Annotated in this window: 45 protein-coding genes and 2 pseudogenes (1 of these 47 only partly in view); 20 read left to right on the top strand and 27 right to left on the bottom strand. The window is 70.4% G+C overall.

All coding sequences use genetic code 11. The annotated features are described in order from the left end of the window. The first annotated feature begins 258 nt into the window (after positions 1-258). Together ACH4U7_RS48350 and ACH4U7_RS48345 are read left to right on the top strand one after the other, a co-directional pair. Positions 259-1,419 carry an acetyl-CoA carboxylase biotin carboxylase subunit family protein gene (locus ACH4U7_RS48350; protein WP_398534119.1) on the top strand — a complete coding sequence of 387 codons (1,161 nt, stop codon included), beginning with the start codon at positions 259-261 and terminating at the stop codon, positions 1,417-1,419. Positions 1,420-1,566: 147 nt separating this feature from the next. Further along, entirely contained in the window at positions 1,567-3,093 is a 1,527-nt protein-coding gene (locus ACH4U7_RS48345; RefSeq protein WP_398534118.1) for a rhodanese-like domain-containing protein, read from the top strand. Between the two features lie 57 nt (positions 3,094-3,150). Here the strand turns inward: ACH4U7_RS48345 and ACH4U7_RS48340 are convergent, their stop codons facing one another. The 3 genes from ACH4U7_RS48340 to ACH4U7_RS48330 form a co-directional block, all read right to left on the bottom strand. Continuing rightward, positions 3,151-3,816: a class I SAM-dependent methyltransferase gene (locus ACH4U7_RS48340; RefSeq protein WP_398534117.1), complete on the bottom strand. Its 666-nt coding sequence runs from the start codon at positions 3,814-3,816 to the stop codon at positions 3,151-3,153. A gap of 118 nt (positions 3,817-3,934) precedes the next feature. Further along, positions 3,935-5,431, bottom strand: coding sequence for a sodium:solute symporter (locus ACH4U7_RS48335; protein WP_398534116.1), 1,497 nt, complete (start codon positions 5,429-5,431; stop codon positions 3,935-3,937). Beyond that, a complete protein-coding gene (locus ACH4U7_RS48330) occupies positions 5,428-5,694 on the bottom strand; it encodes a DUF3311 domain-containing protein (protein ID WP_398534115.1) in 267 nt (88 codons plus the stop codon). Before ACH4U7_RS48330 ends, ACH4U7_RS48335 begins: the two co-directional genes overlap by 4 nt. Positions 5,695-5,920: 226 nt before the next feature. On the opposite strand from ACH4U7_RS48330, the gene ACH4U7_RS48325 reads away from it, so the two are divergent. The 4 genes and pseudogenes from ACH4U7_RS48325 to gcl all read left to right on the top strand — a co-directional run bounded on the left by ACH4U7_RS48325 (position 5,921) and on the right by gcl (position 10,001). Further along, entirely contained in the window at positions 5,921-6,310 is a 390-nt protein-coding gene (locus tag ACH4U7_RS48325) for a gamma-glutamylcyclotransferase (RefSeq protein ID WP_398534114.1), read from the top strand. Beyond that, the gene (locus ACH4U7_RS48320; RefSeq protein ID WP_398534113.1) at positions 6,310-7,140 is read left to right on the top strand and encodes a hydroxypyruvate isomerase family protein; all 831 of its coding nucleotides are present in this window, start codon (positions 6,310-6,312) and stop codon (positions 7,138-7,140) included. Before ACH4U7_RS48325 ends, ACH4U7_RS48320 begins: the two co-directional genes overlap by 1 nt. Positions 7,141-7,224: 84 nt before the next feature. Further along, a pseudogene (locus tag ACH4U7_RS48315) lies at positions 7,225-8,124 on the top strand (2-hydroxy-3-oxopropionate reductase); the annotation flags it as partial. A 98-nt stretch (positions 8,125-8,222) separates the two neighbouring features. After that, positions 8,223-10,001: a glyoxylate carboligase gene (gene gcl, locus ACH4U7_RS48310; RefSeq protein ID WP_398534112.1), complete on the top strand. Its 1,779-nt coding sequence runs from the start codon at positions 8,223-8,225 to the stop codon at positions 9,999-10,001. 30 nt (positions 10,002-10,031) lie between these two features. Here the strand turns inward: gcl and ACH4U7_RS48305 are convergent, their stop codons facing one another. The 3 genes from ACH4U7_RS48305 to ACH4U7_RS48295 form a co-directional block, all read right to left on the bottom strand. Continuing rightward, positions 10,032-11,222: a mandelate racemase/muconate lactonizing enzyme family protein gene (locus ACH4U7_RS48305; RefSeq protein WP_398534111.1), complete on the bottom strand. Its 1,191-nt coding sequence runs from the start codon at positions 11,220-11,222 to the stop codon at positions 10,032-10,034. A gap of 116 nt (positions 11,223-11,338) precedes the next feature. Continuing rightward, positions 11,339-12,163 carry a fumarylacetoacetate hydrolase family protein gene (locus tag ACH4U7_RS48300; RefSeq protein WP_398534110.1) on the bottom strand — a complete coding sequence of 275 codons (825 nt, stop codon included), beginning with the start codon at positions 12,161-12,163 and terminating at the stop codon, positions 11,339-11,341. A gap of 17 nt (positions 12,164-12,180) precedes the next feature. Next, positions 12,181-13,590, bottom strand: coding sequence for an MFS transporter (locus ACH4U7_RS48295; protein WP_398534109.1), 1,410 nt, complete (start codon positions 13,588-13,590; stop codon positions 12,181-12,183). Between the two features lie 277 nt (positions 13,591-13,867). On the opposite strand from ACH4U7_RS48295, the gene ACH4U7_RS48290 reads away from it, so the two are divergent. Genes ACH4U7_RS48290 through ACH4U7_RS48280 form a run of 3 tightly spaced genes read left to right on the top strand, consistent with a single transcriptional unit; the run spans position 13,868 to position 16,708 of the window. After that, positions 13,868-14,662: a ribonuclease activity regulator RraA gene (locus tag ACH4U7_RS48290; RefSeq protein WP_398534108.1), complete on the top strand. Its 795-nt coding sequence runs from the start codon at positions 13,868-13,870 to the stop codon at positions 14,660-14,662. Further along, on the top strand, positions 14,659-15,168 hold the full coding sequence (locus tag ACH4U7_RS48285) for a nuclear transport factor 2 family protein (RefSeq protein WP_398534107.1): 510 nt from the start codon (positions 14,659-14,661) through the stop codon (positions 15,166-15,168). The genes ACH4U7_RS48290 and ACH4U7_RS48285 overlap by 4 nt, the downstream gene beginning before the upstream one ends. A gap of 28 nt (positions 15,169-15,196) precedes the next feature. Next, positions 15,197-16,708 carry an aldehyde dehydrogenase (NADP(+)) gene (locus ACH4U7_RS48280; protein ID WP_398534106.1) on the top strand — a complete coding sequence of 504 codons (1,512 nt, stop codon included), beginning with the start codon at positions 15,197-15,199 and terminating at the stop codon, positions 16,706-16,708. On the opposite strand, the gene ACH4U7_RS48275 is transcribed toward ACH4U7_RS48280, so the two are convergent. Then, complete coding sequence (locus ACH4U7_RS48275) at positions 16,692-17,579, bottom strand: aldose 1-epimerase family protein (protein WP_398534105.1); 888 nt, start codon at positions 17,577-17,579, stop codon at positions 16,692-16,694. The two genes, ACH4U7_RS48280 and ACH4U7_RS48275, sit on opposite strands and share 17 nt — an antisense overlap. A gap of 135 nt (positions 17,580-17,714) precedes the next feature. Between ACH4U7_RS48275 and ACH4U7_RS48270 the strand changes: the two genes are divergently transcribed. The 3 genes from ACH4U7_RS48270 to ACH4U7_RS48260 are packed head-to-tail and all read left to right on the top strand — an operon-like array spanning position 17,715 to position 21,222. Then, positions 17,715-19,163: a sugar porter family MFS transporter gene (locus ACH4U7_RS48270; protein ID WP_398534104.1), complete on the top strand. Its 1,449-nt coding sequence runs from the start codon at positions 17,715-17,717 to the stop codon at positions 19,161-19,163. Beyond that, positions 19,160-20,056, top strand: a complete 897-nt coding sequence (locus ACH4U7_RS48265; protein ID WP_398534103.1) for an SDR family NAD(P)-dependent oxidoreductase — start codon at positions 19,160-19,162, stop codon at positions 20,054-20,056. Before ACH4U7_RS48270 ends, ACH4U7_RS48265 begins: the two co-directional genes overlap by 4 nt. Further along, complete coding sequence (locus tag ACH4U7_RS48260; RefSeq protein WP_398534102.1) at positions 20,053-21,222, top strand: mandelate racemase/muconate lactonizing enzyme family protein; 1,170 nt, start codon at positions 20,053-20,055, stop codon at positions 21,220-21,222. Before ACH4U7_RS48265 ends, ACH4U7_RS48260 begins: the two co-directional genes overlap by 4 nt. Positions 21,223-21,253: 31 nt before the next feature. Here the strand turns inward: ACH4U7_RS48260 and ACH4U7_RS48255 are convergent, their stop codons facing one another. The 7 genes and pseudogenes from ACH4U7_RS48255 to ACH4U7_RS48225 all read right to left on the bottom strand — a co-directional run. Beyond that, a complete protein-coding gene (locus ACH4U7_RS48255) occupies positions 21,254-22,042 on the bottom strand; it encodes an IclR family transcriptional regulator (protein ID WP_398534101.1) in 789 nt (262 codons plus the stop codon). Positions 22,043-22,230: 188 nt separating this feature from the next. Further along, positions 22,231-22,386, bottom strand: coding sequence for a hypothetical protein (locus ACH4U7_RS48250; RefSeq protein ID WP_179285522.1), 156 nt, complete (start codon positions 22,384-22,386; stop codon positions 22,231-22,233). 101 nt (positions 22,387-22,487) lie between these two features. Continuing rightward, positions 22,488-23,228 carry a polysaccharide deacetylase family protein gene (locus ACH4U7_RS48245; RefSeq protein ID WP_398534100.1) on the bottom strand — a complete coding sequence of 247 codons (741 nt, stop codon included), beginning with the start codon at positions 23,226-23,228 and terminating at the stop codon, positions 22,488-22,490. A 269-nt stretch (positions 23,229-23,497) separates the two neighbouring features. After that, positions 23,498-24,370 carry a hypothetical protein gene (locus ACH4U7_RS48240; protein ID WP_398534099.1) on the bottom strand — a complete coding sequence of 291 codons (873 nt, stop codon included), beginning with the start codon at positions 24,368-24,370 and terminating at the stop codon, positions 23,498-23,500. Positions 24,371-24,488: 118 nt separating this feature from the next. Continuing rightward, positions 24,489-25,313: an alpha/beta fold hydrolase gene (locus ACH4U7_RS48235; protein WP_398534124.1), complete on the bottom strand. Its 825-nt coding sequence runs from the start codon at positions 25,311-25,313 to the stop codon at positions 24,489-24,491. A 77-nt stretch (positions 25,314-25,390) separates the two neighbouring features. Then, positions 25,391-26,182, bottom strand: coding sequence for a LysR substrate-binding domain-containing protein (locus ACH4U7_RS48230; RefSeq protein WP_398534098.1), 792 nt, complete (start codon positions 26,180-26,182; stop codon positions 25,391-25,393). 85 nt (positions 26,183-26,267) lie between these two features. Beyond that, positions 26,268-26,345, bottom strand: a pseudogene (locus ACH4U7_RS48225) (hypothetical protein); the annotation flags it as partial. A 120-nt stretch (positions 26,346-26,465) separates the two neighbouring features. Here ACH4U7_RS48225 and ACH4U7_RS48220 point away from each other — a divergent pair. Then, a complete protein-coding gene (locus ACH4U7_RS48220; protein WP_398534097.1) occupies positions 26,466-27,650 on the top strand; it encodes a CaiB/BaiF CoA transferase family protein in 1,185 nt (394 codons plus the stop codon). Positions 27,651-27,693: 43 nt separating this feature from the next. Next, positions 27,694-28,857, top strand: coding sequence for an acyl-CoA dehydrogenase family protein (locus tag ACH4U7_RS48215; RefSeq protein ID WP_398534096.1), 1,164 nt, complete (start codon positions 27,694-27,696; stop codon positions 28,855-28,857). 69 nt (positions 28,858-28,926) lie between these two features. Here the strand turns inward: ACH4U7_RS48215 and ACH4U7_RS48210 are convergent, their stop codons facing one another. Together ACH4U7_RS48210 and ACH4U7_RS48205 are read right to left on the bottom strand one after the other, a co-directional pair. After that, complete coding sequence (locus tag ACH4U7_RS48210; RefSeq protein WP_398534095.1) at positions 28,927-32,142, bottom strand: alpha-L-rhamnosidase; 3,216 nt, start codon at positions 32,140-32,142, stop codon at positions 28,927-28,929. Between the two features lie 240 nt (positions 32,143-32,382). Next, a complete protein-coding gene (locus ACH4U7_RS48205) occupies positions 32,383-32,733 on the bottom strand; it encodes an ArsR/SmtB family transcription factor (RefSeq protein ID WP_398534094.1) in 351 nt (116 codons plus the stop codon). Positions 32,734-32,912: 179 nt separating this feature from the next. On the opposite strand from ACH4U7_RS48205, the gene ACH4U7_RS48200 reads away from it, so the two are divergent. Next, positions 32,913-33,635 (top strand): SDR family oxidoreductase, encoded by a 723-nt coding sequence (locus ACH4U7_RS48200; protein WP_398534093.1) that lies wholly within the window; start codon positions 32,913-32,915, stop codon positions 33,633-33,635. On the opposite strand, the gene ACH4U7_RS48195 is transcribed toward ACH4U7_RS48200, so the two are convergent. From ACH4U7_RS48195 to ACH4U7_RS48185, 3 genes are read right to left on the bottom strand one after another with little or no spacing between them, the layout of a single operon-like run. After that, positions 33,522-34,514 carry an aldo/keto reductase gene (locus ACH4U7_RS48195; RefSeq protein ID WP_398534092.1) on the bottom strand — a complete coding sequence of 331 codons (993 nt, stop codon included), beginning with the start codon at positions 34,512-34,514 and terminating at the stop codon, positions 33,522-33,524. The genes ACH4U7_RS48200 and ACH4U7_RS48195 overlap by 114 nt on opposite strands. Further along, positions 34,511-36,061 carry an alpha-L-fucosidase gene (locus tag ACH4U7_RS48190; RefSeq protein ID WP_398534091.1) on the bottom strand — a complete coding sequence of 517 codons (1,551 nt, stop codon included), beginning with the start codon at positions 36,059-36,061 and terminating at the stop codon, positions 34,511-34,513. Before ACH4U7_RS48190 ends, ACH4U7_RS48195 begins: the two co-directional genes overlap by 4 nt. Then, positions 36,058-38,973, bottom strand: a complete 2,916-nt coding sequence (locus tag ACH4U7_RS48185; RefSeq protein ID WP_398534090.1) for a glycoside hydrolase family 2 TIM barrel-domain containing protein — start codon at positions 38,971-38,973, stop codon at positions 36,058-36,060. Before ACH4U7_RS48185 ends, ACH4U7_RS48190 begins: the two co-directional genes overlap by 4 nt. Positions 38,974-39,200: 227 nt before the next feature. Between ACH4U7_RS48185 and ACH4U7_RS48180 the strand changes: the two genes are divergently transcribed. The 4 genes from ACH4U7_RS48180 to ACH4U7_RS48165 all read left to right on the top strand — a co-directional run bounded on the left by ACH4U7_RS48180 (position 39,201) and on the right by ACH4U7_RS48165 (position 45,468). After that, entirely contained in the window at positions 39,201-40,922 is a 1,722-nt protein-coding gene (locus ACH4U7_RS48180) for a hypothetical protein (RefSeq protein WP_398534089.1), read from the top strand. Between the two features lie 176 nt (positions 40,923-41,098). Then, positions 41,099-42,514, top strand: coding sequence for a glycoside hydrolase family 28 protein (locus tag ACH4U7_RS48175; RefSeq protein ID WP_398534088.1), 1,416 nt, complete (start codon positions 41,099-41,101; stop codon positions 42,512-42,514). Further along, complete coding sequence (locus ACH4U7_RS48170; protein WP_398534087.1) at positions 42,507-43,814, top strand: glycoside hydrolase family 28 protein; 1,308 nt, start codon at positions 42,507-42,509, stop codon at positions 43,812-43,814. Before ACH4U7_RS48175 ends, ACH4U7_RS48170 begins: the two co-directional genes overlap by 8 nt. Beyond that, positions 43,798-45,468: an acyltransferase gene (locus tag ACH4U7_RS48165; protein ID WP_398534086.1), complete on the top strand. Its 1,671-nt coding sequence runs from the start codon at positions 43,798-43,800 to the stop codon at positions 45,466-45,468. Before ACH4U7_RS48170 ends, ACH4U7_RS48165 begins: the two co-directional genes overlap by 17 nt. A gap of 85 nt (positions 45,469-45,553) precedes the next feature. Here ACH4U7_RS48165 and ACH4U7_RS48160 read toward each other — a convergent pair whose 3' ends face one another. Next, on the bottom strand, positions 45,554-47,644 hold the full coding sequence (locus ACH4U7_RS48160; protein WP_398534085.1) for a hypothetical protein: 2,091 nt from the start codon (positions 47,642-47,644) through the stop codon (positions 45,554-45,556). 98 nt (positions 47,645-47,742) lie between these two features. Between ACH4U7_RS48160 and ACH4U7_RS48155 the strand changes: the two genes are divergently transcribed. Beyond that, complete coding sequence (locus tag ACH4U7_RS48155) at positions 47,743-49,227, top strand: ABC transporter substrate-binding protein (RefSeq protein ID WP_398534084.1); 1,485 nt, start codon at positions 47,743-47,745, stop codon at positions 49,225-49,227. Positions 49,228-49,237: 10 nt separating this feature from the next. On the opposite strand, the gene ACH4U7_RS48150 is transcribed toward ACH4U7_RS48155, so the two are convergent. The 7 genes in view from ACH4U7_RS48150 to ACH4U7_RS48120 are tightly spaced (at most 8 nt apart) and all read right to left on the bottom strand, a layout consistent with a single transcriptional unit that may run on beyond the window. Continuing rightward, a complete protein-coding gene (locus ACH4U7_RS48150; RefSeq protein WP_398534083.1) occupies positions 49,238-50,194 on the bottom strand; it encodes a DUF5605 domain-containing protein in 957 nt (318 codons plus the stop codon). Continuing rightward, a complete protein-coding gene (locus ACH4U7_RS48145) occupies positions 50,191-51,591 on the bottom strand; it encodes a DUF5060 domain-containing protein (protein WP_398534082.1) in 1,401 nt (466 codons plus the stop codon). The genes ACH4U7_RS48150 and ACH4U7_RS48145 overlap by 4 nt, the downstream gene beginning before the upstream one ends. Next, entirely contained in the window at positions 51,588-52,664 is a 1,077-nt protein-coding gene (locus ACH4U7_RS48140; protein WP_398534081.1) for an exo-alpha-sialidase, read from the bottom strand. Before ACH4U7_RS48140 ends, ACH4U7_RS48145 begins: the two co-directional genes overlap by 4 nt. Further along, the gene (locus ACH4U7_RS48135) at positions 52,661-53,692 is read right to left on the bottom strand and encodes an ABC transporter ATP-binding protein (RefSeq protein ID WP_398534080.1); all 1,032 of its coding nucleotides are present in this window, start codon (positions 53,690-53,692) and stop codon (positions 52,661-52,663) included. Before ACH4U7_RS48135 ends, ACH4U7_RS48140 begins: the two co-directional genes overlap by 4 nt. Further along, complete coding sequence (locus ACH4U7_RS48130; RefSeq protein ID WP_398534079.1) at positions 53,689-54,696, bottom strand: ABC transporter ATP-binding protein; 1,008 nt, start codon at positions 54,694-54,696, stop codon at positions 53,689-53,691. The genes ACH4U7_RS48135 and ACH4U7_RS48130 overlap by 4 nt, the downstream gene beginning before the upstream one ends. An 8-nt stretch (positions 54,697-54,704) precedes the next feature. Then, entirely contained in the window at positions 54,705-55,838 is a 1,134-nt protein-coding gene (locus ACH4U7_RS48125) for an ABC transporter permease (protein ID WP_398534078.1), read from the bottom strand. Positions 55,839-55,844: 6 nt separating this feature from the next. Further along, positions 55,845-56,645 carry the 3' portion of an ABC transporter permease gene (locus ACH4U7_RS48120; RefSeq protein ID WP_398534077.1) on the bottom strand. It continues 201 nt past the right edge of the window, so only the last 801 of its 1,002 coding nucleotides appear in the window; its start codon lies off the right edge, out of view; the stop codon is at positions 55,845-55,847.

Here is a 56,645-nt window from a genome sequence, read left to right as displayed (position 1 = left end):
GTTCCGGACCGCAGTGTGTGCGGGTTCGCTCGAGTCCCGGCGGAGTCACCCTCGTACGTCGGCGGAGCGCCATCCGCCGCCCCCGCCGGGCCGGGCGAATACGCCCAGGTATGCAGCAATGGAATAAGCGGCCCTATGCCACTTATTACCGAGATCAACTTGTGGCTTACATCACAGGCCACATTTCCGCATCGCCATGGAATGATGCCACGGTGTTCGCCTCAAGGTTTTGGCCAGCCGCAACGGGGGGAGACAAGAATGCCGAAGATGATTGTCATCGGACATAGGGACGGTCTCGACCAGGCGCTGCAGCGCCGAGGCTTGGATCCTTTCTATATCGTGCAGGCGCCGGTGAACACGCCGGCGGGTCGACGGTTCAAGCGTGTCACCGACATGGAGAACGCCCAGGAAATATTGCGGGCAGTGCTCTCCGCTCGCCTTGACGATGTGGCAGGGGTGCTGACCGTCCATGAGATGGGCGTATTCGGGGCAGCCTATGTGCGGCAACAGATGAGTCTCCCCGGGAATACGGACTCAGCGGCGACTCTCTACTTCCGGGACAAGTATCTACAAAAGAGCAAGTTGCCGCCTCAGATCAGGCGAGCGCGCTGCCGATACGCGTCCGGGGATACTTCGTTCACGGATCTCGCCGACGATCTCGGGGATACGTTTGTGATCAAGCCGGCGACCGGTGCCGGCGCCCTCCGTACGAACATCATCCGCTCGCCGGAGGAGTATGCGCGGGCCCTGAAGCTGTTCTCAGGCCAGTCAGATGTCGAGATCGTCGCCGAGTCCTTCATCGACGCCTCGGAAGTCTATATTGACGGCATCTGGAAGAACGGCGACCTACGGTGGTCATCCATCAGCCGTAACCACATTTCACCGCTCAGCGCCGTACAGGGCGGCGTCCTGGCCGCGCACGTACTGGACAGAAGGCGGCATTCAGCACTCTTCCAGCAAGCAGAGACCCTTGCCAGGCAGGCGCTCGCCGGTCTGAACCCGCCCGATTGCGTCTTCCATCTGGAAGCATTCACGGAAGAATCAGGACTGACTTTCGGCGAGTGCGCCATCCGCCTCCCAGGAGCACTGTCCCCCCAGGTCAACAAATTGACATTCGGTGTCGATCTCTTTGATATCGAGATCAGCCTGGCACTTGGGGAGGAAGTGGCCGAAACGCTGGACAGCGGTGCACCGGACCGCTTCTACGGGTACCTACTTCTACGTCGCTCCAAAGGTGGAAACCTGACCCAGGAGGACTTCGAGCGCAACTTCCTCTTCGACGAGATCCAATATTCGCCCGACGCACCGGCCGGACCGTATGGCCGCGTGGGGCAGGCCATCGTCTCCGACCCGGACGAGCTGAAACTGCACCAAACGATGGATGACATCGTCCGATTCAACGAGGCCGGCGGCGTGTAGAAGGCTTACGCCTGGCTGACGGCCGACGATGATCCGCACCGCAGGCCGTCCGGCTCGACGCGTGAGCGGCCCCGCGCGGAGTTGACTGCCGAGTCGTCGAGAGTTGTCCTGGAATCACCTATTGTCGAACGTCAATAGGGAGCGGAAGTGTCCGGGAGCCCAGCGGCTGAGGCGGGCGGTCGACGCCACGGGGCCGCCGTGCCGGAGCGCGACACCTCGGTGCGGGCCGAGGCGGCCGGCCGGGCCGAGGTGGCCGGTCGGGGCGTGGCGGGCGGTCGGGGCGTGGCGGGCGAGCCGCGGCTGTCGGCGACGCTGCCCGAAGATCTGAAAGTCGTCCAGCTGGCCACGCTCAGCCTGGGGAATCGCAGCTACTTGATCTCGGATGGCACGGTCGCGGTCGCGGTGGACCCTCAGCGTGACATCGAGCGGATCACCGCCGTGCTCGACTCGCGGGCGTGGCGGCTCGGCGCGGTGGTGGAGACTCATGTGCACAACGACTACGTCACGGGCGGTCTGGAACTGGCCCGCCACTTGGACGCGGTCTACGTGGTGCCGACCGGTCCCGAGCTGGGCTTCGACGCCGTACGGACGGGCGACGGGGACGAGATCCCGGCCGGGGACTTGAGCATCCAGGTGATCGCCACGCCTGGGCACACCGACCATCACCTGGCGTACGCGTTCGCGCTCCGCGGTGGCGTGCCGCGGCTCGTATGCACCGGGGGGTCGGTGCTGTACGGGACGACCGGGCGCACCGATCTGATGGGGGCGGGGATGGCCGAGCCGCTGGCCCGTCGGCAGTACCGGTCGGCCCGCCATCTGGCCGAGGTGCTGCCCGATGACACCGTGGTCCTGCCGACCCATGGCTTCGGGAGCTTCTGTGCGGCGGCGACGGCCGGAGCGGTCGAGCGTTCGACGATCGGCGACGAACGTGCCACCAATCCCGTCTTCACGCTGGACGAGGACGCCTTCGTCTCCAGTGCCCTGTCCGGCCTCGAGCCCTACCCCGCGTACTACCGCCGGATGGCCACGATCAATGCCACCGGGCCGACACCCCTGGCCGACCTCGGCACACCCCGCTCCGCCGACCTGGCCGAGCTGGCCGACCGTGTCGCGGCCGGGGAGTGGGTGGTGGATGTACGGCCGCGAGCGGAATTCGCGCACACCCATCTGCGGGGCACCGTGAACATCGACGCGTGCGGGGCCCTCGCCACCTATCTGGGCTGGCTGGTGCCCTTCGACGCCCCGCTCACCTTGCTGGCGACCGACGACGAACAGCTGGAGGCCGTCAGGACGGAGCTCCTGCGGATCGGCTTCGACCATCCCGCGGCCGTCGCCACCGGAAACCCGCTGGAATGGGCGGGCCCTCGTTGGCTGACCTCCTACCCGCGCGCGGACTTCACCACCCTGACCGCCGCCCTGGCCGGGCGGCCGATGGAAATCCTGGACGTCAGAAACGGCGGCGAGTGGCGGCGCGGACATCTGCCCGGCGCCCGGCACATACCGCTGCCCGAACTGCCCCACACCCTTCCCGCCCTGCCGGACACCGAGATCTGGGTGCACTGTCACAGCGGCTTCCGGGCCGCGATCGCGGCCTCCCTGCTGGCCGCCGCGGGCCGTCAGGTCGTACTCGTCGACGACGCATTCGAACACGCCGGGTCCATCACGGGCCCATGACGGGCCCGTGACACGAGGGCAGTAGGTCCCCCCGCCGCAGGCCGGCACCGGGCCTGGTCAGCGTGGCAGGGCCTGGGTGATCCGCCACAGGCGTCGTGGGAGTTCGCCTTCCTCGAAGGGGTGGACCTCGACGAGGTTCCAGCCGTCCGCGAGGTCGTCGACCAAGCGGCGGGAGAAGAAGTGCACCGCGAAGCCGCCGTGCTCGAAGGTGTCGTCCCCATGAACGACACCGGCGCCGTAATGGGCGTCGCCGGTGTGCCGCACGGTGTACACGAACACCCCGCCGGCGCGGAGGACGCGGCGGACCTCGCCCACCAGCGCGTGAATCTCCTCGGTCGACAGGGCCATGCACAGCAGCATGTGCGCGAACACCGCGTCCACCGAGGCATCCGGCAGCGGAAGTGACGCCCGGACATCGAGTACGGAGGTGGTGACCCGCTCGGCGACACCTTGGGCTCGTGCCGCCGCGCTCAGCTGCTCCAGGCCGGTGGCCGAGAAGTCGGTCGCCCGGACGGCGAAGCCTTCGCGCGCGAAATACAGCGCGTCACGGCCGTGCCCGGCGCCGAGCTCCAGCACGTCGCCCGCTCCGGCCGCATGGAAGACGGTGGCCGCGTGAACGGCCGGGGCCGAGGGCTCCTGGCCGTACATGCCGGGGTGGGCGGCGTAGGTGTGTTCCCAGTGCGCCCGCTGCACATTCGGCAGGTCCCGGCCGTTGTCCGTCACATCTTTCTCCCGATCATGGCTGTGCGCCCAGCGTACGTCCGTACGTCCGGTGCGCGGGCCGACGGGCCGCCGGGCCGGGACCGCCCGCACGCGGTCCCGGCCCGAGGGGCGGGTCGGGTCAGCCGGTGCCGGCCGTGGCTTCGGATTCGGGCCGGAGGCGGACGGCGGTGGCCGGGCTCGCGGTGCGGGTGACGGCGGAGACGGCGGCCATCGTCACGATGTTGAGGACGAGGGCGATGACACCTACGTTGAGGTCCTTCACCGCCTGGGGCAGCCCCGGCAGCAGGCTGCCCACCGTGACACCGGAGAGGGTGACGACGGCGACCGTGGTGACGCCGACGACGATGCCCGCGGCCGCTCCCTGCTTGGTGACGATCTGCCGTGCCGCGAGGCTCGCCAGCAGGGCGGGGAAGAGCTGGGTGACCAGTGCGTAGCCCATGAGCAGCAGCGAGACGATCGAGCTGCCCCCGTTGAAGGTGAAGTAGAGGGCGATCAGGGCGAGGGCGGGCACGAGCAGTTGGGCGAGACGGCCGATGTGCTTATCGCTGGTGTGGGGCCGAGCGAGGCGGTAGACGTTCTTCGCCAGGCAGGTCGCGGAGGTCATGAGCAGCAGGGACCCGGGGACCAGCGCGGTGAGCAGTCCGGCGCCACCGACGATGCCGACGAACCACGAGGGGAAGGTGGCGGTGGTGATGCGCAGCAGCGACAGGTCCGCGTCGGCACCCTTGAGGCCGGGCACGACCAGGATGGCGGTGAAACCGACGAAGAAGACGAAGAGCAGGATGAGTTGGTAGAGCGGCATGAAGATGGCGTTGCGGCGGAAGACTCGTTCGTTCTGGGCGCTGTATGAGGCGCTGAAGGTGTGCGGCCACATATAGAAGCCGACCGCCGACAGCAGCACGGTGGATGCGAACCACGATGTGCTCATGCCGCTCGAGGGCAGGGTGAGGGTGTTGGGGTGGGCCTGGTCCACTGCCCGGAACATCTCGCCGACGCCGCCGTAGTAGTGCATCGGCAGGTAGATGCCCAGAATCAGCACGACCGCGAGGATCGCGACGTCCTTGAGCACTGAGGTCCAGGCCGAGCCGTGGATGCCGGAGATGGTCACGTACAGGGTCAGCGCCACCGTGCCGATCACAATGGCCCAGTGGGAGGAGATACGGCCGTCGGAGGAGACGGACACGATGATCCCCAGCCCCTTCAGCTGCAGCACGAGGTAGGGCACCATCGCGACGACTCCGACGAGGGCCACCAGCGCGCCGAGCAGCGGGCTGTTGTATTTGGCGACGAAGAAGTCGGACTGCGAGATCAGCCGGTGCTGCTTGGCGTAGCGCCACACGGCCGGCAGCAGCCAGTACGACAGGACGTAGGCCAGTGAGGCGTAACAGAGGATGTAGTAGGCGGGTGCGCCCTTGCCGTAGGCCCATCCCGAGGCGCCCAGGAAGGTGAAGGTCGTGTAGATCTCGCCGGCCAGCAGCAGGAAGACGAAGACCGTCCCGAAGCCGCGGCCGCCCACCGACCACTGTTCGAGATCCATGTCCCTGCCGCGGCGGGCGCGCAGGCCCAGGCCCAGGGCCGCGAGGAGGAAGACGAAGATGACGGCAAGGGCGATCATGAGCTCTGCTCCTCCCGGTTCGCCGGGTCCAGACGGTAGATGACAGCCATGGTTGCCGAGATCAGCACGACCCACATGACCAGCCAGAAGAGGATGAACGGCATACCGAGGACGTAGGGCGTCACCCGGTTCGCGAAGAAGATCCCGCCGAGGATCCCGATGAACGGGATCACGCCGAGCAGATGGATGGGTTTCACGTCGAGAACCTCCTGGGCCGGGCCGTACACCGCTGATGGGGCGAGGCCGTCTGGGGTGGGTGGCACGTCTCGCGCGGTGCCGCCGGGACGCCACGCATGGCCATGCCTTGCCAACAGAGGAGACGAGGCAGGCTTTTCATCATGCGGAAACAATTTTTCAGTTGGCAGATGTATAGGTCCGCCTCAAGGGCCTGTCAAGGGTTTTCACCGCCACCGAGGGGGGTTGTTATTCCGCGATGCAGAAAATAATATCCGCATCGCAGAAGCCACCTGTCTCCCGAAGGAGATCCCCATGGCACGCATGTTCCTCAGTGGTCAGGCGATGGAGGGCGGCCCCTTCCATCACCACCTGCGCGGAGCCCCGCTCGTCGCTCGGACCCGTACCGCTTCCGGCTACCGCTTCTTCTCGATCCGGGACACCTGCCCCGGGCTGCTGCCCGACCCCGGCGTCGACACCGCGATGGACGGCGAGGTCTACGACGTCCCCGATGAGGTGCTGCGCGACCATCTGCTGCCCTCCGAACCGCCTGAGCTGGAGTTCGGCATCATCCGGCTCCAGGACGGTTCGTCGTCCTTCTCGATGGTTCTTCGCCGTGGCGAGCTGGAGAAGGGCATCCACAAGGAGATCACCGCCTTCGGCGGCTGGCGCCCGTACCTCAAGACCCTCGGCCGGGAGAACTGATGAAGCACCGACTTCCCTACACCGTCAATGCGTCGATCCTCTTCACCGAACTGCCGCTGCTGGAGCGTCCGGCCGCCGCGAAGGCCGCCGGGTTCGACGCGATCGAGTTCTGGTGGCCCTACGCGACGGCGGTGCCGACGGATGCGGAGGTCGACGCCTTCGTCCGGGCGGTGCGTGATGCGGGTGTCCGGCTGACCGGGCTGAACTTCTTCGCCGGGGACATGCCCGGGGGCGACCGTGGACTGGTGTCCTGGCCGGCCCGGGTGGCGGAGTTCCGCGACAACATCGACGTCACCGTGGCGATCGGTGAGCAACTGGGCTGCCGGTCGTTCAACGCCCTGTACGGAAACCGGCTCGACGGCGTCGCGCCGGCGGAGCAGGACGACCTCGCGGTGGAGAATCTGGCGCTGGCTGCCAAGGCCGTCGAGCGCATCGGCGGCACGGTCCTGGTGGAGCCGGTCAGTGGCGCCCCCGCGTATCCGCTGCGCACCGCCACGGACGCGCTCGCCGTCATCGACCGGGTGGCGGCCGAGTCCGGCAGCCGCAACCTCTGCCTCCTGGCCGACCTCTACCACCTCGCCGTCAACGGAGACGACGTGGCCGGTGTCATCGCCGCCCACGCCGACCGCATCGGACACGTACAGATCGCGGACGCGCCGGGGCGGGGAGCGCCCGGTACGGGAGAGCTGGATCTCGACGGGCTGCTGGCCGACCTCCAGACCGTGGGCTACACCGGCTGGGCGGGCCTGGAGTACAAGTCCGAGGGCCCGAGCGCGGACAGCTTCGACTGGCTCCCGCGCGAACGGCGCGGCAGCGACCGCCACGCCTGACCGGGATCGGGACACCCGCGATCACACAGACAACGCCGACCACCCGGACAACCCCGACCGCACACCCATGACACGAAGGAACCTACGATGAGTGCCACTTCCCGGAAGATCGCCTTCATCGGCCTGGGCATCATGGGCGGCCCGATGGCCGCCAACCTGGTGCGGGCCGGACACACCGTCACCGGATACAACCGCAGCCGCGAGGCCATCGACACCCTGGTCGCGGCCGGTGGCCAGGGCGCCTACAGCATCGCCGAGGCGGTGTCCGACGCCGAGGTCGTGATCACCATGGTCCCGGCCGATCAGCAGGTGAAGGAGGTCGTCCTCGGCGAGGGCGGCGTCCTGGAACACGCCGCGCCCGGCACCCTGCTGATCGACATGAGCAGCATCACCCCACAGACCTCGCTGGAGGTGGCGGCCGCCGCGCGGGACAAGGGCCTGCGTACGCTCGACGCCCCGGTGTCCGGCGGCGAGGCGGGCGCCATCGAGGGCGTGCTGTCCATCATGGTCGGCGGCGATCCGGACGACTTCGCCGACGCCGGGCCGGTGTTCGAAGCGCTGGGCACCACCATCGTGCATGTGGGTCCGCACGGGGCCGGACAGACGGTCAAGGCCGCCAACCAGCTGATGGTCGCCATCCACCTCCAGGCCCTGGCCGAGGCCGTGGTGTTCCTGGAGAACGCCGGAGTCGACCTGGAGGCGGCGCTGGAAGTCCTCGGCGGCGGCCTCGCCGGCTCCACCGTCCTGGCCCGCAAGCGGGACGCGGTGCTGGGCCGTGATTTCAAGCCCGGCTTCCGGATCGATCTGCACCACAAGGACATGGGCATCGTCACCGACGCCGCGCGCGCGGTGGGTGCGCCGCTGCCCGTGGGCGCCGTGGTCGCCCAGCTGGTCGCCTCGGCCCGTGCCTGCGGCGACGGCGGCCTTGACCACTCCGCGCTGCTGCGCGGGGTCGAGCGGCTGGCCGGCCGCGGCCCGCGCTGAACCCGCGCCGGCACAACCCACGCCTCTTCGACGTACCGACCTCGATGTACCGACTTCGATGTACCGACTTCGATGTACCGACCGACAGGAGCATCCTCATGGCCCGTATGACCGCGGCCCAGGCGGCGGTGGAGATCCTCAAGCGTGAGGGCACCACCCATGTCTTCGGCCTGCCCGGTGCGGCGATCAATCCGTTCTACTCCGCGATGCGTATGAACGGTGGCCTGACCCATGTCCTCGCCCGGCATGTGGAGGGCGCCTCGCACATGGCCGAGGGCTACACCCGCGCCAGGGCCGGGAACATCGGGGTCTGCGTGGGCACCAGCGGCCCCGCGGGCACCGACATGATCACCGGGCTGTACTCGGCGAGCGCCGATTCGATCCCGATCCTGTGCATCACCGGCCAGGCGCCGGTGGCCAAGCTGCACAAGGAGGACTTCCAGGCCGTCGACATCGCCTCGATCGCGGCGCCGCTGACCAAGATGGCGATGACCGTTCTCGAACCCGCCCAGGTGCCCGGCGCGTTCCAGCAGGCCTTCCACCTCATGCGCTCGGGTCGGCCCGGGCCGGTACTGATCGATCTGCCCATCGACGTCCAGATGGCCGAGATCGAGTTCGACCCGGAGACATACGAGCCGCTGCCGGTGTACAAGCCGTCGGCCACCCGAGCACAGATCGACAAGGCCATCGCACTGCTCCAGGCCGCCGAGCGGCCGCTGATCGTCGCCGGGGGCGGGGTCATCAACGCCGACGCGAGCGAGCTGCTGGTGGAGTTCGCCCAGCTGACCGGGGTGCCGGTGGTGCCCACGCTGATGGGCTGGGGCAGCATCCCCGACGACCACCCCCTCATGGCGGGCATGGTCGGTCTGCAGACCTCGCACCGCTACGGCAACGCCACCCTTCTGGAGTCCGACTTCGTCCTCGGCATCGGCAACCGCTGGGCCAACCGCCACACCGGCGGCCTCGACACGTACACCCAGGGCCGCACCTTCGTCCACGTCGACATCGAACCCACCCAGATCGGCCGGGTCTTCGCCCCGCACCTGGGCATCGTCTCGGACGCCAAGCCCGCGCTGGAACTGTTCGTCCAGGCGGCGAGGGAGCTGAGGGCCGCCGGAGCCCTCAGGGACCGCGGCGACTGGGCCGACAGCTGCCGGCAGCGCAAGGGCACCCTGCTCCGCAGGACCCACTTCGACCAGGTGCCGGTCAAGCCGCAGCGGGTCTACGAGGAGATGAACAGGGCCTTCGGGCCCGATACTCGCTACGTCTCCACGATCGGGCTCTCCCAGATCCAGGCCGCGCAACTGCTCCATGTCTACCGTCCCCGGCACTGGATCAACGCCGGCCAGGCCGGGCCGCTGGGCTGGACCGTGCCGGCTGCCCTGGGGGTCGCGACAGCCGAGCCGGACGCCACCGTCGTCGCCCTCTCCGGCGACTACGACTTCCAGTTCATGATCGAGGAGCTGGCCGTCGGTGCCCAGTTCCGCATTCCCTACCTCCATGTGGTGGTCAACAACGCCTACCTCGGCCTGATCCGGCAGGCTCAGCGCGGCTTCGACATGGACTACTGCGTCCAGCTGTCCTTCGACAACATCAACGCTCCCGAGGTGGGCGGCTACGGCGTCGACCACGTCAAAGTCGCCGAAGGGCTGGGGTGCAAGGCCATCCGCGTCTTCGAGCCCGACCGCATCGCGCCCGCTCTGGAGGAGGCCAAGAAGCTGATGGCCGAGCACCGGGTGCCGGTGGTCGTCGAGGTCATCCTCGAACGCGTCACCAACGTCTCGATGGGCACCGAACTGGACAACATCACCGAGTTCGAGGAGCTGGCCACCAGCCCCGGCCACGCCCCGACGGCGCTCCGCACGGCCCTGGGGTGACCCTCGGGCGGCCCTGCGTCCGCGCGCTCCTCAGGCGCCGCTGCCGAACACCGCCGACTCCGCGGTCCATGCGGCGGCCTGCTCGCTGAGGGAGAGGCCGAGTCCGGCGCGGTTCGGGATGATCATGCGGCCGTCCTTGAGTTCAAGGCGCTCGTTGAACATCGGCTCGAGCCATTCGAAGTGCTCAACCCACGCCGTACGCGGATAGGCCGCGGACAGATGGACGTGGATCTCCATCACGAAGTGCGGTGCGAGAGCCCGGCCCTTGTGGTCGGCGAGCGCCGCGATCTGCAGGAAGGGCGTGATGCCGCCCACCCGGGGCGCGTCGGGCTGGACGAAGTCGGACGATCCCGCCTCGATGAGCGCCGCGTGTTCGCCCACGCTGGTCAGCATCTCGCCGGTGGCGATGGGGGTGTCGAGCGTGGCCGCGAGGGCGGCGTGCCCCTCGGCGTCGTATGCGTCGAGCGGTTCCTCGATCCAGGTGAGGTTGAAGTTCTCCAGAACACGGCCGACCCGGGTCGCCGTGATCCGGTCCCACTGCTGGTTGGCGTCGACCATCAGCGGGACGCCGTCGCCGAGGTGTTCCCGCACCGCCTCGACGCGCTTGAGGTCGACCGACGGGTCCGGGGAGCCGACCTTGAGCTTGATGCCGCCTACGCCACGGGCCCGGGCCAGGTCGATGTTCTCCAGCACCTCCTTGATCGGCATCGACAGATAGCCGCCGCTCGTGTTGTAGATGTCCACCGAGTCACGGTGTGCGCCCAGCAGTTTGGCGAGCGGCAGACCCGCCCGTCGCGCCTTGAGGTCCCACAGAGCGATGTCGAGGGCCGCGATGCCCTGGACGGCCACACCGCTGCGTCCCATGGACGCGCCGGTCCACACCAGCTTGCTCCACAGCCTGCCGGTGTCGCTCGGGTCCTCGCCGATCAGCTCGGGGGCGATCTCCTTGGCGTGGGCGTAGATGGCGGGTCCGCCGGCACGCTTGGAGTAGCTGAAGCCCAGACCCTCATGGCCGCCTTCGGTCCTGATCTCGGCGAAGAGGAAGGCGATTTCGGTGAGCGGCTTCTGGCGGCCGGTCAATACCTTGGCGTCGCTGATGGGCGCGTGGAGGGGCAGATTGACGAGGGAGAGGCGGACCGACTGGATACGGTCGGTGGTCGCCACGCCCGGGGCGGACGCCCAGGGCGTGAAGACGACCGACTCGCTGGGGGCGATGCTCATGGGGTGCTCCTTGTTGCCTCGATTGATGCCTGGATTGATGCCTGCGCTGATGCCTGCCGCATTGATGCTCGATACGCGAGTGAGGGTGGATCGGCGGTGGGCCGGTCCGGTGCGCCCTACTCCCCCGCCGCCCGCACCGGGTTGACGAGGCGGCCGATGCCCTCCACCTCCGACATCACCGTGTCCCCGGGGCTCAGGGCGCGCGGCGGGTCCATGAAGTCGCCGCATCCCGAGGGGGTGCCGGTGAGGATCACATCGCCGGGCCGGAGCGTGAAGAAGCGGCTGAGGTAGGCGATGAGCGAGCGGACCGAGAAGAGCATGTCGGCGGTGGTGCCGTCCTGCACCTTCGCTCCGTTGACCCACGTCCGTACGGCGAGCGCCTGCGGATCCTTGATCTCGTCGGCCGTGACGACGACGGGGCCGAGCGGGCAGAAGGTGTCGAGTCCCTTGCCGCGCACCCACTGGCCGTCGTCGGCTTGGAGGTCACGGGCCGATACGTCGTTGGCGACGGTGTAGCCGAAGACGACGTCGAGCGCCTTGTCCTCGGGGATGTCGCGGGCCTCGGCGCCGATGACGACCGCGAGTTCGGTCTCCCAGTCGACGCGCCGGGTGACCGCGGCGTCGACGACGATGGCCTCGCCGGTGCCGATGGCACTGGAGGAGAGTTTGGTGAAGAGATACGGCGCCTTGGGGCGCGGCCAGCCCATCTCGGTGATGGTGTCGAGGTAGTTGAGGCCGATACCGAAGATCGTGCCGGGCCGGTGGGGCAGTACGGGCACGATCTCGTCGGCGGTCGGCGATGCGCCGCCGGCCGGGACGGGGGCGCCGGCGATGATGTCTTCCAAGCGGAGGTGGCCGGGGGCGCGGCGCCATGTGTCGCCGGGCCCTTCGGCGATGGCGAGCGTTCGACGGCCGTCGTGGACGATGGTACTCAGACGCATGGGTGGACCCTCCCGGATCAATTTTTCAGCTGGGGTGCGGGGACTTGCTGTGCGGCCTTTGCGGATTCCTTTTTCCGGGAGAGGCCAGGGTTCTCGTCCTCCTTTTCACGGATGAGAAAGGAGGCGAATGCGGCGAGGAGGGAGAATACGGCGAGGCCGATCAGGCCCCACTGCGTGCTCCCCGTCTGCTGTTTGACGACCCCGAATCCGTAGGGCGCGACAAACCCGCCGAGATTCGCTGTCGAGTTGATGACGGCGATGGCGACGCCGATCACCATCGGGTGGACGGTGCGCTGGACGATGGGCCAGAAGATCGGGCTGATGCTCTTGAAGCCCATGGCGGCGATGGTGAGCATCGCCAGGGCGAGCCAGGGTGAGGCGACGGCGGCGAGGTAGGAGCCGACGGCCGCGGCGACGAGGGCTCCGATGAGCAGCGGCTTGCGCCGGTCGGTGCGGTCTCCGATCCGGGCGAGCAGGAACATGGCGACCATGGCGAAGACCCACGGCACGGAGGAGAGCAGGCCCACGGTGACGTCGTTGGTGCCCTTGATGTTCCGGACGATCGACGGCAGCCAGAAGGTGTTGGCGTAGATCGACATCTGGACCGAGAAGTAGACGAAGACGAACAGCAGGATCTTCGGGTCACGCAGCACGGACCAGAAGGTCGGGCGGTCATCGCCGTGCCGGTTCATATACTCCGCGTCCTCCGCGTCGATGGCGGCGGTGAGTTCGCGCTTCTCGTCGGTGGTGAGCCAGCGCGCGTCCTCGATCCGGGAGTCGAGACGGAAGAAGGCGAAGACGCCGATGGCGACCGACATGGCCCCTTCGACCAGGAACATCCACTGCCAGCCCCGGAGTCCGAGGGTGCCGTCCATCCCCAGCAGCGGACCCGACAGGGGACCTGAGAGGGAGAACGCCACGAGCGCGCCGACGGCGTACCGGGCGTTGGCCCGGCCCCGGTAGGCGTTGGGCAGCCATGTCGCCAGGTAGTACAGAACGGCGGGTACGAAACCGGCTTCCGCCATTCCGAGAAGGAACCGCAGAACGTAGAAGCTGGTGGGCCCTTGTACGAAGAGCATGCACGCCGAGACGATGCCCCAGCTGACGCAGATTCTGGACAGCCATATTTTGGGGCCGAATCGCTTCATCAGCAGATTGCTCGGCACTTCGAAGATGAAGTAGGCGATGAAGAAGAGTCCCGCTCCGAGTCCGTAGGCGGTAGCGCCTATGTCGAGATCGACTTCGAGATGGCTTTCCGCGTAGCCGATATTGGAGCGGTTGAGCTGATTGCACATCATCATGATGGCGAACAGCGGAATGACTCTGCGCATGATCTTGGCGACGGCACTGGAGAGGGGCGTCGCTTTCGGGGTCTGCGACGGGGACGTGGGGCTGTGGGAATCGGTGCTGCCGGTCAGGGATGTCATGGTGCAGCCGTCTCCTCCGTCGTCATTGACAGGAGCCAGCCGAACACCCCCATCAAGTCTCAGCGAGTGGGATGACATGTCGACTGGCGGGACACACCGTAGATTCGCCCCAGGGTGACGTCAAGAATGACATCAGATTCCCACTGAGTGGGAACTAGTTTCTTCTACTGGGAATCTCGGGTGTTGTGGTGTTAGCGTTCCGACACACCAGTCGCGATCGCGTGGCCGCTCCCATCCGACGGACGTACGCGCCACAGCGGTCAGAAAGGACGATCAGGTGTCCCCAGACGCATCGGCGCCCTTGGACGGCGCCGTCTTCGACCAACTCGGCCAGGTGAGCACCGCGACCCTCGCCACCCAGCTGTACAAGCGCGGGATACGGCAGCCGTTCCTTGTGGGCCTGTCCCCCGTCGGCGGGGGTTTCGACGGCTTCGTGGGCGAGGCGTTCACCATGCGCTTCATCCCGTCCCGCGAGGACACCGATCCGGTGGGTGACCCCTACCGGACCGGAAACGTCCTTCAGTGGGAGGCGGTGGAGAGCCTGGGCCCTCGCCAGGTGATGGTCGTCGACAGCCGGAACGACACATCGGCGGCGTCGGCCGGCGACATGCTCGTGACGCGGGCCATGAAGCGCGGCGCCGCCGGCTTCGTCACCGACGGCGCCTTCCGTGACGGCGCCGCGATCGCCGAACTCGGCTTCCCAGCCTATGCGCGTGCCACCACAGCCACCACCCGGCCCGCGGCGTTCCACGTCGCCGACCTCAACGTGCCCATCGCCTGCGCGGGGGTCGCGGTCTACCCGGGAGACGTCCTCGTGGGCGACCGCGACGGGGTCATCGTCGTGCCACGGTCCCTCGCCGCGGAGATCGCCGAGCCCTCCGTCGAGCAGGAGCGGCTGGAGGGGTGGCTCCAGCAGCGGGTGCGGGACGGGCAACCGCTGTGGGGCACCTACCCGCCCAGCCCCGAGACCTTGAAGGAATACGAGGAGTGGAAGTCCGCCCACCAAGAACACCAAGAGCACCAAGAGCACCCGGAACGCCCGGAACACCAGACCCAGGAGGCCCGCGCATGAGCCGGTTCGCCGATCTTCCCCCAGCCGCGCAACGCGCCCGGATGGAGTCCACGATCCGTACGTACTTCGACGGCTGCAACGAGGCCGATGTGGCCAAGATGGCCGCCCAGTTCACCCCCGACGCGGTCCACTACTTCCCGCCCGGCCTGGAAGGGCCGTGGGTCGGCAGTACGACGATCGCCGAGAACTGGCGCCGGCTCGTCCTCACCATCGGCTCCGCCTGGTCCATCGAACGCCTCGTCATCGAGCCGGAGACCTTCCAGGCCGTCATCGAGTGGACGCACTGGAAGACCAGGCCCGGCGGTTACCTCCGGGGCGACGAGTGGTACCGCTTCGACCCCGACACGGGCTTGATCACCGAGATCCGCGCCTTCTACGCCTCGGCGTCCGACGGGCGTTCCGAGGTGACGCTGCAGGGCTACGACTACGCCGCGGGCGGCCATCAGATGGAGCCGCCCGTGAAGCGCCCCCATCCCGATGCCGAATACGCCGCCACCGAACACTGACCGCACCACACCTGGCCAGGGACATCCTGTGAACGTCATACAGAGCATCGACCCGAGCACCGGCCGCGCCGTCGACGACGTCGCGACCGCGACCACCCCCAAGGAGCTCGACGCCGTCGTCGAACGTGCCACCGCCGCATCCGTTCCGTACGAGGCCGGTGGCCGTCCGCTGCGCGCCGCGGTCCTGCGGGCCGTCGCCGACGGGCTGGAGGCCCGGCGGCCGGAGATCGTCGCCCTCGGGATGCGGGAGACCGCGCTGCCCGAGGCGCGTCTTGGCGGCGAGCTGACCCGCACCGTCTACCAGGCCCGTCTGTTCGCCGAGGTCGTCGAGGACGGCGGCTTCCTGGAGGCGACGATCGACCACGCGGACGAGACACCGATGGGCGCCGGGCCCGATCTACGCCGCATGCTGGTCCCGCTCGGGCCGGTCGCGGTCTTCGGGGCGAGCAACTTCCCCCTGGCGTTCTCCGTACCGGGCGGGGACACGGTGTCGGCACTGGCCGCCGGGTGTCCCGTCGTGGTCAAGGCCCACGACTCCCACCCGGCCCTGTCGCGGCTGGTCTTCGAGACGATGGTCTCGGCCGTCGCGGCGGCCGGCGGTCCGGACGGGCTGCTGGGGCTGGTGTTCGGCCGGGAGGCGGGCACCGCCCTGGTCGCCCATCCGGACATCAAGGCCGTGGGGTTCACCGGCTCCCTCACGGGCGGCCGGGCGCTGCTCGACATCGCGGGCGCGCGTCCGGATCCGATCCCGTTCTACGGTGAGCTGGCCGGTCTGAACCCGGTGGTCGTCACCGAGGGCGCGGCGCGGGCCCGGCCGGCCGAGATCGCGGCGGGACTCGTCGCCTCGGTGACGGGCTCGGCCGGGCAACTGTGCACCAAGCCCGGCCTTGTCCTCGTCCCCGCCGGGGAAGCGGGCAACGCGTTGGTCGCCGAGGCCGCCCGGCTCATCGACCAGGCGTCGGCCGCCACGTTGCTCAACTCCCGTATCGCCGCCGCGTACGAGGCCGGCACCGAGGAGCTGCGCCACCGTGCCGGCGGGATGGCGGCCGCCGAGGGCGGGGCCCCGTCCGGGTCCGGGTTCTCGGTGACGCCGCGGCTGTTCGAGATCGACTCCGAAACGCTCGGGGACGAGCCCGTCGGAGAGTGCTTCGGCCCGGCCGCCGTCGTGGTCCGCTACGCGCCCGGCCGCGCGGAGGCCGTTCTGCGGGCGCTGCCCGCATCGCTGACGGGGACCATCCACGCCGAGGCCGATGAGACGGAGACGGTGCGCCGTCTCACCGACGTGCTGCGGCCCCTGGCCGGTCGCCTGCTCTACAACGGCTTCCCCACCGGCGTCCTGGTCTCCTGGGCGCAGCACCACGGTGGCCCCTGGCCGTCGACGAACAGCCTGCACACCTCGGTGGGTCCGTACGCGGTGCGGCGCTTTCTGCGCCCTGTCACCTGGCAGAACGCGCCGCAGGAGGTGCTTCCCGAAGAGCTGCGGGACGGCTACGCCGGGATTCCCCGGCGCGTCGACGGGCGGCTCACCGTGCCGGACTGATCTCGACGCCGAAGCCGAACGTCCGTGACCGGCCCGCGGCGAGGTGGAACTGGCCGGGACTTGCCGCGTACTCGCCGTCGGATCCGATCGGGGAGGGCAGGCCGTACCACGGCTCGATGCACAGCAGATCGGCCTCGGGCGGCGACCACAGGGCCAGCTGCCGGAATCCGTGCCAGCTCAGGGTCACCCTGGGCGAGCCGGGGGCGCTGTAGGCGAGGCTCGAGCTGTTGAGCGCTTCGAGGATCACGGCGCCATCGGTGAACAGGGCCCCGTCCAGGCGGAGTGTCCGATCGCGCACCGGTGTGGGGTGCCGCTCGGGGAGCAGCAGCACGTCCTCGACCCGTCGCACGGGCGCGGGTTCCGGCCGTTCGAAGAGCACCGTATGGCCACGCTTGTCGGCAGCGCCGGGCAGTGGCCAGCGGAAGCCCGGATGGACGCCCAGTGACGCCGACAGCGTCCCTGGGCCCGGGTTGTGCACGGCGTACGACACCGTGAGACGGCTGCCCTCGACCGCGTAGCCGACCGTGAGCCGGAAGGGGAACGGGAAGAGCCGGCGAGATGCCGCGTCGTCCCTCAGCGTGAGCACGGCGGTGGTGGCGTCGTGGCGCTCGACCGTGAACCGCCGGTCGCGGGCGAATCCGTGCTTGGGCATGGCGTAGTACGTGCCGTCGTGCCGCAGCCGGTCGCCGTTCATCCGGCCGATGACGGGGAAGAGCAGCGGCGCGTGCCAGGGCCAGGCCCGTTCCGCCTGCCAGAGCAGTTCCGTTGCCCCCGGCTGCCCCTCCGTGCGGTATCGCAGCGAACACAACTCGGCACCCTGCTCGTCGATCTCGGCTGCCGCCCGACCGGCGCCGATGCGAATCCGTGACATCTGTAGCTCCCTACGACATGAACCGGCCATTGCGGCCGGGGGCGTCCTGCCCTACCTTCAACACACTACTTCCCACTGAATGACGCCCATTCCCAATTGCTGGGACGATAGGGTGGGCGTCGCAAGGAGGCGACCATGACGAACTCAGTCAGCGCCGCTGCCAGAGCCGCAGACCAGCCGACGAACGAAGCGAGAACACCGCACCCGCGGTCCCCGCGCCCGGCGGTGATCTACTTCTTCGGCGCCCTCGGCGGCATTCTGTTCGGCTACGAAACAGGCGTCATCGCGGGCGCCCTGACCTTCATCCAGAAGACACCGGGCTTCCCCGCCAGTGCGGTCACCACGGGGCTGATCGTCGGTGGCATCGCGGGCGGCGCCGTGTTCGGCGCCCTTGTCGCCGGGCGGCTCGCCGACCGCTTCGGCCGCCGACCCGTGATCTTCGTGATCGGCCTGATCTACATCGTCGGCTCCCTCACCTGCGCGGTGGCCCAGAACAACACCTGGCTCATCGCCGCCCGGATCTTCCTGGGGCTCGCGGTGGGCGGCTCTTCCTCCCTGGTGCCGGTCTATCTGTCGGAGATGGCGCCGGCCCGCACCCGGGGCCGGCTCGCCGGACTGAACCAGTTGATGATCGTGACCGGGCTGCTGCTCGGCTATCTCACCAACCTCGCCCTGTCCGGCAGCGGTGACTGGCGGACGATGCTGGCCACGGGAGCCGCCCCGGCCGTCGTCCTGATCGCGGGGCTGAAGCTGCTGCCGGAGAGCCCCCGCTGGCTGATCCTCCACGGCCGCGAAGAAGAAGCCCGGGCGCTGCTCGCCGGCACCCGCTCGGCCGAGGAGGCGGACCGCGATATCGCGGCCATCCGCGAGGTGACCACGCACACCCCGCACCGCCGCGAGCTGCTGGCCGGCTGGATCCGGCCGGCGATGATCATCGGCATCGGCATTCCGATCCTGACCCAGTACACCGGGCTCAACATCGTCACCTACTACGCTCCCACGATCTTCGAGAGCCTTGGGCTGCCGCATGAGAACGCCCTCTACTTCACGATCATCCTGGGCACCGTGAAGGTCCTCTCCGTCATGGTCGGCCTTCAGCTGATCGACCGGCTCGGCCGCCGGTTCCTGTTCCTCGCCGGAAGCGCGGCGATGGCTGTGAGCATGAGCTGGATGGCGTACGAGGCCTCGCGCGGCGACGCCATGAGTCCGGGCGCCATGCTCACCGCGATGAGCATCATGTTCGTCAGCTACTCCCTGACGTGGGGGCCGGTGAACTGGGTGGTCCTCGGCGAGATCTTCCCGCTGCGGGTCCGGGGCGCGGCGATGGGTGTCGCCGGCATGGTCACCTGGCTGGCCACCCTCGGCATCACCTTCGGCTTCCCCGTCATGCGTGACGCCTGGGGCCTGACCAACACCATGATCTTCTTCGTCGGCGGCAACGTCCTCGGCCTCCTCTTCTGCAAGTTCTTCGTGCATGAGACCCGGGGCCGCACCCTGGAGGAGATCGAGGAAGACTTGCGCGAGCGGTACGACCGCAAGCAGCAGGACAAGAGCGCTCAGAGCGAGAACGGAAGCACCTCATGAACCACCCCCTCGATCCCGAGGCCGAGCACAGAGGTGGCCCGCCCCGCGGATACGGCCTGCTGCGCGGGCGGACGGCGCTGGTCACCGGGGGCGCCCGCAACATCGGTCGGGGTATCGCCCTGCGCTTCGCCGCCGAAGGCGCACGGGTCGTGGTCGCGGACACCGCGGCCGACGCGGCGGACGCCACGGTGGAACACATCCGCGCGAACGGCGGAAACGCCCTCGCCGTCGTCAACGACCTGTGCACGGCAGCCGGCGCCGAAGAGGCGTTCACCGCCGCCGAGAGCCACTTCGGCCTCGTCGACACCCTCGTGAACAACGCCTACGCACGCGTGGACACGCGCGCCTTCGGCCCCTTCCTGCGGCTCACCGGGGAGGTGTGGGACGAGTTCCACCGGGTCAATCTGGGGCTGCTGTTCCACCCCACCCACCGCATGGCCAGGGCGCTCGCCGACGCGGAAAAGCCCGGCACCGTGGTCAACATCAGCTCCCACGCCGCCGCCCGCGCCCACCGCAACCACATCCCCTACGACACGGTCAAGGGCGGTGTGGACTCCTTCACCCGGGCCGTCGCCGTCGACCTCGCCCCCTGGAACATCCGCGTCAACGCGCTGCGCCCCGGCTCCGTTGAGGTCGACACCAGCGACCCCGACCCGCAGGCCCGCCACTTCCGGGCCGCGCAGATCCCCCTGAACCGCGAGGGAACCCCCGACGACATCGCCACCAGCGCGGTCTATCTCGCCTCCGACCTGTCGCAGTGGGTCACCGGGCAGGTCTTCAACGTCGACGGCGGCATGGCGGCCCAGGCCCGTCCGCCGCAGACCGAGAACGGCCCGGTGTGGACACCTCGGAACATCGACGACTACGACGCCACCCTGGAAAGGCGGGCATGAGCACACGAACCGTCGTCACCGAAGTCGAGACCTTTCCCCTCGAGGCGCATTTGCCGGACGGCGGCTACGGCGCCTCCAAGGTCCGGCTGCCGGTACGCGTCGCCACCCTGGTGAAGGTCACCACCTCGGACGGCTCCGTCGGCTGGGGCGAGTCCTTCGGCCCGCCGCGGCTGATCGCCCCGTTCCTCGCCGACCAGGCCCAGGCACTGGTGGGGCAGCCCTCCGACATCCGGGAGGACCGCATCCTGGACCGGCTCTCCCTCGGCTACCACCTCACCGCCGGTGGCCCTCATGTGGCGGCCGCCAGCGGCATCGACATCGCGCTCTGGGACGCGCAGGCCCGCGCGTTCGGCGTCCCGGTGGCCCACCTTCTGGGCGGCCGGCTCCACGAACGGGTCGACGCGTACGCCTCCTCCGGCTATGTCACGGCCACCCGCGACCCCGGCGAATTCCGGGACACGATGGCCGCCCACGCCGCCGAGGGCTTCACCGCCGTCAAGATCAAGATCGGGCTGACGCCGGATGAGGACCGGCAGCGTACGGCCGCCGCCCGCGCGGCCATGGGCGACGACGGCCTGGTGATCGTCGACTACAACGCCAACTGCACCGTCGCGACCGTCCGCCGCTCCCTGGCCCGGATACGGGACCTCGACCCGTACTGGGTGGAGGAGCCGCTGCCGCCCGAAGACAGCGTCGGCTGGCGCGAGTTGCGCGATGCACATCTGCCGCTCTCCGGGGGCGAAGCCCTCTACACCCGCTACGGCTTCCGGGACCCCATCGCCGAGCACCGCTTCGACATCGTCCAGCCCGACCTGGCCAAATGCGGCGGCTTCACCGAGGCCCAGGCCATCCGCCAACTCGCCGCGGCCTTCAACCTGCGGCTGTCGCCGCACTGCTGGGGCACCGGAGTCGCGCAAGCCGCGACGCTCCAGTTGCTGTCGGCGACACCCCGGGCGCCCTTCGGCATGGCCGGCGGAGAGCCGCTGATCTTCGAATTCGACCGGGGCGAGAACCAGCTGCGTGAGGGCGTCCTCGCAACGCCTCTCACACCGGAGAACGGCACCGTGGCCATCCCCGACGGCCCCGGTATCGGGGTCACCATCCACGAGGAATGGGTACGCGCCCACCGGCTGGAGGACCACAGCGTCCTGGTCCGGGCGCACTGACCCTCATGGCCCCGTGCCGCGGGGCCGACGCTCAGCGCCGTACGTGGCCGAGGCCCGCTGAGATCTCGGCGGCCGCCTCGGCCACCAGCGGACCGACTTCACTCAGGATCCGCTCCATGCGCTCCGCCACTCCGGCGACGCTGATCGCCGCGACGGGCATACCGGTGTGGTCGTAAACAGCGGCCCCACAGCAGCAACTGGACTCGTCGAACTCCCGCCGGTCCTCCGACCAGCCGCGGTCCCGCGTCTCCTGGAGGATCTTCCGCAGATCGCCGACCGAGTCCTCATCCACCGGGGATTCGCTCGACGCCACGAGCTCCGCCAGCTTCTCTTCCAGCGCCTGCTCCGGAAGAGCCGCCAGGTAGGCCCGCCCCAGCGAGGTGCAGTGCAGTGGCCGCCCCGCCCCCAGTTCGCTCGTCACCGCCACCGGGCGCGGACCGCGCTCGCGATGGACGAACACCATGTTCACACCGTTCGGCACCCCGAGGCTGGCCGTCTCCCGGGTCTCCCGCATCAGCCGGGAGATGATCGGCATCGCCGTGGCGGTCAGATCCGTCGAGCTCACCGCGGCGGAGGCCAGTCGCGTGGCCGAGGGCCCGAGCCGCAACAGCCCGCTCCCCTGCTCCACGGCGAGCCAGCCGCCCTCGACAAGGCGGTCGACCAGCCGGTAGGCGGTGCTGCGGCTGAGCCCCAGCGTCGCGGCGAGGTCCTGGGTGGAGCATGTGCGGGCCACAGCCATGTGGTCGAGGATGGCCAGACCGCGGTCCAGAGCGCCGGAGCCCGGCCCGAGAACAGAGGAGGTGGTGGCGGGCGAGGTCATACAGCCTCCGTGAGTGAAACGCAGTATCAATCAATGAGACTACATCGCGGAGCGCTGCCGTTCGACCATCCGCCGTTCGACCCCTCCGGTGCAGACCCCCGCCCGGGCGCCGCCGTCGCCCGGAGCCCCTGGCCGCGAGGGGTACGAGGTCGCCCTCGCCCCCCGCGACCAGAGCCGTCTCGACACGCCTATTTGGTGAAGAATCCTATGTAGGACGAGACGAGGGCGGAAACCAGCCAGTACAGCCCGTAGGCGATCCCGATGATGATCAGCACCGCCAGGGCGCTGTCTATCTTGCCCACCAGTGTGGACGGAGTTCGGGGCTCCAGATCATGTGAGCTCATCTGTGAAACATACGACAAGAACGCGGCACGTGTGGCCGCTTGTTAAGGTTTCCGCGGCCACCGGTTCATCTGACCCGGTGTCGGCTCGGCCGACGACGGGCTCAGGGAGCGGTGACGACCGCGCCACCGCCGGCTCCGGCGGTGATCCGGCCGGGGCACAGCCCCCGCGCGGCGAGCCCGCTGAGGATCTGCGGCACGGCGCTGACGGTGGCCTGATAGCCACCGTCGTGCATGAGGATGATGCTGCCCGCCCGCATGGTGGCGGCGGCCTGGACGATCTGCTGGGTGCTGGCGCCGTTCCAGTCCTGGGAATCCACGCTCCACAGGACCTCGGTCAGCCCGAGACGGGCCGCATCCGCCTTGACCTGCGCATTGGTCTCCCCGTAAGGCGGCCGGAAGAGGGTGGGGGACTGTCCGGTGATGCGCTTGATGGTGTTCTGGGCGGTGGCGATCTCGTTGTACGCGGCCGGTTCGCCGATCTGGGTGAGGTGGGCGTGGGTGGCGGTGTGGTTGGCGATCCACATGCCCGCCGCCTGCTCGGCCTTGAGCAGGTCCGGGTACTGCTCGGCGTGCTGCCCCCAGATGAAGAAGGTGGCCTTGGCCCCGCCCGCCCGCAGAGCGTTGAGCAGCGCCTGCGTCGATGCGGGGTTCGGTCCGTCGTCGTACGTCAGACCCACGTACCCGTTGGGGCAGTTGGCCCAGGCCGCGTCGGTGCGTGCCTCCCCGGGCGTGGCCGCCAGGGAGGCCGCCGCCGGGGAGACCGCCACCGAGAACGCCGCCACGGCGGCGGTGGCCGCGGCGCTGAGCGCGATCCGTAAGCGGTTGCGCGCGTTTCCGAGCATTCTTCCTCCTTGAGCGCGGGTTCGGGTGAGGGGCGGTGTTACGCGGTCGGAGTATGCTGCGAGACCGATGCGACGTCAACGCTTGATTCCGGAATTATTCCGGAAGGAACTCCCCGCCTCGCTTTCGCCGATGACCTTCTGAACTGTGTCTTCTCAGCATGGGTCGGAAGCACCCGGCAGCGATGACGACGTTGGGGTGGTCGGGTCCGAAAAGTTTCCGGTAATCCGCTGCGCCAGTATGCACCGCGCCCGGCCGCCGTGCGGAGCGCTCATGCGAATGTCACCTCGGCGGTGGCGTGGCGTGCCTCCCGGTGGGTGGCGATGCGGAGCCCGGCCTGCCCGTCGGCGGCCGTGCCGTCGGCCAGGATGCGCTCGCCGGCGAAGACCGGTCGCCACAGCCGGTAGGACAGGGCGCGTACACGCCGCTCGGGGGCGTTGCGGCGGACCAGTTCGAGCATGAGCAGGGCCAGCAGGGGGCCGTGGACGACGAGGCCCGGATAGCCCTCCGTGTCACGGCAGTACGGGGCGTCGTAGTGGATGCGGTGCGCGTTGGCGGTCAGGGCGCTGAACCGGAACAGCAGCGTGGGGTCCGGTTGCAGGCTCAGCCGCCACGGGCCCTCGGCCGTGGCGGTGGCCTGGTCGTCGAGTGCGGTCGGATGCTGTCCGCCGGGGCCGCGGCCCGAGCGGTAGACGATGTCCTGTTCCTCGACCACGCACAGGCGGCCGGACTGCCGGAACTCCTGGCGCTCGGTGATGAACAGCAGCTCGCCGGTGCGGCCCTGTTTGGGTGTCACCGCGCGCAGCCTGCTGACGCGTTCGGTGGGCTCACCGAGGCGCAGCGGTTCGCTGATCTCGCAGCGTCCCCCGGCGAACATGCGCTGCCGGTCGGGGATGGGCGGCAGAAAGCGGGCGTCGCGCAGATGGCCGTCGGCGCCCAGTTCGTGCTGGGCGGGCCAGTGCAGGAAGTAGAACCACTGCCACAGGGGTGGCAGCGGATCTCCGGTTCCGGCGACCGTGTCGGACAGATCGAGGAGTGCGGACACGGCGCCGGCGGGACCCGGGTTCAGGGAGTCCTCGTCGGTGGCCGGGGCGGGGCGCCACGATGTGACGTAGGAGCCGATCGGGGGCGGGGTGGCTGGCATGGTCTGTCCTTGCGTGCGGCTCGGCGGCACTCAGGTCGCCTGTTCCCATCATGTGCGCTGATGGCTGGAATTGGACAATGGAAAACAGTGATGGCCACATGCCGTGGTGGCATGAGACTCACACGTCGTCCGCGGTTTCCGGCTCCGCCAGGAACGACGCCACGATCGCCCCGGCCGCCGGGCGGCACTCTTCGAAATATCCATGCCGGGCGCCCTCGAATATGTGGGTACGCGCCCGGGGAATGCGCGCGGCGAGCAGCGGTGCGTTCGCGGCGGGGGTGAGCCGGTCCTCCGCTCCGTGCAGGATCAGCGTGGGCGCGCTGATCAGCGGGAGTGCGTCCCAGGCGTCGTGTTCATTGCTGGCCACCAGGTGGCGCCGCCGGGCGTGCGGCGGCATGGCGGGGTCGCCGAGGGTCGTATAGGGCCCGGGGTGTCCGGACCGCCAGGCCGGGGTGTACATGAGGTCGGTCAGCGCTTCCCTCGCCGCCCGCGCATCGGCCTGCGCCAGGGAGCGCCGCACCGCCATATCGCGCTCCCTCGCCTGGGGCCCGCCGGGTGAGGTGCAGCCGAGGACGAGCCGCCGGATCCGGTCCGGATGGCGGGCGGCGGCCCATTGGGCGACCCGCCCGCCCATGGAGGTCCCGTACAGGTCGGCGCGCTCGATGCCCAGGTGGTCGAGGACGGCGATCACATCGTCGGCGAAGCCCCGCGTCGAGTAGGGCTCATCGGGTTTGCCGCTCTCCCCCGTGCCGCGCCAGTCCATGGTGAGGGTGGTGTGCGTGGCGTGGAAGTCCTCGCGTATGCCGTCCCACCAGTGGTGGTTGTTCGCCTGGCCCGCCAGGAGCACCAGCGGCCGTCCGGTGCCCTGGCGCTGATAGGCGAGGAGGGTGCCGTCCAGTGCGCGTGCGTGGCCGTTCGGCTGGTGGCCGTCGGTGGGTGTCATGCGGGTTTCTTGCCTTTCCTCGTTGGGCTGTCTGGTTCTCACCGGGGTGTCCGGCGAGCTGTTCCCCGGCCCGCGCGTCATATGTCGTCGGTGCGGGCGATCTGCGCGTGCAGTTGGGCGGAGGGCCATCGCGCCTGCTGCACGGCCGAGACGATATAGCGGACCAGCTCCCGGGCGACGACCTCGGCCGCGGGTGGTGTCCGCCCGTTGCGTGGCGTGGCCAGGACGATCGAGCGCCATACGTCCTGGTCGCGCAGCGGGGCCGCGCTGAGCGTGCCATCGGCCACGTCCTCGGCGATGCCCACCCCCGGCAGGATGGTCCAGCCGTGGCCGGCCCGGACGAGCTGTTTCTGCAGCCGCATGGAGTTGGTCTGCACGACGATGTCCGTCTCGACCGCGGCCCGGCCGGCGGCCCCGTCGATCAGGCTGCGCAGGGCGTGTCCGGCCGCGGGCATGACCAGCGGACGCTCGGCGACCCGCGCGAGGGGGACGGGGCGCTCGCCGCGCAGCCCCTCGGACGGGGGCGCGACCACCCACAGATGCTCGCGCACCAGGGGGCGGACGTTCAACGACGGGGTGCCGGCCAGGTTGTAGAGCAGCGTCACGTCCAGGTCTCCGTCGTCCAGCCATTGCTGCGGGTGTCCGGAGTACGCCGTCAGCAGGCGCAGCTCGATCCCGGGATGGTCGCGGGCGAGCGCGGACACCAGTGGCTCCGCCAGCAGCTCGGTGGTGCTCTCCAGCAGGCCCACGGTGACGATGCCGGTCACCACGCCCGGGGTCGGCTGGACCTCGACACGGGCGCGCTCCAGTTTCTTCAGGGCCCGGCGGGCACGGTCGACCATGATGGCGCCGGACTCGGTCTGCCGCATGCCCTGCCGGGTCCGCTCGAAGAGCGGCGACGCCCAGCTCCTGCTCCAGGGCGCGGATCTGCCGGGTGACCGCGGGCTGCACCAGATGCAGCAGCTCCGCGGCCCGGGTGACGCTGCCGACCTCGGCGACCGTGACGAGTTCCTTGAGTTGTCTGACGTCCACCGCCCACGCTCCCTGCCATCCTCACCCGGCATGACTGCATCACGGATTGCTATTTCACGAACAACATCATGAGTGTCCATGATGACAAGTCCTGGTCAGTCAGTTGTCTGGAGGTCGCCCATGACCGAGCCGCCGCTCTCCGGCATCACCGTCGTCAGCGTCGAGCAGGCGGTGGCGGCCCCGTTCGCCACCCGCCAGCTGGCCGACCTCGGCGCCCGGGTCATCAAGGTGGAGCGCCCGGGCGGGGGCGACTTCGCCCGCCGGTACGACACCACGGTGCACGGCGAGTCCAGCTACTTCGTATGGCTCAACCGGTCGAAGGAATCCCTGACCCTGGACCTGAAGTCGGCGCGCGGCCGGGACATCCTGGAGCGGCTGCTGGGTGAGGCCGATGTGTTCGTGCAGAACCTCGCGCCGGGCGCGGCCACCCGGCTGGGCCTGGGCGCGGACGCCCTCACCGAGCGCCACCCCGCCCTCATCCCGTGCACCATCTCCGGCTACGGCACCAGCGGGCCATGGGCCGACCGGAAGGCGTACGACCTGCTGGTGCAGTGCCAGACCGGTCTGGTCTCGCTCACCGGCAACGAAAGGGGCTCGGCCCGGGTGGGGGTGTCGATCGCAGACATCGCGGCCGGGATGTACGCGTACTCGGGGATCCTCACCGCGCTCTTCACCCGCGCGACCAGCGGTGTCGCCCGTCCCGTGGAGGTGTCCCTGTTCGAGGCGCTGGCCGAGTGGCTGAGCCAGCCCGCGTACTACACCCGCCACGGCGGCACCCAGCCGCCACGGCTCGGCACCCGGCACGCCACCATCGCCCCGTACGGCGCCTATCCGGCCGCCGACGGCAGGGAAGTCCTCTTCTCCGTCCAGAACGAGCGGGAGTGGACCGCGCTGTGCGAGCGGTTCCTGGACCGCCCGGAGCTGGTGGACGACCCTCGGTTCGCCACCGGACCGGCCCGGGTGGCCCATCGCCAGGAGCTCGACGCGATCGTGGCCGAGCGGTTCCGCGCCCTGGCGAGCGGGGAGGCGATGGAACTGCTGGACGCGGCGGGCATCGCCAACGCGGGGGTGAACAGCGTCGAGCAGTTCCTCGACCATCCCGTACTGGACGCCCGGGGCCGCTGGCGCGACGTACGCATCCCGGGTGCCGTGGTGCCCGCGCTGCTGCCACCCGTGGACCTCGCCGGGGTCACCCCTCGTATGGACGCGGTCCCGGCCGTCGGCGAGCACACCGACGCCATCCTCGCCGGACTGGGACACTGCGCCGCCGATATCGACACCCTCCGGGCCGAGGGCGTCATCTGAACCGCCCGCCCGCACACACCCCGTCTTCCAGGAGCCTCACAGCATGAGCACCCTCGATATCCTGTCCGAGGACGAGCAGTTCATCGTCAGTACGGTGCGCGACTTCGTCGACAGGGACGTCAAACCGGTCGTCCAGGTCCTCGAACACGCCAACACCTACCCCGAGGCGCTGATCGAGCGGATGAAACGGCTCGGCATCTTCGGGCTCGCCGTCCCCGAGGAGTACGGCGGCACCCCCGTCTCCACCCCCTGCTACGTCCTGATCACCGAAGAACTCGCCCGCGGCTGGATGAGCCTGGCGGGCGCGATGGGCGGCCACACCGTCGTCGCCAGGCTGCTGCTGCACTTCGGCACCGAGGAGCAGAAGCACCACTATCTGCCGAAGATGGCCACCGGCGAGATCCGCGCCACCATGGCGCTCACCGAGCCGGGCGGCGGCTCCGATCTGCAGGCCATGCGCACCGTCGCCCGCAGGGAGGCGGATGGCTATGTGGTCAGCGGTTCGAAGACCTGGATCACCAACTCCCGCCGCTCCCGGCTCATCGCCCTGCTGTGCAAAACCGACCCCGATGCCCCCCCCGCGCACCAGGGCATCTCCATCCTGCTGGCCGAGCACGGGCCCGGTCTGACGGTCTCCCGCGATCTGCCCAAGCTCGGCTACAAGGGCGTGGAGAGCTGTGAGCTGTCCTTCGACGGCTACCGGGCACCGGCCGACGCCGTGCTGGGCGGTGTCGAGGGCAAGGGGTTCGCCCAGATGATGAAGGGGCTGGAGACCGGCAGGCTCCAGGTCGCCGCCCGTGCGCTCGGGGTCGGCCGGGCGGCGTTCGAGGACGCGCTGGCCTACGCGCAGGAGCGCGAGTCGTTCGGCACACCGATCTGGAAACACCAGTCGATCGGCAACTACCTCGCCGACATGGCCACCTCGCTGGCCGCGGCGCGCCAGCTCACCCTGTACGCGGCGCGCGAGGCCGATGCGGGCCGGCGCGTGGACATGGAGGCGGGCATGGCGAAGCTGTTCGCCTCCGAGACCGCCATGCAGATCGCGCTCAACGCCGTCCGTATCCACGGTGGTTACGGCTACTCCACCGAGTTCGACGTGGAGCGTTACTTCCGCGACGCACCCCTGATGATCGTCGGTGAGGGCACCAACGAGATCCAGCGCAATGTGATCGCGGCTCAGCTCGTCAAACGAGGAGGACTGGAATGAGGATCGTCGGCCTGCTCTCGGAGGTGGCGCTCGCCCGGGCCGCCGTCCTCGGCCCGGGCGAGCGCCATCTCAGGGGGCGGTGAAGCGATACGAGCCGGAGCCCACGCCGTAGACGGCGCAGCCATCGTCGAGGCGCAGGAAGGTCGCCCCGGCGTGGCTGATCCGGGACGCGGCGCGGGAGGTGGCGGCGGGCAGCCATACCTCGGCGGTCGTATTGACCGGCACGGACACGTCCAGGGTGAACGCGCCGTCATTCGCCCGTGTCCACCGTGTGGTGATCGGGCCGTAGAGAGAGTCGTAGCGCCCGTTCGCCTCGTGTACGTCACCGCCTGGGCGGGGCCGGATGACGATGCCGCGGAAGCCGGGCTCGCCGATGCCGATGCCGGTGATGTTCTGGTACATCCACTCGCCGACCGAGCCGTAGGCGTAGTGGTTGAACGAGTTCATACCCGGATCCTGGAAGCTCCCGTCGGGTCTGAGGGAGTCCCAGCGTTCCCACATCGTCGTCGAGCCCCGGTCGATCTGGTATCCCCAGGAGGGGAACGTCCGCTGTTCCAGCAGTTGGTAGGCGACGTCGGTGTGGCCGGTGGCGGTGAGCGTGGGCAGCAGGCGCGGGGTGCCGAGGAAGCCGGTGGACAGATGCCGGTCCTTGCTTCGGATCAGCTCGACGAGCCGGTCGGCGGCGGGTGTTCGCGCGCCGTCCGGCAGCAGGTCCATGGACAGCGCCAGGACGTAGGCCGTCTGGGTGTTGCCCTTGATGGTGCCGTCGGCGGACACATACGCCCGGTTGAACGCCTCGCGGATCTTCGCGGCCAGCGTGTCGTACGGCGCGGGGTCGTGACCCAGCACCCGGGCGGCCTTGGCGACCAGCTGGGTGCTGTGCGCGAAGTAGGCGGTGGCGATGACGTCCTTGGGGGTCTCGTCGTCCACGTTGAGCCAGTCGCCGTATCCTTCAGCGGGCCGCAGATACCCGCTGCTGTGCTGCTCCAGATAGGTGATCCAGGCGCGCATCGCGGGGAAGTTGTCCGCCAGTACCTGCCGGTCCCCGTATGCCTGGTAGAGGTTCCATGGCACGGTGACGCCGGCGTCGCCCCAGCCGGCCGTGCCCTCGCCGAGGTTGCCGATGCGGGGCGCGACATCGGGGAACGCGCCGGCGTCGGACTGCCCGTCGCGCATGTCTCGGAGCCACTTGGCGAGGAAGCGCGCGGATTCCATGGTGTAGGCGGCGGTGGCGGAGAAGACGTTGATGTCCCCCGTCCACCCGAGCCGTTCGTCGCGGGCCGGAGTGTCGGTGGGGATGGACAGGAAGTTGCCCCGCTGACCCCAGGTGATGTTGCGGTGCAGCTGGTTGAGCATCGGCACATCGGTCGTGAACGACATGGTGAAGGGGGCTCCGGTGTGCATGACGCGTCCGGTGACGGCCTTTGCGTCCGGAGTACCGGGGTAGCCGGTGACCTCGACATAGCGGAAACCGTGGAAGGTGAAGCGCGGTTCGAACGTCTCCGTCCCCGAGCCCTTCAGGGTGTACGAGTCGGTCGCCTGGGCGGTGCGCAGATTGGCGGTGTAGAGCATGCCGTCCTTGTCCAGGACCTCGGCGTGGCGCAGCCGCACGGTCCGCCCGGCCTCGCCACGGACCCGCAGCCGCACCGAGCCCACCATGTTCTGGCCCAGGTCGAAGACGTACACACCGGGCTTGGGCTCGGTGACGCGGACGGCGGCCAGCTCCCTCGCCACCCGGATCGGGGCATCCGCCTGGGCCACCACGGAAACGGCGGATGTGGTGTCGGCCGGCACGACGTCGACGGATTTCCAGACGGCGTCGTCGAACGCGGCAGAGGACCAGCCGGCCACTTCCAGCCGGGCGTCGTACTCCTCTCCGGCCATCAGGTCGGCCGCCAGGATCGGGCCCGTGGCGCAGCGCCAGTCCGCGTCGGTGGTGATGCGGTCGGTGCTGCCGTCGGCGTACGTGACCTCGAGCTCCGCCCGCAGGGCGGGCCGCTCGCCGTACTGCTCCTGCCCGAGCCAGGCGACGCTGCCGGAGTACCAGCCGGACGCGAGGATCACGCCGATGGCGTTGGCACCGCGCCGGAGCAGATCGGTGACGTCGTACGTCTGGTACTGGACGCGCTTGCGGTAGTCGGTCCAGCCGGGGGCGAGCTGGTCCCGGCCGACGCGGTGGCCGTTGATCTCGGCCTCGTACAACCCGAGCGCCGTCGAGTACAGCCGCGCCCGCGCGACGGGCTTCGCGGCGAGCCGGAAGTCGCGGCGCACCAGGGCGGGCCGCTGCGCCGCCCGCACCCTGCCCCACGGCCCGCCGCCCCACGGGGCGAGCACCTTGGCGGCAGGCCAGCCGCCGTCGTCGTATCCGGGCAGGTGCCAGTCACCGGACGGCTCCGCGTCGGTGGCCTTCCAGGCGGCGGAGGTGGTGAGGGAACGGACACCGTCCGCATCGGTCAGCTCCAGGACGCCCAGCAGTCCGGCGGGGCTCGACGAGGCGTTGACCGCGGCGACGGCGATGGCGTTGGCCCCTTCGCGGAGCAGATCGGTGACATCGACGACCACCGGATGGCGCCAGTTCTCCTGGACGGGAGCGCGCCCCCCGATCGCGGTGCCGTTGACCCACGCGGTGAAGCCGTCGTCGGCGACCAGCGCCAGACGGGAGAGCCGCACACTTCCGGACACATCGAGGGAGCCCCGGAAGTACCGGGTCCCGGCGGGCGCGCTGGAGGCCGGGTCGCCCTCGGGGTACCAGACCCAGTCGGCCTTGGCCAGGTCGGGACCGCGGGTCACCGTGTCCGGCGCGGCGACCCACTTCGCCGCCCCCTGGTCCTCGGTGCCCAGCCCGGTCTCCCACCACGTGGGCTCGCTCCAGGGCGAGGGCTTGCCCTGGCCGTCCCAGACCCGGACGGCCCAGTGGTAACGGGTCCGGGCGCGCAGCTTCGGGCCGTCGTACGGGACCAGAACGGACTGACGGGAGCTCACCTTGCCGCTGTCCCAGACGTCCGGGGCGCCGATCCGGCTTGGGGAGGTCGCGACGCGCACCTGGTACGCGCTCTGCGCTTGGTTGCGCCGGTCCGAGCCGAGCTGCCAACTGAGGCGAGGATGCGGGGTGTCCAGACCGAGCGGACGGTCGGCGTACTCCACGGTGGTCTTCTCGACCCGGAGCCCACCGTATCCGGGCTCGGCTGCCTCGGCTTTCCCGGTGGTTGCCGCGAGGGCGGTCAGGCCGGTGAGGGCGGGGCCCGCAGCGGTGGCGGTGCCGAGGAGGTTCCTTCTGCTGATCACATGCGTCTCCCGGGTGAGGAGGGCTTGGCAAGAGCAGGGCAGGGGCTGCACATATCCGAGACATGAAACGATTCAACTACTGGGCACACTGCGGCTCACGCTCGCACACCCATGTGAGTGCTACACGACAACGGTGGACACTTGTGACGCCCGGAGGCAGCGACGTTCACTGTCGCGTCAGAGTTGAATCGTGTCAATGCTTTGCACAGCGACTGGCCGGAAGCGACTGCGACCGGATGCCTAGCGGGCGGAGACGCCCGCCTCCGGAGCGGATGCGGCCACCAGCGCCGACAGCAGGCCCGGGAATCGCTCTTCCATGTCGTCCGTGCGGAGCGTGTTCATCTTCGTCGTCCCGACGTAGTACTGCCGGATCACTCCCGCCTCCCGCAACACATTGAAGTGGTGCGTCAGCGTGGACCGGGACACCGACACATCGAAGGTGCCGCAGCTGATGCCCTCGTCGGCGCGGGCCAGTTGGGACACCACGGCGCGCCGCACCGGATCCACCAGGGCGTCCAGCACCTGCTGCAGCGAGACCTCCGCCATGGCAGGGTGCTCCACCGTCCGTGAAGAGGTGCGGGGGCGGGCCATGGCGACTCCTTGGGGCGACTTCCGCGTGTTCAGGTCATAGTACGACGTGCGTCGAATGCCGATGAGCGTCAAATTTGGCGCGTCCCCCTCCCTGAGAGGCGGCGTGCCGGCCGCGTGGCGGTCGTCACCGGCGCCTCCAGCGGCATCGGCGAGGCGTCTCCCTGGCCCTGACGGTCGACGTGACCGACACCACGGCGGTGCAGACGGCAGCCGAGCGGTGGCTGCCGAGCTGGGCGGTGCCGACCTGCTGTTCAACAATCATGCTCCCCGCGCCGATCGAGGAACTGGCCACCGACCAGTGGCAGCGCCAGATCGGCCTCAACATCACCGGCCTGATGAACACCATCGGCGCCTTCACCCCCCAGCTCGTCAAAGCCACAGGGGAGCGCGGAGTGGCCGACCTGATCAACACCTCGTCGATCGCGGCCCAGGGCGTCTTTCCGAACTTCGCCGTCTACTCCGCCACCAAGGCCTACATCACCCACGGACCGAAGAACGTACGCGTCTCAGCCATCGAGCCAGGCATCGTCGGCACGGAACTGCAGAACCACGTCACCGACGACGGAGCCCTCGCATGGCTGGAGAGCTCCAAAGAGACGGCGGAATGGCTCACCCCTCAGGACATCGCGCAGACCATCGGCTTCATCGCGAGCCTCCCGCCACGCGCCAACCTCCAGCAGGTCACCATCATGCCCACCGCCCAGCCCAGCCGACCGCCACCGGTCGCGGGAGGAGACCCGGGTCAGCTCTCCCGGATCTGGTCCGCCACCATGACGACAATGGGTCGGTCAGGGGGTGAGTACGTCCTGGGGCAGCAGCCCCTCCGCGCGCAGATCCCGCCAGAAGTCCGCGGGCACGGGAGCCCTGAACTGCGCCGCCGCGTCGGCGACTTCCCCCGCTGAGCGCGCGCCGACGAGAACGCTCGCGACCGGGTCCGGCGCCGCCGAGAAGGCGAGGGCCGCGGCGCGCAGCGTGGTGCCGTACTGCTCGGCCACGGAGCGCATACGGCGGGCGCGGTCCAGCAGGTCCGGGGGGACGGCCCCATAGTCGTACATCGCCCCCGGGCGGGGGTCGGCCAGTACCCCGGAGTTGTAGACGCCGCCGATGACCACGGATGTGCCGCGTTCCCGCGCCGCGGGCAGCAGGGCGGCGCCGGCGCGCTGGTCGAGGAGGGTGTAGCGGCCCGCGCACAGCACGGCGTCGACGTCGGTGTCCCGGACGAAGCGGGTGAGCATTCCGGCCTGGTTCATCCCGGCGCCGATCGCGCCGATCACACCCTCCCCGCGCAGCCGCTCCAGCTCCGGATAGCCCTCGCGGAAGGCCTGCTCGGCATGGTCGTCGGGGTCGTGGAGGTAGACGATGTCGACCCGGTCGAGACCGAGGCGGTTCAGGCTGTCCTCGATCGAGCGGCGGACACCGGCCGCGCTGAAGTCCCAGACGCGCCGGTGGGCGGGGAGGCCGTCCCGGCCCGGCTCCGCGGGCTCCAGCAGGCGGCCGACCTTGGTGGAGATCACATAGCCGTCGCGAGCACGGGTGCGCAGGGCCCGGCCGAGGCGGCGCTCGGCCAGGCCGGCGCCGTAGTGGGGCGCGGTGTCGAAGTAGCGGATGCCCGCGTCCCACGCGGCGTTCACGGCGGCGTACGCCTGCTCGTCGCCGACCGGGGTGAACAGGTGGCCGATGGCCGCGGACCCGAAGGACAGCGCGGTGACCGGTACGCCGCTGCGGCCGAGTACGCGGATGGGCGGGGCGGCCGCCTCACCGCCGGGCGCGCGGCGGGTCATGCCGCCGCCCGCCCGGCCTCGTCGGCGTCCGGCGGGCCGGTGTCGATCCGCAGGACCTGGACGTACGGCGTCGGGGGCCGGGCCGGGAGGGTCACCTCCAGGGCGTCATCACGCACGGTCCACCGCGGGGGCTCGGAGGCCGCCCCGAGCAGAGTGACCCGCCGGGGCGGGGCGGGCAGCAGCCCCGCGGTCCGGCCCAGACTGCGGATGCGCACGGTCCGGTCGTCCGGCCACGCCATGAGGAAGGCGTAGAGCACGTCCCGCGCCCGGGTGAAGCGGATGTCGCGCGCGGTGTAGGCGAGGGCCGACTCCCTCGCGCGCTCACCGGTGACGCGGGTCGGCCCCTCGCCGTATCTCGCCCAGGGGCGGGTGCCGAAGACGGCTTCGCCGCAGCGCTCGACCCACGCGCCGAGGGAGTCCAGGACGGTCGCGGTGGCGTCGTCCAGGGTGCCGTCGGGCAGCTGGGGCACGTTCAGCAGGAGGCAGCCGTTCTTGCTGACCGTGTCGACGAGCAGATGGACGATCTCGTCCGCCGTCTTGTAGCGGTAGCCGTCGCAGTAGAACCAGTCGCCGATGCTGGTGTCGTACTGCCAGGGCTCGGGGTCGGTGTCGCCGAGCTGCTGGCGTTCGACGTCCAGGAGCACGGCCCCGCGGTCGCGTCCTGGCACCGTCTTGATGCTCACCACGCCCTCGGGCACCCGGTTGTAGTAGTCGGCGAGGAATTCCAGGCCACGTTCGCTGGGCGGGGCGGCGGGGCAGACGCTGCCGCTGTCGAAGGGCAGCCGTGAGTCGTCGAGGTAGACCAGTTCGGGCCGGTGGCGGGTGGTGACATCGCGCAGCCGGGCGTAGAAGTCGTCGATGAAGTCCGGGTCCGGCGGCTCGCCGGGGCGGCGCGGCCGGCCGTAGAGGGCCCGCGGGTCGAGCCCTTCCCACCACAGGCCCCGGCCGTCCTCGGCGGTGAGATGCCCGTCGTACGGAACACCGGCCGCCGGCCCCTCGGCGTCCGCGGCGAAGGCGGCGTCCAGCCAGCGCCACGTCCAGGAGCCGGCGTGCATGCTGACCCCGAAGCGCAGGCCCGCGCCGCGTGCCGCGGCGGCCCAGCGGGCGACGATATCGCTGCGCGGCCCGACGTTGACGGCGTTCCAGGGCTGGTGGGCGGAGTCCCACAGGTCGAAGTTGTCGCAGTGCGCCGCCATGGAGACGAAGTAGCGCGCGCCGGTGCGCCGGAAGCGGTCCATGAGCTCTTCGGGGTCGAACTTCTCGGCGCGCCACAGCCCGCACAGGTCCTTGTGGCCGAACCGTGAGGGGTGCCCGTACCGCTTCCGGTGCGCGGCGGTCTGCCGGCTCGTTCGTTCCCGCTCGAACTCCTCGGTGCCGTCGTAGGGGCCGTACAGGTGGCGGGCGTACCAGTCGCCGGACCGGGCGACGGACTGCGGGCCCCAGTGCGACCAGATGCCGAGCTTGGCGTCCCGGAACCAGTCCGGGACGCGGTGGCCGCGCAGCGATCCCCAGTCGGGGCGGTAGGCGGGGGTTTCCTCCGTGCTCATGAGTCTCCCTTTCCGCTGGGTGCTGCTCGGAACACGAAGGCGAAGGTGCACTCGGCAGGGGACAGCCGGTGCTCCGGGAGGGGGCCCGGTCCGCAGGAGGCGCTGCCCAGCCCGTACTGGGCGTGGTCGAGGTGCAGGTGCGTACGGCCGTCCGGGGCGAGGTCGGTGGGGTGGTCGGCCGCTTCCAGGGCCTCGGTGCTCCAAGGCCGGACCGTGAGCCCGAAGTGCGGCGTGTCCCCCGCGCCTTCGACGCGCAGTCCGGCACCGGATGCGGGATCCGTGATCTCGGCCCAGCGGACGGCGGCGCGGCGGCCGTTCTCCTGCGGGACGACGTACGGGGTCTGGAGTTCGGCGACCGTCGCCGTGAACAGGCCGACGCGCACCGCGTCCGCGCTGTCCGGGTACGCCTCGCCCGGCCCCTTGCCGTACCACCGCACCCGGTCGAGCCCGGCGGGCAGCGCGAGGCGCACGCCCAGACGCGGCAGCGTCAGCCCGTCCCAGGGGCCTTCGGGGGTGAGGCGGACGGTGAGCCGCAGCCCGGGGCCGTCCGCCGTCGCCGTCCAGACGTAACGGACACGCAGGGCGTGCGGGAGCCCGGCCGGGGCGAGGCGGGTCTCCACCAGCAGCCGCTCGGGCCGCTCCTCGACCAGTACGGTGCGCGCCACCATGCGGTCGAGGCCCGCGGCCCGCCAGGTGCGCACGACGGAGTTGTCCCCCATGCCGCGGTCGTTGTCGGTGGGCGCACGCCAGATGTCGAGCCACGGCCCGTCCAGGCGGAGCGCGCCGATGGCCCGGAGCGTCCCGGTACGCCGGTCGAGGTTCAGGTCCGTGAGGGTGAGTCCGCCGGGACCGGAGGGCGCCGGCTGCGGGGCACGGTGCGGGATCGGGGCCTGGGTCCAGGCGACTTCGTGGCCGGGCGGCGCCCATGGCTCGCCCGCCGCGAGCAGGGCGCGTACGGTCAGCCACAGTTCACCGCGCGGCGTCTCGGGCACGGGCAGCTCCGGCAGGGGGATCTCGGTGGTCTGCCGGGCGCCCAGCGGGGGGACGTCCAGCTCGCCACCCGCGATGGCCCTCCCCTCGTCCTCCAAGGTCCAGATGAACCGCAGATGCGACAGGTCGCGCAGGTCGTACCGGCTGCGGATGACGATCCGGCCGCCGTCGGGATCCGCCGTGATCCCGACGGGTTCGATGGCCTTCTTGTACGCGAGGAGCCCCGGTGAGGGGGTGCGGTCGGGGAAGACCAGGCCGTCGACGCAGAAGGTGCCACCGTGCGGGGTGTCGCCGAAGTCCCCGCCGTAGCCGAAGTACGTCCGTCCGTCGGCGGTCATGCGCCGCAGGCCGTGGTCGATCCACTCCCAGACGAAGCCGCCCGCGCAGCGCGGATGGGCCTCAAGGGCGCGCTGGTAGTCGGTGAGGGACCCGGGCCCGTTGCCCATGGCGTGCGCGTACTCGCACAGCAGGAAGGGCAGGGCGCGGCGGCGGTGTTCCAGGGCCGGTTCGGCGGCGGTCTCGGGCGGCGGTTGCTCTTCGTGGCGTCCGATGCGGGCGACCTCGTCCACCGGGGCGTACATGAGGCTGTAGAAGTCCGAGTGGCGGTAGGTGCGGTCGCGTTCGTAGTGGACGGGCCGCGCGGGGTCGCGGGTGCGGGTCCAGTCGGCGAGGGCGGCGAAGTTGCGGCCGTGGTGGCTCTCGTTGCCGAGCGACCAGATGACGACGCTGGGGTGGTTCTTGTCGCGCTCGACCATGCGCCGCATGCGGTCCAGCAGCATCGGCCGCCAGCGGGGGTCGTCGGCCGGGTTGCCGTGCCAGGCGGCGTGGATGAAGCCGTGGGTCTCGATGTCGCACTCCTCGACGACCCACAGCCCGAGTTCGTCGCACAGGTCCAGGAAGGCGGGGTGCGGGGGGTAGTGCGCGGTGCGCACCGCGTTGATGTTGTGCCGCTTCATCAGCAGCAGGTCCTCGCGCATGGTGGCGAGGGGCAGGGCCCGGCCGTCGTCGGGGTCGTGCTCGTGGCGGTTGACGCCACGCAGCAGCACGGGCGCGCCGTTGACGGTGAGCCGTCCGTCGCGGATGGCAACCGTACGGAATCCGATGCGCAGCCGGACGCGCTCGGCATCGGTGGCGAGCCATCCCTCGTACCGCCGGGGCGTCTCGGCGCTCCATGGCTCGACGCCGGGCACGGTGAGCGGCGGCCCGGCCGGGTGTCCGGCGATGCCCAGTTCGGGGACGGTCAGCAGCGCGGGGGCGTCGGTGTCGACGCGCAGCAGACCGCGCCCGGACCGGTGGTCGTAGTCGGCGTGGACGAAGAAGTCGTCGATGCCGCCTTCGGGCCGCTCCAGCAGGGTCACATCGCGGAAGATCCCGGGCAGCCACCACATGTCCTGGTCCTCCAGGTAGCTGCCGGAGGACCAGCGGTGGACGCGTACGGCCAGGACGTTGCGGCCGGGCCGGAGCGCTTGCCCCGCGTCGAACTCGGCGGGCAGCCGGCTGCCCTTGGAGGTGCCGAGGGCCCGGCCGTTGAGCCAGACCCGGAAGCAGGAGTCGACGCCGTCGAAGCGCAGCACGCTGCCTGGTGTCCGCCATCCCTCGGGCAGTTCGAAGGTGTACCGGTGGTCGCCGGTCGGGTTGTCGTCCGGTACGTGCGGCGGGTCGATGGGAAACGGGTAGGCGGTGTTGGTGTAGCGGGGGACGCCGTGGCCGTGCAGCACCCAGTGCGAGGGCACGGGCAGTTGTGACCAGTCGCCCCGGGGTGGTTCGGGGCCGAGGAAGTCCAGGGGAGCCTCGTCCGCGGTCGGCGACAGGCGCAGCAGCCAGTGGCCGTTCAGGCTGAGCCGACCGGCGTCGGAGGTGAAGTGGGCCCGGGGGGCGCGGCGGCCGGTGCCGGGCGAGAAGTCTTCGTAGTAGGCGAGCATGCGTGCTCCCGAAGGCTTGGAACGCTGTGCTGGTATGCCACCTCGGACCATGCGATCGCACCGACGGTAGAGCGGATCCGTGCAGGGCGTCAACAGTGTTGTGTCGCCTAGACTTTGGCCTCTTCCAGCGGATTCCGCACCCTTGACGGCCCTGTGCACCGTGCCTAGCGTTGCCGTCGTTGCCCCTCACCCATGTTCGTTCCGACCTCAAGACGGCGAGACGGAACATGACTGGCATTCCAGCGACCCTGCTTCTGGAAGAGCGCGCCGAGCTGGCCATGAACGCCGTGGTCAACCTGGCCGATCCCGATCTCGGCGGCATCCCCTTCTTCAGCGCCGATCTGCGCTGCGACCCCGCGGTGCTGCTGCACGGTGACTGGGACTACGGCTCCAGCCACGGTCGGCTGACCGACGCCTGCGTGCTGGCCCGCCGTATGACCGGCGTGTCCTGGTGGTCCGATACGGAGAGCCGCTACAAGGCCACCTTGCTGGACCTGCTCGCCGAGGACGGGCTGACGTACCGGCGCCGCCATCCGCGCGGCCACTGGGAGCCGCATGCGAGCCTCATCGACCAGCGCGCCACTCTGCTCGCGCTCACCAGCTGGTACCGGGACAGCGGCGATGAGACCGTACGGCGGGCCGCAGACCGGCAGGTCGCGGCCCTGCACCGGATCGCCGTCAAGGAGCGCGACGTCTGGTACTACCCGGCCTCCGAGTACACACCGGAAGGCTGGCCCTCGCTGCACGCCGTACAGCTGCGTCTGGCCCCGGACCCCGCCTCGTTCTGCGGGCGGCTGATCATGCCGCTGCTGCTCTGGCACCGGGCGACGGGCAACGAACAGGCGCTTGAACTGTGCGGTTGGTTCACCCGGCTGATCACCGAGCACAGCGGGGTCTTTCTGCCCGACGGCTCGTTCAACGCGGCGCTCGCGTACCGCAGCGGCCACTTCCATACGCGTCTTGGCACCCTGGACGGCATCGCGCAGTACGCGGTGTTCACCGGGGACCACGCCCTGACCGCGTTCGTCCGCCGGTCCTTCGAGTGGGCGCTGTCGCAGTGCACCGCCTTCGGCTGGACCCCCGGCGATCTCGCCGGACAGCGCTTCGAGCACGAGACGTGTTCCCTGGTCGATCTCATCGGCATCGGCTCCACCCTCGCCCAGGCCGGTCACACGGGGTACTGGACGGTCGTCGAGCGCTTTCTGCGCAACCACCTGACCGCCTCCCAGCTCACCGCCGTCGACTGGGTCCGTTCGGCCCCCGACCGCTCCCGCGACATCCCGGGCTGGCTCACCCACCACCGGGTCGGCGAGCGGGTCCGCGGCGCCTTCGCCGGGTACGGCGCACCCAACGACTACGTCTCGGACGCGGTCCTCGGCCGGGGGCACACCGCCGATGTCCAGGCGTGCTGTGTGGGGTCGGGGGTGCGCGGCCTGTTCACCGGCTGGCGCGTGGCCGTCACCGGCGACGAGCACCTGGTGCGCGTCAATCTGCTGCTCAACCGCGGCAGCCGCCTGGTGGATGTGCTCAGCCATCTGCCCTACGAGGGCCGGGTCGATCTGCACATCCACCACGACTGCCGCGAACTGCGGCTGCGCGTGCCGGAGTGGGCCGGTTACGCCCGGCTCGCCGTCGCGCGACGGCCCGCCTCCGGCCCGGCCGGCCACGCCCGCGGACCGGAGCCGGGCCTGTGGGCGCCCGACGGGTACCTGAGCCTCGACCGTCCCCGGGCGGGCGAGCGCATCACCGTCACCTTCCCGGTCCCCGAGTCGCTGACCGAGGAGACCGCGGCCGGGTGCACATATCGCACCCGCTGGCGCGGCGACGATGTCGTGGGCATCGAGCCGGAGGGCAGGTCCCGGCCCATGTACGGCATCCGGCGGCTCGCGCCCAGGGCCCCTGAGCGCGAACACACCCTGTACGTCCCCTCGAAGGAGTGGACATGTTGAACCCTCCTCCTCGCGAACGAGGCGGATTCCTGGCTCACGCCGCTCGACTGCTCAGCGAACGATCGAGTCTTACGCCATCAGCACCAGCCGGGTTGGAACCAGCCCGGTTGACATTACGTCATGGAGATAGCACGCGCTTGGCTCTCGCAACGTGCTCCCCCAATTCTACCCGATCCGTGAAGGGTCCGGGCCGTAGAGCCCTGTTGCTGACGGCGGGTTCGACCGCCGCGCTCGCCCTGGCCGCGCGCCCGGCGCGCGCTGCTGGTCCAAACGGCGCCACGGCCGCCGACCGGCAGGCGGCCCGTATCCTCTCCGGCGTCCGCGCCCCCCGGTTCCCCCGCCGTCGGGTGCTGGTCACCGACCACGGAGCCGTCGGCGACGGCCGGACGGACTGCACGGCCGCGTTCCGCCGCGCGATCGAGCACTGCGCCGCGGCCGGCGGCGGCCATGTGGTCGTACCGCCCGGCGACTACGTGACGGGCGCGGTGCGGCTGCGCGACCGTATCGATCTGCATCTGCGAGAAGGCGCCACGCTGCGCTTCAGCCAGGACCCGGCCGCCTATCTCCCCGTGGTGTACACCCGGTACGAGGGCACCGAATGCCTCAACTACTCGCCGCCGCTGTACGCACACGGCTGCCGTACGGTCGCGGTGACCGGCCGCGGTGTCATCGACGGGCAGGCCGACGCCGAGCACTGGTGGAACTGGACGAAGGGCGCGGGCGGCGGGCCCTCCCCCGAGTCGGTGGACAAGAAACAGCTGCTGGCGTGGGCCGAAGCGGGGGTGCCGGTCGCGGAGCGGGTGTTCGGCGCCGGACACCATCTGCGGCCCAACCTGATCCAGTTCTACGACTGCCGCGATGTCCTGATCGAGGGCGTCACGGTGAAGAACTCGCCGATGTGGAACATCCACCCGGTGCTCTGCCGCAATGTCACCGTGCGCGGCGTGACCGTGGACAGCCCCGTCGGCCCCAACAATGACGGCTGCAACCCGGAGTCCTGCGCCTATGTGCTCATCCAGGACTGCGTGTTCGACACCGGTGACGACTGCGTGGCTTTCAAGGCCGGCAAGAACGCCGACGGGCGGCGGGTGAACGTCCCGTGCGAACACGCCCTGGTGGAGCGGTGCGAGATGCGGGCCGGACACGGCGGCGTCACCATCGGCAGCGAGACGACCGGCGGCGTCCGCGACATACTCGCCCGCGACTGCCGCATGGACAGCCCGCAGCTCGACCGGGCGATCCGGATCAAGTCCAATCCGGTGCGCGGCGGCTATGTACGCGACATCACCTGCCACGACATCACGATCGGCCAGGTGGCGGACGCCGTCATCGAGATCGCGCTCAACTACGAGGGCGTCGAGAGCGGGGCCTACTACCCGGACGTACGGGACATCGCCGTGCACCGGCTCACCGCGCAGACCGGCCGCAGGCCGTGGAACCTGGTCGGCAACGATGCTCACCCCATCCACGACGTCCTGTTCAGCGACTGCGTCTTCGCCGAGGTGGCCGGCCCCGGCGAGGTGCGGAACGTGACGGGGCTGGTGCTGCGCCGCGTCGTCGTGGGCGGGCAGGAGACCGTGTCCGATGGGTGACTGGAGCCGGGCGGACGCCATCGTGGCCCGGGTCGCCCGGCCGCGCTTCCCGGACCGCGAGTTCCCCATCACCAGGTACGGGGCGCGCGGCGACGGCCGCACGGACTGCACGGCGGCGCTGCGCCGGGCCGTCGCGGCCTGCGCCGCGGCGGGCGGCGGCCATGTGACCGTGCCCCCGGGGACCTACGCCACCGGGCCCGTCCACCTGCTCAGCCACGTCGATCTGCACCTGGAGGAGGGCGCCCGGCTGCTCTTCGACCGGGACCCGGCCGCGTATCTCCCGCCGGTCCTCACCCGGTTCCAGGGCGTGGAGATGTACGGCTACTCGCCCTTCATCTACGCCCAAGGGAAGCGGAACGTGGCGGTCACCGGCCGGGGCGTACTCGACGGGCAGGCCGACGAGTCGCACTGGTGGCCCTGGTCGGGGCAGGCGGAGTTCGGCTGGCGGCCCGGAATCCGGCAGCAGGAGGACGACTGGCCGGGCCTGTGGCGGCAGGCCGAGGCGGGCGATCCGGTCGAGCGGCGCGTGTACGCGCACGGCTTCCGTTTCCGGCCCAACTTCGTGGAGTTCCAGGGCTGCCACGGGGTACTGGTAGAAGGCGTGACGATCGTGCGCTCCCCGATGTGGGAGATCCATCCCGTGCTGAGCACGGGCGTGCTCATCCAGGACGTGACGATCGACAGCCCCGGCCCCAACAACGACGGGATCGACCCGGAGTCCTGCCGGGACGTGGTGATCCGCCGCTGCGACATCGCCGCGGGCGACGACTGCGTCGCCATCAAGTCGGGGCGGGAGGCCGACGGCCGACGGGTGAACGTGCCGAGCGAGAACATCGTGATCGAGGACTGTGTGCTCCGCCACCGCTACGGCGCGATCACCCTGGGCAGCGATATGACCGGCGGCATCCGCGATGTGTACGTACGCCGCTGCCGCATCGGCGGCCCCGGGCTCTACTTCGGCCTCTACATCAAGACCAACTCCGTACGTGGCGGCTACGCCGAGAACATCCAGCTCGCCGACCTCACCGTCACCCATCTCCGCAAGGAATTCCTGAGCTGCGACTTCCACCGCGGGGAGGGCGATACGGGGTCGTATCCGCCGCGGGTGCGGGACATCGGCATCCGGGGCGTCACGGTGGACCACGCCAGGCGCGCCCTGCTCGCCCGCGGCTACGGCCACGCCCCGATCGACGGGCTGCGGCTGTCCGACTGCCACTTCGGCTCGCTGGCGGAGGCCGACCGGATCGAACACGTCGATGGCCTGGTACAAGAGAGGGTGACTGGTGCGCGAAAGGAATGAGCCGGAACGGCCCCGACGATTCGACTACTGCCCCTGGGAGTTCTGGGGCGCGGCCACCGAGGAGGAGCGCGCGGAGCAGCTGGACCATCAGCGGCGGCTGGCCGAGCGGCTGGCCTCGGGCGGCGGCGAGGCCGAGTTCGCCGAGCGGGTCTTCGTCTCGCCGTGGGCGGGAGTGTTCGCCGAAAGGCTGCGAATGGGTGAGCGCTCGTACATCGGCGCGCACGCGGTGGTCACCGACGATGTGGCCATGGGCCGCGACTGCACCCTCAACCCCTTTACGACGGCGCGCGGCCGGCTCCGGCTCGGCGACGGGGTGCGGGTGGGCGCGCACACGTCGCTGCTGGGCTTCAACCACTCGTTCGCGCCCGACCGTCCGGTGCACCGCCAGCCGCTCACCTCGGCCGGGATCGTGATCGGCGACGATGTGTGGATCGGTTCGCATGTGGTGGTGGTCGACGGGGTCACCATCGGCGACCACTGTGTGATCGGGGCGGGCGCGGTGGTCACCAAGGACCTCCCGCCCTGGTCGCTCGCCGCGGGAAACCCGGCGCGGCGGCTGCGCGACCGGCGGGACGGGCAAGCCGCTGCGGGCCCTCGTTCGGTGGACGCCCTGGATGTGCGGCTGGAGCGGTTCGCCGCGCGCGCCCGTGAGCAGGCGCCGGACGTCCTCGCCCGCTGCCGGGACGGCGACGGCTGGACCGACCGTCCGGGAGCGGCCCGTACGGTGCGTGCGGTGTGCGACGCCGTGGAGATCGCTGATCTGCTGCTGGGCGCTCCCCCACCGGGGTCGGACGGCGCGGAACTGGCCGAGCGGCTGCGCTCCCTGCAGGACCCGGGCACCGGCCTGGTCCCGGAGTACGGCGCCGGTCCGCCGTCCCTGGCCGACGACACCGCGATGTACCACATCCTGTCCGTCGGCTACGCCCTCGACCTGCTGGGCTCCGGCTTCGCCCATCCCGTACGTGCCGTGCAGGACCTCACGCCCGCCGAGCTCGTGGACCGCCTGGACAAGCTGCCGTGGCGCACCGAGGCGTGGCGCTCGGGCCACTGGGTGGACGGGCTCGGCACTGCCATCCTGCGCGACCTCGACGGTTTCGGGTTGCGTGCCCCCGCGGCCGAGGCGCTGTTCGGCTGGCTGCTCACCCGCGCCGACCCCGGGCACGGACTGTGGGGCGCCCCGGGCGCGGCCGACCGGTGGCGGCAGCCGGTCAACGGCTTCTACCGGGCCACCCGCGGTACGTTCGCGCAGTTCGGGCTACCCCTGCCGTACCCGGAGCGGACCGTGGACACGGTGCTCGCGCACAGCCGGGACCCCGCGTTCTTCGGCCCGGACCGCGGCGACGCCTGCGACGTCCTCGATGTGATCCATCCGCTGTGGCTGTGCGCCCGGCAGACCGGGCACCGGATCGCCGAGGGCCGCGAATGGGCGCGCGGGCAGCTGGAGCGGCTGCTCGGGCGGTGGCAGGACGGCGCCGGGTTCTCCTTCGCGCTGGAGCCCGGCGGCCGTGCGCCCCATGTGCCCGGTCTTCAGGGGACGGAGATGTGGCTGGCCATCGCCTGGCTGCTCGCCGACCACCTCGGCGCCGCCGACGCGCTCGGCTACCGGCCCCGAGGGGTGCACCGGCCGGAACCGGCTTGCCGCGGGCTGGGCTGACCCGCCGGACGGGGCTGCCCCGCCAGGCGGAGCCGACCCGCCGGACGGCCGCCGCCACCCGACGGAGCCGGCCCGCCGGACGCTGTCACGGCGGCCACGGTCCGTCGTCCCATGGCCCGTCGCTCCCGGCCCGCGCCGCCCGCATCCGTAGCGCCTGGGAGAGCACCTGGGCGGTCACCCAGGAGGGATTCCAGGTGTTGCTGGTGCCGCGCGCCTGCCAGTTGGTGGGGAAGAACCCCTCGGCCTGCTCGCCGAGCGCTTCGAAGCCCCACTCCCCCGCCTTGGTGCAGATGCCCTGCCCGAAGGCGTGCAGGATCAGCTCACCCAGGCGGCGATACACCTCGCGGCCCGTCAGCTCGCCGAGCCTGACAAGCTCGTACGCCGGGAAGAACACGTCCACATGGTGGTTCTGCACGCTCACCCCCGGCCACCCGGCCGTCCTGAAGCCGGAGTCGAACGGCGGGTCCCACTGGTAGACCCAGGTGAGCAGCCAGTCGGCGGCCCCTTCGGCCCAGGCGCGGCGACGCTCGCCACCGGTGAGCAGCAGCAGCTCGTACACGCACAGGAAGTACGCGATGCCGCCCTCCTTGTCCTCGCAGACGGCGTCGAGCGTGGCGCGGGCGAAGGGTGTGGCCCAGTCGTCGGCGTGGCGGTGGCGGTAGTGCGCGACGAGTTGTTCGGCGCGGCGCAGCATACGGGCCTCACCGGTGATCCGGTGGGCCTTGAGAAGGGCCAGAACGCACACCAGCCCGGCCGCTCCCCGCTCCTGGGGCAGCGGGCTGCCGTCCAGCCGCCAGCCGAGCGGCGGCACGGTGGCACACGCCGTGTCCACGCCCTCGGTCAGCGCCCGGACCCAGCGCCGCGGCACGGCGTGGCCGTGGCTCCCCAGCAGCTCGATGACGTCGGCGAGGTCGCACAGGGCGTCGCCGTACGCCCGGGACGAGACGAAGGTCTCGCCGTCGCGCTCGAAGGCCGACCAGGCGCGGTCCTGGGTGGAGTAGAAGCTCATCCGCAGGCCGGGCGGGGCGTCTGCGGCGCTGCCGTCGAGGTAGAAGTCGACGGCCCGGCGGCAGCGGTCGACGCGCCAGGGCTGGTCCCGCTCCAGGCCGATGCGGGCGTCGCACCAGGCGAGTTTGAGGCTCTGGCCGGTCCAGCCGTACAGGAAGCCGGGGGTGTGGCCGGGCCCGGTGAACTTGAGGAATCCGGCGGCCCCTTGGGCTTCGTACCAGCGGCGGTCCATGGCCGCCGTCTTGTGGTGGACGATCTGGTCCAGGGTGAGGGGCCGGGCGCCTTCGGGGGCGTACAGTCCGAGCCCTTGGTGCACCAGCCGCCGGAAGCCGTGGCCCGGGCGGACCGGGGACCCCCAGTCCAGGGCGTAGTGCGCGCGGTGGACCGCGCCCGGCGGAAGGTCGAGGTAACCGCCGTCGTACGGGGCGGTTTTCCCCTTGTGGACGTACGCCGTGTCCGGGACGCCGTTGAACATCAGCGCGCCGCTCATCGCGAGCAGCGAGACGCGTCCGTGCTGGACCGCTCCGAGGGAGCCTTCGCCGGGCTCCGCAGCATAGAGGGTCACATACGACGAAAAGGCTGTGCGGGCCGCACGGCCGCGGGTGCGCCACTCCGCGTGTGCGCAGGGGACGGGCAGCCGGTGTTCCTCGACCACGAGGGCGCGGTGCGGGCCGACGCCGAGCCGGGGCACGGTGCGGTCGGGGTCGGCGGACGGGTTGCCCCGGTAGAGCACCTGCGGCAGGGTGACGGCGGAGGCCCTGCGGCACGGCAGCGGAAGCGCGACTCCGAGCACGGCGTCCTCGTACCCGCGCTCACCGGTATTGCGCCACGTCACGTCCATGCGCAACAGGCCCCGTACGAACGCGAAGGCGACCTCGACCGCGAGGCCGCCGACCTCGCAGCACACCGCCAGCCCTTCTGCCGTCCGGCAGATCTCGGGCTCGTGCGCGCCGGGCAGGGCGATGTGCCAGGGGCGGCCGGTGGACATGGCCAGCATGCGGCTCAGGGGGGCGGCGAAGCACAGGGCGCCGCCGACCGCTCCGGCCCGGTCCGCCGCCTCGTACCAGAAGGCGACCCGCGCCGCGCCCTGCTCCGTGGTGAGCTCCAGGCTCTTGTCACCGCTCGCGATCCGGAACACCGGCGACTCCCCCTCACCGACAACCGTCATTGCGCGCACGGGTGTTGACCCCATCGACGCCCGGCGTGACCATTATGGCATTCAGATGGCATACCAGTGGAGTTCCGTACCCGAGAAGGAGTGTGAGCATGCGTCAGGCACCCAGGGGCGAGGAGGGCGGCTCCCGTTCGCGCCTCAGCCGCCGAAAGTTCGTCGCGGCCGGTGCGGCGGCCGGCACCGCGGCCCTGACCGGCACCGCCGCGGCCACGCCGGCTCCGACGCGGGTGCGCCCCACGGCCGCCTCCGCGTCGTCGGGCGCGTCCACCTGCGTCCAGATCCCGAACCGCTACAACAAGCCGTTCGAGGTCTGCGACGACGAGCTGTTCGTCTTCATGGCCAACTACAAGCCCTTCGAGAACCCGGCCTTCTTCGACGCGATCATCGGCGACAAGCTCAGGGCCGCGTTCCCCGACCTGAAGATCAAGGCGGTCACCTGGGACTTCCCCCTCCGCTACGAGGACCTGGACAAGGCCGGCGTGGTGCCCGACATCATCCTGGAGGACCCGCGCAGACGCATCGATCGCGATCTGGAGCCCAGGGGCTGGGTACGGGACCTCAGCGATGACCTCACGGCCCAGGGCATCGACCTCGGCTCGCTGAACCGGGCCGCGGTCGAGCTGGTCAGGTCCCGTTCGGACGGCGGGGTGTACGGCGTCCCGCTGTTCGTCGACGAGTACGTCCTGTTCCACAACAAGAAGATCTTCGATCTGCGCGGGGTCAGGATCCCGGAGAACGGCATGACGTACGACCAGGCGTACCGCCTCGCCAAGAAGCTGACGTTCGAACAGGACCTGGTGGCGTACAAGGGCTACCTTCAGCATCCCGACCTCTACCTGGAGTTCAACCAGCTCGGGCTCTACCCCTTCCTGCCCACCGGCAGCGAGAATCCGGCGCCCGAGGACATCAAGGTGAACATCACCTCGGCGGGCTGGAACCGGCTCGGCGACAACCTGGAGCGCTTTCTGCTCCTGCCGCACAACATCTTCACCACGGTCGACGACTTCCTGCTGACCGGGCATGTGGCGATGGCCGTGGACAGCCTCTGGAAGCTCAGCGCCTACGCACTGAGCCCGCTCTACCTCCCCGAGGACGACGCCGACGAGTGGCACGAGCTGGCGAAGAACATCGACCTCGGCGTCACCTCCCTCCCCGTGCTGGGCGGGGACTCGGGGTCGGTGTACCAGCCGAACACCATCGCCGCGTTCGTGCCGCCCCAGTCGGGCAAGCGCAGGCAGGCCCTCGAGGTCGTGAAGTGGCTGGTGTCGCAGGAGGCCCAGACCGAGCTCGCCCGGAACGGCATGAAACCGGCGCTCAGGTCCGACGCCGCCCAGGCCGCGTTCGGCGAGGCGATCCCGGGGCTGGCCGGTGTGGACACCTCGGGCGTCTTCTGGGGGGACAACGCCGTCGTCAAGGGCTACGAGGAGACCGAGTACTGGGACCTCCCGCTGTACATGGTGTTCCGCCAGCATGTGCTCAAGGACGGCCTCGCGGTGCGTTCGGCGCTGAAGGTGACCGAGACCAGTGACATCCCGGCCTACATCAAGGCGCAGGCCGCGTCCGGCAAGGACTGGTGACACCAGCAGGTCAGGCCCGGCGGATCCGTATCGCGAGGTACGGCTCCGCCGGGAGTTCCACCTCGAAGCTCCCGGTGTGGGTGGAGTCGAGCGTGCGCACGGTCATGTTCCAGGTGTCGATGACATCCACCCGCCAGGGGCCGCCGGGCAGGTCGAAGGGGCGGCGCGGATAGCGGTGCGGGCCGAGGTACTGGAGCCAGTACTCCCCCGGCGCCTCCAGGGTCGAGGCGTCGTACGTCTCGGGGGTGTGCGCCAGCCCCAGCGGCGCCTCGTCGAGGATCGAGCGCAGGAAGGCGACGCGGGGCGCGCTCGAACCGCGCAGCCGTCCGCCGTGGTCCTTCCAGGGGCGTGGCCCGTAGGCCTCGCCGTGGGCGACGTATCCGCCCCGACACACCCCTTCCCAGACGCGGAACACCATCTCCTCGGCCGACAGCGCGGCATCGGGCTCCGGGTCGTCCCCCTCCGCGCCGCAGTCGTCGATGAGCACCGGCTTGCACAGATCCTCGGTGAGCCGTGAGACGGCCCGTACCTGCTGGTGGCGGAGCGAGGCATGGGTGATCCAGGGGGCGCCGAAGTCCGTGCGGACACCGCCGTACACGGTGAGCGGATGGTGGCCGTGGTCGTACTCCTGGACGTCGGTCTGCGCCTCGGGGTCCTCCGGGGCACACCACCACACATTGGGGTGCCCGGCGAGGCGTTCCACCGTCTCCGGGATGTCGCGGCCGTGCAGCATCACCTCGGCCTGTACCCCGATGGCGCCCAGGGCGCCGATCTGCTGGTCGAGCCGGTCGAGGGAGAGCGCGGCCGAGGCGGTGAGCCGGACCCGGTTGAAGGGGGAGGCCGCCAGGGCGCGGAGGGTGTCGGGGTCGGCCTCGGGGACGGCGGTGGTCCAGGGGTGGAAGGGTGTCCCGTCCGCGTAGCGGAAACGCGTTCCGTGGACACGGACGGGGCCGTGGTCGCCGGTCATATCTCCCTCCGCAGGCGCAGTGCCAGGTCGGGGCGGCGGTCCAACGGGACGCGGACCCGTCCGCGATGGACCCCGGGCAGCGGGGTCACGGTCATCTCCCAGGTGTCGACGAGGTCGAGGCGCCAGGGCGCCCCGGTGTCGGGCAGGTCGATGTCGCGGTGGGCGTGGCGCCGGTCGCCGAAGTAGACGTAGGTGTCCTCGGGCCCTTCCTCCCTCAGCCGGCGCAGGAAGGCGATCCTCGGCGGGCTGTCGCCGTGCAGCCGGCCGCCGCGCGAGATCCAGGCCGCGTGGTCGGGGTCCTGCTCGGGGTAGCACTCGCCGTGGCCGACGTATCCGCCCGCGCTCATGCCGTGCCAGAACTGGCGCACCAGCGCGCGCCCGGTGAGGTTGCCCCAGCGGCGGCCGAGCTTCCCCTCGTAGCCGATCTCGTCGAGGACCACGGGCTTGGGGCAGCCGGCCAGCCACCGCGGGGTCTGGGCGGCGTCCCAGTGCTGGATGGACTGGTGGGTGGTCCAGGGCTTGGTGAAGTCGTAGATCCGCTCGTACTCGTACATGCGGGTGCCGTTGTGGATCGACCGCGGGTGCTGGTAGGGGTCGTGGCGCTGTACGTACTGGCCGATGCGGTCCCAGTCCTCGGTGGTCTTGGCGGTGTTGAAGTCGTACTCGTTGGCGATGGACCACCACACGTTGCGGTACGCGGCGAGGCGGGCGAGGGCGTGGCGGACCAGGGAGAAGTCCTCCTCGCGGGTCATGTTGTCGACGCCCCAGTGCCCCTGGTCGTAGGGGTGGAAGAGGATGATGTCCGCCTCGATACCCAGGTCGCGCAGGTCGCGTACGCGCCGCTCGAAGTGGGCGAAGAAGGCGGGGTCGAAACGGGCTGTGTCGAGGGCGCCTGGGGTGCGGCCGGGGAAGGGCAGGCGGGGCGGGTTCATCGCGCGGGTCGGCAGCAGGCACATGCGGACCTTGTTGAACGGCGAGGCGGCGAGGGTGCTCAGGGTCAGCTCCTCCAGCTCCTCGTCCTCGTCGTGCGTCCAGTGGTAGCAGGTGGTGCCGAACGGCTCGTACGGGGTGCCGTCGGCGTACCGGAAGCGCCGCGGACCCGAGACCCGGACGGGTCCGTGGTTGCCGGGTCCGGCCGCCACACACGTCAACTCACCGCTGTGCCCGTCCAGTTCGGCCGCGTCGGAGCGCGTGGTGTACGTCCACGGCCCGGTCCGGTCGGGCATGAAGCGGACCCGGTACACCCCCTGACCGTCGTAGAAGCCCTCGACGGGGACGACGCGGTGGCGGTGGCGGAAGTCGGCGCCGAACGTGACGTCCTGGTACGGGTTTCCGGCCTGTGGCCCGGTCAGCCGCAGTTCGTACACGTCCCAGCGCTCGACGCGCCGCGCCGTCACGGGCGGCCGTCCCGGGCCCAGTCCTCCGTCACCGTCAGGTGTTTGATGGTCTTGCGCAGATAGGAGTAGGCGATGTGCAGCAGCCCGTCCCGGGTCTGGATGACGCTGGGATAGGAGTAGCCGTACTCGTTGTCCCAGTACTCCTCGTCGGCGGTCTGCACATCGCGCCGACATGACCAGGTACGGCCGCCGTCGTCGGACAGGGCGAGTGTGAGCGGGGTGCGCAGGGCCTTCTTCCGCCGCCCGGCGCCCTCCCCCACCCAGCGGTACTCCCCGCGCTCCAGGCTCGCGTGGTTGTAGACCAGCGCCAGGGCCCCGCCACGCAGCCTGGTGAGCTGGACGGCGGAGTTGTTGTTGGGCAGCGCGGTCCTGGTCGGCGGTGTCCAGGTGCGGCCGCCGTCGGTCGACTCGGAGGCGTGGATACGGTCCGCCGCGCGGCTGCGGAACATCGCGAACAGCGACCCGTCGTCCCGTGGCACGGCGGTCAGCTGGACCAGGTGTTCGGCTCCGGGCAGTTCGTGCTCCTTCCAGCTTCCGCCCCCGTCCTCGCTGAGCAGCACGGTGCTGTGCTCCCCCGAGCGCCGGCACCGGTAGGCGGGCAGCAGCCAGGTGCCGCTGCCGAGAGTCAGCGGCGGATTGCGGACGAAGACGCCGGGCCCCTCCAGCAGGACGCGCGGCGGGCTCCAGGTGCGGCCCCGGTCTGCGGACGTGCGGGCGATCAGGCGGGCGGTGGTCTGGTCGTGGGGTTCGTTGGACGGGTGGAAGAGCCAGACGGTGCCGTCGGGCCGCTGGGCGAGCACCGGGTTCTGCTCGGAGCGGCCGGGGTCGGCGGACAGCGGCACCGGTGGGCTCCAGCGGTCGGATCCGTGCGGCAGCCGCGACAGGATGACGTTGGTGTCCCGGTCGCCCTCCCGCGGGCCGTTGAACCAAGTGCACAGCAGGTCGCCGTCGTCGAGTTCCAGGAGATTGGCGGCGTGGCTGTCGCCGGGGTGGGCCACCGGCAGCAGCGCCTCGCGCACCCTCCCGTGGTGTGCCGAGGGCCGTACGACACCGTCGAAGCGCGGGTCGCTCATGTGCCGTGCACTCCTTTCAGGTTGAGCCCTGCGGCGAAGTGGCAGGCCACCGCCCGGCCCGGCGCCACCTCGCGCAGTGCGGGCACCTCGGTGCGGCAGGGGTCCTGGGCGTAGCGGCAGCGCGGGTGGAACGGGCAGCCGGGCGGCACCCGCGACGGGTCGGCCACCTCGCCGCGCAGCACGATGCGCTCCCGGCGGCGCGCGCCCGGGTCCGGGTCGGGGACGGCGGACAGCAGCGCCTCGGTGTAGGGGTGCAGGGGCCGCTCGTACAGATCGTCGGTGGCGCCGGTCTCGACCACCTTGCCCACGTACATCACGGCCACCTCGTCGGCCATGTACTCCACCACGCCCAGGTCGTGCGAGATGAAGAGATAGGTGAGGTCGGACTCCTCCTGGAGGTCCTTGAGGAGGTTGAGGATCTGGGCGCGCACGGACACGTCCAGCGCGCTCACCGCCTCGTCGGCGACCACCAGCCGGGGCCCGGGCGCCAGCGCCCGGGCGATGCCGACGCGCTGCCGCTGGCCTCCGCTGAAGGCGTTGGGGTAGCGGCGCAGATACTCGGGAGGCAGGCCGACGCGGCGCAGCAGTTCGGCGACCCGCTCCTCGATCTCGGCGGTCCCCAGTCCGAGGTTGGCTCTGAGGGGTTCGCCGACGATCTGGAGCAGGGTCATCCGCGGGTTGAGCGAGGCGTACGGGTCCTGGAAGACGAGCCGGATCTCGTTGCGGTACGGCTTGAGTGCCCGCTCGCCGAGCGCCGCCAGGTCGACGGGGTCGCCGCCGTCACGCGGGTGGTATCGGATCTGTCCGGAGGTGGGCTCGTGGACCCTGAGCAGACAGCGGCCCAGGGTGCTCTTGCCGCAGCCGGACTCCCCGACCAGCGCGACGGTGCGGCCCGCCGGAATCCTCAAGTTGACCCCGTCAACGGCGCGTACGTGACCCACAGTGCGGCCGAGCAGCCCGCGGCGGATGGGGAAGTGTTTGGTCAGGCCGTGGACCCCCAGGAGGGTAGGGCCCGGGTGTGCGGTCATGCGCGGGTCTCCTCGTACAGCAGGCACCTCACGGCGCGCGCGGCCTCGGGGCCGGTGACCGGCGGGGGCACCGTCACATCGCAGCGCCCGGCCATGAACTCCTCGCAGCGCGGATGGAACGGGCAGCCGTCCGGGCGCCGGTAGGGCGGCGGCACCATGCCGCGTACGGGCCGCAGCCGTTCCCGGGGCCGGGCGCCGAGCCGGGGCACGGATCGCAGCAGGGCCTTGGTGTACGGATGGCGGGGCTGCCGGAACACGGCCGCGAGATCGCCGTGTTCGACGACCGTGCCCAGATACATCACGGCGACGCGGTCGGCCAGCTGTGCCGCGACCCCGAGGTCGTGGGTGATGAGCATGAGCGCCATGCCCGTGTCCCGCTGGAGGGAGCGCAGCAGATCGAGGATCTGGGCCTGTGTGGTGACGTCGAGGGCGGTGGTCGGTTCGTCGGCGATGAGCAGTTCGGGGCCGCAGGAGAGGGCCATCGCGATCATGGCGCGCTGCAGCATGCCGCCGCTCATCTGGAAGGGGTATTCGTCGATGCGCCGCTCGGGGGCGGGGATGCCGACCCGGCCGAGGAGTTCCACGGTCCGCGCGCGGGCCTCGGCCTTGGTGACCGGTTCGTGCAGCAGGATGGCCTCGGTGATCTGGTCGCCGAGGGTGTGCATCGGGCTCATGGACGTCATGGGTTCCTGGAAGACCATGGCGACGCGCGCGCCGCGGATGGACCGCACGGTGCGACCGTCGGCGGTCAGCACATCGGCCCACCCCGTGTCCGTACGGACCCGGACCTGACCGCCGACGATACGGCCGGGCCGGTCGACCAGCCGCAGCACGGAGCGGGCCATGACGCTCTTGCCGCAGCCGGACTCGCCGACGACCGCGACCACCTCGCCGCGCCGGATGTCCAGGTCCACCCCGTCGACGGCCCGTACCACTCCGTCCTCGAGCTCGAAGTGGGTGCGCAGGTCCCTGATCTCGAGGATCGTCTCGGCGGCTGCCACCACGCGCGCTCCTAACTCTTGTACGGGTCGGCGGCGTCCCGCAGCCCGTCGCCGACGAAGTTCATGGCAAGGACGGTGATGACGACCGCCGCCCCGGGGAGCAGCAGCCATGGCGCGGTCTCCACCGTGCGGACGTTCTGGGCTTCCTGGAGCAGCACACCCCAGCTGACGGCCGGGGACTGGAGGCCGAGGCCGAGGAAACTCATCGCGGTCTCGCCGAGGATCATCGCCGGTACGGCCATGGTGAGCGAGGCGATGACATGGCTGGACATGGACGGCACCATGTGGCGGAAGATGATCCGGCCGCGCCCGCAGCCGTCGAGGCGGGCGGCGATCACGAAGTCCTCCTCGCGCAGGGAGAGGAACCGGCCGCGCACGACCCGCGCCAGGCCCGTCCAGCCGATCACCGACAGGATGGTGGTGATCGCGAAGTACCGCATCAGCGGACCCCAGTCGGGGGGCACGGCGGCGGACAGGGCGAGCCACAGCGGCAGGGTGGGGATGGCCATCAGGAATTCGATGAGGCGCTGGATGACGGTGTCGGCCGCGCCCCCGAAGTAGCCGGAGATCCCGCCGAAGAGGAGTCCCAGCAGAAAGCTGACGGCGACGCCGATGAGGCCGATGGACAGCGAGACCCGTGAGCCGTGGATGATCCGGGACAGCAGATCGCGGCCGGCCCGGTCGGTGCCCAGGAGATACACCTTCTGGTCTGGGTCCGCGGGGCCGATGAGGTGCCGGTCCCACGGGATGATCCCCCATAGTCGGTAGTCGTCTCCGCGGGCGAAGAGCCGCAGCGGGATGCGCTTGTCGTGGTCGATGGTGTGGATCTGCTCGAAGGTCTCCGGGTCGCGTTCGGTGCGGAAGCCGTTGACGTACAGCTGGAGGCCGTCGTCCCAGCTGAAGTCCACCTTCACGATCTGCGGCGGAGCATAGGTGTGCCGCTCGTCGGCGGAGCTGGGCGATCCGGGGGCCAGGAATTCGGCGAAGGCGACGACGAGATAGGCGCACAGCACGACGACCGCCCCGGCCACCGCCAGCTTGTGTCTGCGGAACTTCCGCCACACCAGGCGCCGTGGGGAGGCACGGCCGGGTTCCAGAGCGCGGCCGTCGGCGCCCGGTGTGGCGTGCTTGGTTCGCCGCAACATGGGCCCTCACCCGCCCTCGTACCGGTGCCGGATCCTGGGGTCCCACCAGGCGAGTACGAGGTCGCTCACCAGGGTCCCGATGACGGTGAGCGTGGAGAGGATCAGTACGAAGCTGCCGACCAGATACATGTCCTGGTTCTCCACTCCGCTCAGCAGCAGCGGCCCGGTGGTGGGCAGGCTCATCACGATGGAGATGATGGTCTCGCCGCTGATCAGGCCGGGCAGCAGCCATCCGACGGTGCTGAAGAACGGGGAGAGCGACATCCGCACCGGGTATTTGAGCAGGAGTTTCCACTCCGGCATCCCCTTGGCGCGGGCCGCCACCACATACGGTCTGTAGAGCTCGTCCAGCAGATTGGCGCGGGTGGTGCGGATCAGTCCGGCCGTCCCGGACATGCCGATGATGAGGATCGGCAGCCATAGGTGGCCCATCAGGTCCAGCAGCTTGCCCAGATTCCAGGCGGCGTCCTGGTACTCGGGCGAGAACAGCCCTCCGGGGCTCTGGCCGAAGTAGCGCATCCCGACCCACATGAGGACGAGCGCGAGCAGGAATTCGGGGACAGCCATCCCGATGAAGCCGAGGAAGGTGGCGAGATAGTCACCGGCCGAGTACTGCCGTACGGCGGAGTAGATGCCGATCGGGAAGGCGACCGCCCACACCAGCAGCAGCGTGGACAGGGAGAGGAAGAAGGACAGGCCGACCCGGTCCCAGATCAGATCCGAGACCGGGCGGCTGTTCCAGGCGAAGGCCTGTCCGAAGTCGCCATGGAAGACGATGTTCGAGATCCACTTCCAGTACTGGGCAAG

This window comes from Streptomyces sp. NPDC020845 (assembly GCF_044334165.1).
Taxonomy (GTDB): Bacteria; Actinomycetota; Actinomycetes; order Streptomycetales; family Streptomycetaceae; genus Streptomyces.
Note: the sequence above shows the minus strand (reverse complement) of the source record. Positions and strands in the feature narration are given on the sequence as shown.

What these genes read in the sequence shown, in the direction of transcription:
- ACH4U7_RS48320 (WP_398534113.1), top strand. Translation starts at nt 6,310, where the DNA reads ATGAAGCACCGACTTCCCTACACCGTCAATGCGTCGATCCTCTTCACC.
- ACH4U7_RS48255 (WP_398534101.1), bottom strand. Translation starts at nt 22,042, where the DNA reads ATGACCTCGCCCGCCACCACCTCCTCTGTTCTCGGGCCGGGCTCCGGC.
- ACH4U7_RS48205 (WP_398534094.1), bottom strand. Translation starts at nt 32,733, where the DNA reads ATGGCCCGCCCCCGCACCTCTTCACGGACGGTGGAGCACCCTGCCATG.
- ACH4U7_RS48335 (WP_398534116.1), bottom strand. Translation starts at nt 5,431, where the DNA reads ATGATCGCCCTTGCCGTCATCTTCGTCTTCCTCCTCGCGGCCCTGGGC.
- ACH4U7_RS48170 (WP_398534087.1), top strand. Translation starts at nt 42,507, where the DNA reads ATGGGTGACTGGAGCCGGGCGGACGCCATCGTGGCCCGGGTCGCCCGG.
- ACH4U7_RS48285 (WP_398534107.1), top strand. Translation starts at nt 14,659, where the DNA reads ATGAGCCGGTTCGCCGATCTTCCCCCAGCCGCGCAACGCGCCCGGATG.
- ACH4U7_RS48300 (WP_398534110.1), bottom strand. Translation starts at nt 12,163, where the DNA reads ATGCGTCTGAGTACCATCGTCCACGACGGCCGTCGAACGCTCGCCATC.
- ACH4U7_RS48270 (WP_398534104.1), top strand. Translation starts at nt 17,715, where the DNA reads ATGACGAACTCAGTCAGCGCCGCTGCCAGAGCCGCAGACCAGCCGACG.
- ACH4U7_RS48140 (WP_398534081.1), bottom strand. Translation starts at nt 52,664, where the DNA reads ATGAGCGACCCGCGCTTCGACGGTGTCGTACGGCCCTCGGCACACCAC.
- ACH4U7_RS48195 (WP_398534092.1), bottom strand. Translation starts at nt 34,514, where the DNA reads ATGACCCGCCGCGCGCCCGGCGGTGAGGCGGCCGCCCCGCCCATCCGC.
- ACH4U7_RS48230 (WP_398534098.1), bottom strand. Translation starts at nt 26,182, where the DNA reads ATGCGGCAGACCGAGTCCGGCGCCATCATGGTCGACCGTGCCCGCCGG.
- ACH4U7_RS48160 (WP_398534085.1), bottom strand. Translation starts at nt 47,644, where the DNA reads ATGACGGTTGTCGGTGAGGGGGAGTCGCCGGTGTTCCGGATCGCGAGC.
- ACH4U7_RS48265 (WP_398534103.1), top strand. Translation starts at nt 19,160, where the DNA reads ATGAACCACCCCCTCGATCCCGAGGCCGAGCACAGAGGTGGCCCGCCC.
- ACH4U7_RS48235 (WP_398534124.1), bottom strand. Translation starts at nt 25,313, where the DNA reads ATGACACCCACCGACGGCCACCAGCCGAACGGCCACGCACGCGCACTG.
- ACH4U7_RS48135 (WP_398534080.1), bottom strand. Translation starts at nt 53,692, where the DNA reads ATGACCGCACACCCGGGCCCTACCCTCCTGGGGGTCCACGGCCTGACC.
- ACH4U7_RS48215 (WP_398534096.1), top strand. Translation starts at nt 27,694, where the DNA reads ATGAGCACCCTCGATATCCTGTCCGAGGACGAGCAGTTCATCGTCAGT.
- ACH4U7_RS48185 (WP_398534090.1), bottom strand. Translation starts at nt 38,973, where the DNA reads ATGCTCGCCTACTACGAAGACTTCTCGCCCGGCACCGGCCGCCGCGCC.
- ACH4U7_RS48305 (WP_398534111.1), bottom strand. Translation starts at nt 11,222, where the DNA reads ATGAGCATCGCCCCCAGCGAGTCGGTCGTCTTCACGCCCTGGGCGTCC.
- ACH4U7_RS48150 (WP_398534083.1), bottom strand. Translation starts at nt 50,194, where the DNA reads ATGACCGGCGACCACGGCCCCGTCCGTGTCCACGGAACGCGTTTCCGC.
- ACH4U7_RS48125 (WP_398534078.1), bottom strand. Translation starts at nt 55,838, where the DNA reads ATGTTGCGGCGAACCAAGCACGCCACACCGGGCGCCGACGGCCGCGCT.
- ACH4U7_RS48240 (WP_398534099.1), bottom strand. Translation starts at nt 24,370, where the DNA reads ATGCCAGCCACCCCGCCCCCGATCGGCTCCTACGTCACATCGTGGCGC.
- ACH4U7_RS48325 (WP_398534114.1), top strand. Translation starts at nt 5,921, where the DNA reads ATGGCACGCATGTTCCTCAGTGGTCAGGCGATGGAGGGCGGCCCCTTC.
- ACH4U7_RS48245 (WP_398534100.1), bottom strand. Translation starts at nt 23,228, where the DNA reads ATGCTCGGAAACGCGCGCAACCGCTTACGGATCGCGCTCAGCGCCGCG.
- ACH4U7_RS48220 (WP_398534097.1), top strand. Translation starts at nt 26,466, where the DNA reads ATGACCGAGCCGCCGCTCTCCGGCATCACCGTCGTCAGCGTCGAGCAG.
- ACH4U7_RS48180 (WP_398534089.1), top strand. Translation starts at nt 39,201, where the DNA reads ATGACTGGCATTCCAGCGACCCTGCTTCTGGAAGAGCGCGCCGAGCTG.
- ACH4U7_RS48260 (WP_398534102.1), top strand. Translation starts at nt 20,053, where the DNA reads ATGAGCACACGAACCGTCGTCACCGAAGTCGAGACCTTTCCCCTCGAG.
- gcl (WP_398534112.1), top strand. Translation starts at nt 8,223, where the DNA reads ATGGCCCGTATGACCGCGGCCCAGGCGGCGGTGGAGATCCTCAAGCGT.
- ACH4U7_RS48275 (WP_398534105.1), bottom strand. Translation starts at nt 17,579, where the DNA reads ATGTCACGGATTCGCATCGGCGCCGGTCGGGCGGCAGCCGAGATCGAC.
- ACH4U7_RS48155 (WP_398534084.1), top strand. Translation starts at nt 47,743, where the DNA reads ATGCGTCAGGCACCCAGGGGCGAGGAGGGCGGCTCCCGTTCGCGCCTC.
- ACH4U7_RS48295 (WP_398534109.1), bottom strand. Translation starts at nt 13,590, where the DNA reads ATGACATCCCTGACCGGCAGCACCGATTCCCACAGCCCCACGTCCCCG.
- ACH4U7_RS48250 (WP_179285522.1), bottom strand. Translation starts at nt 22,386, where the DNA reads ATGAGCTCACATGATCTGGAGCCCCGAACTCCGTCCACACTGGTGGGC.
- ACH4U7_RS48190 (WP_398534091.1), bottom strand. Translation starts at nt 36,061, where the DNA reads ATGAGCACGGAGGAAACCCCCGCCTACCGCCCCGACTGGGGATCGCTG.
- ACH4U7_RS48350 (WP_398534119.1), top strand. Translation starts at nt 259, where the DNA reads ATGCCGAAGATGATTGTCATCGGACATAGGGACGGTCTCGACCAGGCG.